The organism is Streptomyces sp. NPDC051051, assembly GCF_040682975.1.
GTDB lineage: Bacteria > Actinomycetota > Actinomycetes > Streptomycetales > Streptomycetaceae > Streptomyces.
Genome location: NZ_JBFBCB010000053.1, coordinates 1 through 51,737, shown reverse-complemented (window position 1 = coordinate 51,737; position 51,737 = coordinate 1). Strand labels below are relative to the sequence as shown.

Annotated in this window: 27 protein-coding genes; 17 read left to right on the top strand and 10 right to left on the bottom strand. The window is 72.0% G+C overall.

Translation table 11 applies throughout. The features are described 5' to 3' along the window. Positions 1–56 precede the first annotated feature (56 nt). Both AB0N31_RS30360 and AB0N31_RS30355 read right to left on the bottom strand, forming a co-directional pair. Entirely contained in the window at positions 57–6,395 is a 6,339-nt protein-coding gene (locus tag AB0N31_RS30360; protein WP_366061657.1) for an amino acid adenylation domain-containing protein, read from the bottom strand. Next, the gene (locus tag AB0N31_RS30355) at positions 6,392–9,622 is read right to left on the bottom strand and encodes an amino acid adenylation domain-containing protein (protein ID WP_366061656.1); all 3,231 of its coding nucleotides are present in this window, start codon (positions 9,620–9,622) and stop codon (positions 6,392–6,394) included. The genes AB0N31_RS30360 and AB0N31_RS30355 overlap by 4 nt, the downstream gene beginning before the upstream one ends. Before the next feature lie 372 nt (positions 9,623–9,994). Here AB0N31_RS30355 and AB0N31_RS30350 point away from each other — a divergent pair, with 372 nt between their 5' ends. Beyond that, the gene (locus AB0N31_RS30350) at positions 9,995–11,629 is read left to right on the top strand and encodes an AMP-binding protein (protein WP_366061654.1); all 1,635 of its coding nucleotides are present in this window, start codon (positions 9,995–9,997) and stop codon (positions 11,627–11,629) included. A 271-nt stretch (positions 11,630–11,900) separates the two neighbouring features. Here the strand turns inward: AB0N31_RS30350 and AB0N31_RS30345 are convergent, their stop codons facing one another. Further along, entirely contained in the window at positions 11,901–12,920 is a 1,020-nt protein-coding gene (locus tag AB0N31_RS30345) for a diiron oxygenase (RefSeq protein ID WP_366061653.1), read from the bottom strand. A gap of 287 nt (positions 12,921–13,207) precedes the next feature. Here AB0N31_RS30345 and AB0N31_RS30340 point away from each other — a divergent pair, with 287 nt between their 5' ends. The 4 genes from AB0N31_RS30340 (at position 13,208) to AB0N31_RS30325 (ending at position 22,091) form a co-directional block, all read left to right on the top strand. Next, positions 13,208–13,939, top strand: a complete 732-nt coding sequence (locus AB0N31_RS30340; protein WP_366061652.1) for an alpha/beta fold hydrolase — start codon at positions 13,208–13,210, stop codon at positions 13,937–13,939. Positions 13,940–14,012: 73 nt separating this feature from the next. Further along, positions 14,013–20,696 (top strand): amino acid adenylation domain-containing protein, encoded by a 6,684-nt coding sequence (locus tag AB0N31_RS30335; RefSeq protein ID WP_366061651.1) that lies wholly within the window; start codon positions 14,013–14,015, stop codon positions 20,694–20,696. Then, positions 20,693–20,893: an MbtH family protein gene (locus tag AB0N31_RS30330; RefSeq protein WP_366061650.1), complete on the top strand. Its 201-nt coding sequence runs from the start codon at positions 20,693–20,695 to the stop codon at positions 20,891–20,893. The genes AB0N31_RS30335 and AB0N31_RS30330 overlap by 4 nt, the downstream gene beginning before the upstream one ends. A 58-nt stretch (positions 20,894–20,951) precedes the next feature. Beyond that, positions 20,952–22,091, top strand: coding sequence for a glycine amidinotransferase (locus tag AB0N31_RS30325; RefSeq protein ID WP_366061649.1), 1,140 nt, complete (start codon positions 20,952–20,954; stop codon positions 22,089–22,091). A gap of 218 nt (positions 22,092–22,309) precedes the next feature. Here the strand turns inward: AB0N31_RS30325 and AB0N31_RS30320 are convergent, their stop codons facing one another. Beyond that, positions 22,310–23,839 carry a UDP-N-acetylglucosamine 1-carboxyvinyltransferase gene (locus tag AB0N31_RS30320; RefSeq protein WP_366061648.1) on the bottom strand — a complete coding sequence of 510 codons (1,530 nt, stop codon included), beginning with the start codon at positions 23,837–23,839 and terminating at the stop codon, positions 22,310–22,312. A 64-nt stretch (positions 23,840–23,903) separates the two neighbouring features. After that, positions 23,904–24,104, bottom strand: coding sequence for a DUF4236 domain-containing protein (locus AB0N31_RS30315; RefSeq protein ID WP_351092129.1), 201 nt, complete (start codon positions 24,102–24,104; stop codon positions 23,904–23,906). Positions 24,105–24,595: 491 nt separating this feature from the next. Between AB0N31_RS30315 and AB0N31_RS30310 the strand changes: the two genes are divergently transcribed. Both AB0N31_RS30310 and AB0N31_RS30305 read left to right on the top strand, forming a co-directional pair. Continuing rightward, entirely contained in the window at positions 24,596–27,397 is a 2,802-nt protein-coding gene (locus AB0N31_RS30310; RefSeq protein ID WP_366061647.1) for an aconitate hydratase, read from the top strand. 139 nt (positions 27,398–27,536) lie between these two features. Continuing rightward, positions 27,537–28,214 carry a hypothetical protein gene (locus AB0N31_RS30305; protein WP_366061646.1) on the top strand — a complete coding sequence of 226 codons (678 nt, stop codon included), beginning with the start codon at positions 27,537–27,539 and terminating at the stop codon, positions 28,212–28,214. A gap of 252 nt (positions 28,215–28,466) precedes the next feature. On the opposite strand, the gene AB0N31_RS30300 is transcribed toward AB0N31_RS30305, so the two are convergent. Continuing rightward, complete coding sequence (locus AB0N31_RS30300) at positions 28,467–32,207, bottom strand: GH92 family glycosyl hydrolase (RefSeq protein ID WP_366061658.1); 3,741 nt, start codon at positions 32,205–32,207, stop codon at positions 28,467–28,469. A gap of 514 nt (positions 32,208–32,721) precedes the next feature. Here AB0N31_RS30300 and ngcE point away from each other — a divergent pair. The 9 genes from ngcE to AB0N31_RS30255 all read left to right on the top strand — a co-directional run bounded on the left by ngcE (position 32,722) and on the right by AB0N31_RS30255 (position 44,944). Beyond that, positions 32,722–34,215: an N-acetylglucosamine/diacetylchitobiose ABC transporter substrate-binding protein gene (gene ngcE, locus AB0N31_RS30295; protein ID WP_366061645.1), complete on the top strand. Its 1,494-nt coding sequence runs from the start codon at positions 32,722–32,724 to the stop codon at positions 34,213–34,215. Between the two features lie 28 nt (positions 34,216–34,243). After that, a complete protein-coding gene (locus AB0N31_RS30290; protein WP_366061644.1) occupies positions 34,244–35,170 on the top strand; it encodes a sugar ABC transporter permease in 927 nt (308 codons plus the stop codon). Positions 35,171–35,172: 2 nt separating this feature from the next. After that, on the top strand, positions 35,173–36,090 hold the full coding sequence (locus AB0N31_RS30285) for a carbohydrate ABC transporter permease (RefSeq protein WP_366061643.1): 918 nt from the start codon (positions 35,173–35,175) through the stop codon (positions 36,088–36,090). Positions 36,091–36,306: 216 nt separating this feature from the next. Continuing rightward, complete coding sequence (locus tag AB0N31_RS30280; protein ID WP_366061642.1) at positions 36,307–37,506, top strand: ROK family transcriptional regulator; 1,200 nt, start codon at positions 36,307–36,309, stop codon at positions 37,504–37,506. A 134-nt stretch (positions 37,507–37,640) separates the two neighbouring features. After that, positions 37,641–38,717: a substrate-binding domain-containing protein gene (locus AB0N31_RS30275; RefSeq protein WP_366061641.1), complete on the top strand. Its 1,077-nt coding sequence runs from the start codon at positions 37,641–37,643 to the stop codon at positions 38,715–38,717. Positions 38,718–38,993: 276 nt separating this feature from the next. Next, positions 38,994–39,785, top strand: a complete 792-nt coding sequence (locus AB0N31_RS30270) for an ATP-binding cassette domain-containing protein (protein WP_363090407.1) — start codon at positions 38,994–38,996, stop codon at positions 39,783–39,785. Further along, complete coding sequence (locus AB0N31_RS30265; RefSeq protein WP_366061640.1) at positions 39,782–41,128, top strand: sugar ABC transporter permease; 1,347 nt, start codon at positions 39,782–39,784, stop codon at positions 41,126–41,128. The genes AB0N31_RS30270 and AB0N31_RS30265 overlap by 4 nt, the downstream gene beginning before the upstream one ends. A gap of 192 nt (positions 41,129–41,320) precedes the next feature. Then, positions 41,321–43,240, top strand: coding sequence for a 1-deoxy-D-xylulose-5-phosphate synthase (gene dxs, locus AB0N31_RS30260; RefSeq protein WP_366061639.1), 1,920 nt, complete (start codon positions 41,321–41,323; stop codon positions 43,238–43,240). 180 nt (positions 43,241–43,420) lie between these two features. Then, positions 43,421–44,944, top strand: a complete 1,524-nt coding sequence (locus tag AB0N31_RS30255) for an amino acid permease (RefSeq protein WP_366061638.1) — start codon at positions 43,421–43,423, stop codon at positions 44,942–44,944. Between the two features lie 108 nt (positions 44,945–45,052). On the opposite strand, the gene AB0N31_RS30250 is transcribed toward AB0N31_RS30255, so the two are convergent. Next, positions 45,053–45,427 carry an NTP pyrophosphohydrolase gene (locus tag AB0N31_RS30250; RefSeq protein ID WP_366061637.1) on the bottom strand — a complete coding sequence of 125 codons (375 nt, stop codon included), beginning with the start codon at positions 45,425–45,427 and terminating at the stop codon, positions 45,053–45,055. 93 nt (positions 45,428–45,520) lie between these two features. Between AB0N31_RS30250 and AB0N31_RS30245 the strand changes: the two genes are divergently transcribed. Next, on the top strand, positions 45,521–46,537 hold the full coding sequence (locus tag AB0N31_RS30245; RefSeq protein WP_366061636.1) for a hypothetical protein: 1,017 nt from the start codon (positions 45,521–45,523) through the stop codon (positions 46,535–46,537). A 76-nt stretch (positions 46,538–46,613) separates the two neighbouring features. Here the strand turns inward: AB0N31_RS30245 and AB0N31_RS30240 are convergent, their stop codons facing one another. From AB0N31_RS30240 to AB0N31_RS30230, 3 genes are all read right to left on the bottom strand, one after another. Next, a complete protein-coding gene (locus AB0N31_RS30240; RefSeq protein ID WP_366061635.1) occupies positions 46,614–48,743 on the bottom strand; it encodes a 3-hydroxyacyl-CoA dehydrogenase NAD-binding domain-containing protein in 2,130 nt (709 codons plus the stop codon). Further along, positions 48,740–49,957 (bottom strand): acetyl-CoA C-acyltransferase, encoded by a 1,218-nt coding sequence (locus tag AB0N31_RS30235; RefSeq protein WP_366061634.1) that lies wholly within the window; start codon positions 49,955–49,957, stop codon positions 48,740–48,742. The genes AB0N31_RS30240 and AB0N31_RS30235 overlap by 4 nt, the downstream gene beginning before the upstream one ends. Positions 49,958–50,273: 316 nt before the next feature. Next, positions 50,274–51,629, bottom strand: a complete 1,356-nt coding sequence (locus AB0N31_RS30230) for a ribonuclease D (RefSeq protein WP_366061633.1) — start codon at positions 51,627–51,629, stop codon at positions 50,274–50,276. Positions 51,630–51,737 lie beyond the last annotated feature (108 nt).

The window sequence follows — 51,737 nt, the reverse complement described above, 5'->3', positions numbered from 1 at the left end:
CCGGGCCAGCTCGGCCTCGGTGTCGACCGTGCCCGACAGGTCGCGCACCACGAGCATCAGCAGCTCGTCGTTGGCGTAGCCGTAGCGGCCACGGTCCTGTGGGCGAACACGTCCCGCGGGGTGACGTCCAGATCCGCCTCGCGGGCCAGGGTGACCAGCTTGATCGAGACGATGGAGTCGCCGCCGAGGTCGAAAAAGCTGTCGTCGACCCCGACCCGCTCCACCCCGAGGGCCTCGGCGAAGAGGGAGCAGAGCAACTCCTCGCGGGGGGTGCTCGGCGCCCGCCCTTCTGCCCCGGCGGAGAACTCCGGCGCGGGCAGCGCATTCGGGTCGAACTTGCCGCTCGCGGTCGTCGGCAGCCGGTCCAGGACGACTACCGCCGCGGGCACCATGTGTTCGGGCAGCGCCTCCGCGGCCCGCCGGCGCAGCAGGACCGGGTCGGGCAGCGCACCGGCGGCCGGGGCGGCGTACGCCACCAGCTGTCGGTGACCGGGCCGGTCCTCGCGGACGACGACCACGGCCTGCGCCACCGCCGGGTCCTCGGCGAGCACGGCCTCGATCTCACCGGGCTCGATGCGGAACCCGCGCACCTTCACCTGGTGGTCGACCCGGCCGAGGAACTCCAGGGTGCCGTCGGCCCCCCGGCGGGCCAGGTCGCCGGTGCGGTACATGCGCGCCCCGGGCGGGCCGAACGGGTCGGCGACGAAACGCTCCGCGGTCGGAGCGGGGCGGCCCAGGTAACCGCGCGCCAGGCCCTCGCCGGCCACGTACAGCTCGCCGGGCACGCCCGCCGGCACCGGTTGCAGCGCGCCGTCCAGCAGGTACACGCGGGCCCCGGTGACGGGCTCGCCGAGCGGCGGGCGGACCCGGCCGCTCAGCGGGCGGCTCATCGTCGCCATGACGGTCGCCTCGGTCGGGCCGTAGGCGTTGACCATCCGGCGCCCCGTCGACCAGCGTTCCACCAGGTCGGGCGGGCAGGCCTCGGCTCCGACCACGAGGGTCGTACCCGGCGGCAGCGCGTCCTCGGGCAGCACGGCGAGGGAGGACGGCGGCAGCAGCAACGCTGTCACGCCGTGCCGGGCCACCGTGGCAGCCAGCGCCGGGCCCGGCAGCAGCTCGTCCGCCGGCGCGGTGACCGCGCTCGCCCCGGTCAGCAGGGCCGTCGCCAGCTCCCACACCGAGGCGTCGAAGCTCGGTGAGGCGAACAGCAGCACCCGCTCGTCCGCGCGAAGCTCCAGACCGGCGCGCTGCTGGGCGACCAGGGCCGCGATCCCGAGGTGCGGCACCTGGACGCCCTTGGGGCGGCCGGTCGACCCGGAGGTGTAGATCACGTACGCGGTGTGCGCGGGCCTGAGCGGCGCCACCCGGTCCGCATCCGTCAGGTCGGCGCCGGGGAGGCCGTCGCCCACCGGTGCCGAGCCGAGGCAGCGCGTCCGCGCCGCGCCCGCCTCGGCGAGCAGCTCCGACGCCCCCGGGGCGGTCAGCACCAGTGCCGGCCGGGCGTCGCCGACGATATGCCGCAGCCGTTCCAGCGGATAGCCGGGGTCCAGCGGCAGGTAGGCGGCGCCCGCCTTCAGCACGGCCAGGGCCGCGGTCACCGACTCCGCCGACTTCGGCAGCGCCACGCCCACGACGTCCTCCGGGCCGATGCCCTCGGCCACCAGCTCCCGCGCCAGCCGATTGGCCCGCTCGTTCAGTTCGCCGTACGACAGGGCGTGCTCCCCGTCGATCACGGCGACGGCGTCGGGCCGCTCCTGCACCCGCTCCTCGAACAGCGCCGGGAAGGTGTCAGGCCCCGAGTGGGCGGGTCCCTCCGCGGCGGCGCGCAGCGCGGTCCGCTCCTCGGCCGTGAGCAGGTCCAGCCGGCCCAACGGGGCCGACGGGTCGGTCAGGAAGCCGTCCAGGACCGCCCGGACCCGGGTGAGCAGGGCAGCGCTTTCCTCCGCGGTGAACAGGTCGTCCCGGTAGCTGAGTTCGAGGCTCAGCCGCTCGCCCGGCACCACCACCAGGTTCAGCGGGTAGTGGGAGGCGCCCGGCACGGGCTCCTCGTCCACCGTCATGCGCAGCCCCGGCACCTGCTCCTGGACGGCCTCACCGTCGAACGGTGCGCTCGCGAAGTCGACGACCGTGTCGAAGAGCTCGCCCGTGCCGAGGAACCGCTGCACCTCGGTCAGCCCGAGGTGCTGGTACGGCCGCAGCCCGGCCTGCTGCTCCTGAAGGCCCGCCAGCAGCGCGCCGAACGGCCGGTCCGAGGCGACGCGGACGCGCACCGGGACGGTGTTCATCAGCAGGCCCACGATCTCCTCCGACCCGGGCAGTTCCGCCGGGCGGGCGGCGGTGGTGGCGCCGAACACGATGTCGTCGCGGCCCAGCAGCCGCCCCAGGACGACCGCCCAGGCGCCCTGCACCAGGGTGTTGAGGGTCAGCCCCGCGCCACGGGCGCCGGCGACGAGCGCCGCGGTTCGTCCGGCGTCGACGGTATGCGTCACCAGGTGCGGCACACCGGCCGTGGCGGCCTCCGCGTCCGGGGCGACCAGCGTGGGCTCGTCGAACCCGGCCAGCGCCTCGGCCCAGGCCCGGACCGCCGCATCGCCGTCCTGCCCGCCGAGCCAGCGCACGAAGTCGGTGAACTGCGCCGGCGCCGGGGCCGGATGGGTACCGCCGCGGGCGTAGGCGGCGAACAGGTCACGGAAGAACAGGGGCAGGGACCAGCCGTCGAGCAGCGCGTGGTGGTGCGACACCACCAGCAGGTGGTCGTCGTCCGAGAACCTGACCAGCGTGACCCGCAGCAGCGGAGACTCGGCCAGGTCGAAGCGGCGCATCCGCTCGTCGGCCAGCAGCTCGGCGACCCGGGCCCGCTGCTCCTCCTCGGCCAGGCCGGTCAGGTCGATTTCGCGCCAGGGCGTCCGGACATCCTCGTGCACCAGTTGCACCAGGCGGCCCGAGCCGAGCAGCCGGAAGGAGACCCGCAGCGCGGTGTGCCGGGCCAGGACCGCGTCGAAGGCCGTGCGCAGCACCGCCGGGGAGAGGGTGCCGGTGAGCCGTACGGGCGCCTGAGCGGTGTAGACGTCGATACTGTCCGCGGCCAGCATGGCGTGGAAGTGCATGCCCTGCTGGAGCGGCGTCGGCGGCAGTACCTCGGCGTACGGCCGCTCCAGCGCCTCCAGTTCGGCCAGTTCGGCCTCGGTGAGGGTGATCGGCGGCCCGGCCGGGACGGTCGGCCCGTCCGGTTCGGGACCGGCCTCCCCGGCCGCCTCCGCCAGGCGGGCCACGGTCTTGTGGACGAACACGTCCCGGGCGTTGACCGCGAGCCCGGCCCGGTGCGCGCGGGCGGCGAGCTGCATGGCGGTGATGGAGTCGCCGCCGAGGTCGAAGAAGCTGTCGTCGACGCCGACCCGCTCCCGGCCCAGCACCTCGGCGAACACGTCGTGCAGGAGCCGCTCCCGCTCCGTGGACGGCGCCCGGTAGGCGTCCGCCGCCTCGAACCGCGGCTCGGGCAGCGCCCGCCGGTCCACCTTGCCGTTGGGCGTGAGCGGGAAGGCGTCGACGGCCATCACCAGTGCCGGGACCATGTATGCGGGCAGCCGCTCCGCGACGGCCGCGCGCAGCACGTCGGGACGCACCTCGGCGCCGGGCGCGGGCCGTACGTAGCACACGATCCGCCGCACCCCGGCCGCGTCCTCGGACACCGCCGCCACCGCCCGGTCCACCGACGCGTCGGCCGCGAGGGCGGCCTCGATCTCGCCGAGTTCGACGCGGTGTCCGCGGATCTTCACCTGGAAGTCGGACCGGCCGCGGTACTCCACCACTCCGTCCGGGCGGCGCAGCCCCAGGTCACCGGTGCGGTACATGCGCGCGCCCGGCTCCCCGAAGACGTCGGCGACGAAGCGCTCCGCCGTCGTCGCCGGGCGGCCCAGGTAGCCGCGGGCCACCCCGCCGCCGGCGATGTACAGCTCGCCGACCACCCCGTCCGGGACCGGCCGAAGGAAGGAGTCCAGGACGTAGACGCGCATGTTGTCGGCCGGGGTACCGATGGCCGGGCCGGCCTCGGCGCCACCGTGCCACAGCATGGCGTCCACGGTGCACTCGGCGGGGCCGTACAGGTTGTAGACCGACAGGCCCGGCACCGCGTGCAGCGCCTCCCACAGGTCGGCGCCGACCTCTTCGCCGCCGAGGGCCAGGACGCGCACCCGGTGCCCCTGCCCGGACGCCTCGAACATGCCGGCCGCGAGCAGTTGCCGGGCCACCGACGGCGTGGTGTCGATGACGTCGACGGCCGCACGGGCCGCGAGACCGGACAGGGCGACGGCGTCCTTGCGCACGTCGTCGTCGACCAGCAGCAGCTCGTGCCCGCCGACCATCCACAGCAGCTGACTCCAGGAGGCGTCGAAGCCCAGGGAGTTGGTCAGGGCCGCGCGCAACGTCCGGCCCCCGGCACGCTCCCGCTCCGGCTCGAAGAAGTTCGCCCGGTGGCTGTGGAACATGTTGACCAGGTTGCGGTGCTCGACGGCGACTCCCTTGGGCCGGCCGGTCGAGCCCGAGGTGTGGATCACGTACGCCAGATGCTCCGGCCGCAGCGGCCGCGGGCGGTCGGCGTCCGTGAGGTCCGAGGCGTCCTCGGGCAGCACGGCCACGTCGGTGTTCAGCGTTCGCCCGGGCACCGGCGGCGCCGCCGCGTCGGTCAGGACCAGCACCGGCCGGGCCTGCGCGCAGATCGCCGCGATCCGCTCGGCCGGGTGGCCGGTGTCGATCGGCAGATAGCCGGCGCCCGACTTCAGCACCGCCAGGATCGCCACCACGGCTTTCACGGTGCGTGGCAGCGCCACGCCGACCAGCCCGCCGGGGCCCGCGCCCTCGGCGACCAGCAGCCGTGCCAGCCGGTTGGCGTCGGCGTTCAGCGCGGCGAAGGTCAGACTGGAGGTGTCGTCACCGACGGCCACCGCGTCCGGAGTGGCCCTGACCCGCTCCTCGAACACCTCGGGCAGCGTCCGTGCCGGGTGGGCCACGGTCCGCCCGCAGCACGCACGCAGGAGTTCCTCGCGCCCGGCCGGCGAGCACAGCGGCAGCCGCCCCGCCGGGAGATCGGGTTCATCGGCGATGTCGCGCAGCAGTCCGCACAGCCGGTCCAGCAGCCCGGAAGCGGCGTCGGCGGTGTACATGTCCTCGCGGTGGTTGAGCTCCAGCCGCAGTCCCTCGCCGGGGTGCACGGCGAGGCTCAGCGGGTAGTGGGTGCCCTCGAAGGCGTCGTCGACGATGTCACGCAGCAGCGTCACGGAGAGGCCGGGCACCTCGGCGCCGCGGACCGCGCTGTCGACGGGCACGTTCTCGAAGGCGACGGTGGTGTCGAACAGTTCCGTCACGCCCGCGGCGCGGTGGATGTCGGCCAGGCCCAGGTACTCGTGCCGGGACAGCGCCGACTGCTCGTCCTGGAGACGGGCGAGCAGCCCGGCCACCGGCTCGGCCGGGTCGATCCGCACCCGCGCGGGCACCGTGTTCATCGTCAGGCCCACCATCCGCTCACTGCCCGGCAGCTCGGGCGGGCGGCCGGCGACCGTACTGCCGTGGACCACGTCCTGGCTGCCCGTCAGCACCGACAGCAGCAGCGCCCAGGCGCCCTGCACGACGGTGTTCAGGGTGAGTCCGCGCGAGCGCGCGGTCTCCACCAGCCGTGCCGTGTCCGCCGGGGACAGCTCCGCTATGGCCCGTCGCTGGGCCCGGGCCGGACCGTCGTGTCCGGACGGGCCCGCGACCAGCGTCGGCCCGTCCAGCCCGGCCAGCGCCGACCGCCACGCCCGCTCGGCCTCCTCGCGGTCCTGTGCCGCGAGCCAGCCGAGGTAGTCCCCGAACGGCACGGCGGGCTCCAGCGCCTCGGCCGAGCCGCCGTCCCGGTAGATCCGGAACAGGTCGGCCAGCAGCAGTGGCAGTGACCAGCCGTCCAGCAGGATGTGATGGTTGGTCAGCAGCAGGACGTGCCGGTCGGCGGCGAGCCGGACGAGGGTGAAGCGCAGCAGCGGCGGCCGGGCCATGTCGAAGCGCCGCGCCCGGTCGTCCGCCAGCAGCCCCGTCAGCCGCAGCCGCTGCTCGTCCGCGCCGAAGCCGGAGAAGTCGACCTCCTCCCACGCCGGTTCCGCGGACCGCGCGACGGCTTGCACGGCCTCGCCCGAGCGGCGCCGCAGGAATCCGGCCCGCAGGCTCGTGTGCCGGGCGGCCACGGCGGCGGTGGAGCGGCGCAGCGCCGCGGTGTCGAGCGTGCCGGTCAGCTCCAGGGGTGTCTGCACGGTGTAGAAGTCGACGGAGGGCGCGGTGGCGTCTCCCTCGTCGAACAGGGCATGGAAGAGCATGCCCTGCTGCAACGGGGTCAGCGGCAGCACCGCTTCCAGAGAAGTCTGCTTCACAGTGTCCCCCACTGGGCTTCGAGCTCGTCGAGTTCGTCCGCGTCGAGCCGCACCAGGCTCTCGGCACGCGGTGCCGCGGCCCCGGGACCGGTGTTCCGGGCCACCTCGGCGAGCCGCGCGATGGTCTTGTGACCGAAGATGTCCCTGGCGGTGAGGGTCAGACCCGCCCGGTGGGCCCGGGCCGCCAGACGGGTGGCGGTGACGGAGTCGCCGCCGAGGTCGAAGAAGCTGTCGTCGACGCCGACCCGCTCCTGGCCCAGCACCTCGGCGAACACGTCGTGCAGGAGCCGCTCCCGCTCCGTGGACGGCGCCCGGTAGGCGCTCGTCGCCTCGAACCGCGGCTCGGGCAGTGCCTTGACGTCGACCTTGCCGCCGGGCGTGCGCGGGAAGGCGTCCAGCACCGTCACCGCCGCCGGGACCATGTACGCGGGCAGCCGCTCCCCGGCGTGGGCGCGCAACTCCACCGCGTCCGGTCGCGTCGCCGCACCGGCCGCCGGCACCACGTACGCCACCAGCTGCCGTACCCCCGTCTCGGACTCGCGGACGACGACCACGGCCCCGCCGACGCCCGGGGCGCCGGTGAGGACGCCCTCCACCTCGCCGGGCTCGATACGGAATCCGCGCACCTTCACCTGGCTGTCGGCGCGGCCCAGGTAGACCAGTTCACCGTCGGCCGCCCAGCGGGCCAGGTCGCCGGTGCGGTACATGCGGGTGCCGGGCGGCCCGAACGGGTCGGCGACGAAACGCTCCGCCGTCGTGCCGGGACGGGCCAGGTAGCCGCGGGCGAGGCCGTCACCGCTCAGGTACACCTCGCCGGGGACCCCGGGCGGCACCGGGCGCAGTGCGGCGTCCAGCACCCGCACCCGGGTGCCGGGCACCGGGCGGCCCATCGGCGGCACGGTCCGGCCGGAGAGCCGGCCCGTCTGCGTGGCGATGACCGTCGACTCGGTGGGGCCGTAGGCGTTGACCATGTGCCGGCCCGGCGACCAGCGGGCCACCAGATCCGGGGAGCACGCCTCGGCGCCCACCACCAGGTCGGTGCCCTCGGGCAGCGCGTCCTGCGGGAGCGCGGACAGCACCGACGGTGCCAGCAGCAGGCAGGTCACGCCCAGTTCGGCCACCAGGTCCGCCAGCGATGGCCCGGGCACGAGCTGCTCGCCCGGCGCGACCACGGCGGCCGCTCCGGTGAGCAGGGCCGTCGTCAGCTCCCACACCGAGGCGTCGAAGCTCGGCGAGGCGAACTGGAGCACCCTGGTGCCCGGACGCAGGCGCAGCCGGTCCCGCTGGCCCTCGACCAGCGGGGCCAGGCCGGTGTGCGTGACCACGACGCCCTTGGGCCGGCCGGTCGAGCCGGAGGTGTAGATGACGTACGCCGGGTGCCCGGGGGTCAGCGGCGCACGGCGGTCCGCGTCGGTCAGGTCGGCGGCGGCCGGGTCCGTGTGCGGCGGGCCGTCGACGGCGCCGTCGTCCACGTACAGCCGGGGCACCCCGGGCGCGAGCGTCGGGTCGTCCGCCTCGCGCGTGGTCAGCACCAGCAGCGGCCGGGTGTCGTCGAGCATCGCGGTCATGCGGGCCCGCGGATAGCCGAGATCGACCGGCAGGTAGGCCGCGCCCGACTTCAGCACCGCCACCACCGCGGTCAGGGCGTCGGCGCCGCGCGGCACGGCCACCGCCACCAGATCCTCGGGTCCCGCCCCGCGCGCCACCAGCGCCCGGGCCAGCCGGTTGGCGCGGGCGCTGAGCCCGGCGTAGTCCAGCGAGCCGGTGGGGGAGAGGACCGCGAGGGCGCCCGGGGCGCGGCGCACCTGCTCCTCGAACAGCTCCGGGAAGGTGCGTGACGGCACGCTCCCGGCCCCTTCCCCGGCGGCGAGCACCGTGGTCCGCTCGGCCTCGGTCAGTACCTCGGTCCGGGCCAGCGGGAGGTTCTCCGGGGCCGCCAGGAACCGGGACAGGAACGCGGTGAACCGGAGCCGGTGCACCTCCAGTTCGGCAGGTGAGTAGCGGTCGGGGTTCGCTTCGAGGGACACCCGGGCGCCGGTGCCGTCCGGATGCGGATGACAGGTGATGTCCAGGTCGGTGACCGGTCCGCCGGACAGCGTGGTCAGCGTCGCCTCGCGGCCCGTGAAGGCCGTCTCCGAGCCGGCGGGCATGATGTTGACGAGTACCCCGTACAACTGCTCTCCGCTGCCCAGCAGTTTCAGGTCGCGACGCAGTTCGTCGTAGGGGTAGCGCTGGTGCGTCAGCAGCTCGCCGAGCCGGCGGGCGACCTGACGGACCAGGGCGGTGCGGCCCTCGTCCGGACGGACGGTCAGACGCAGCGGCAGCGTGTTCGACAGCATGCCGGGCGCGTTGCGCGACCGGAGGCCCAGCCGCGCGGTGACTGGTACGCCGATCGTCAGGTCCTCGGCCCCCGTCACCCCGTGGAGGTAGGCGGCGACCGCCGACAGCAGCGCCACCGTCCACGGCGCGCGGGCCGCCCGGCCGGCCGCGTGCAGCTCCGCCAGCTCGGCCGGCGACAGCTCCGCCGAGGCGGACAGGGTGCGCGGCGCGGCGCCCGTGGGCACGCCGGGGGCGGGGCTCGCGGTCTCCGGGCGGTCGGCGAACGTGTCGTTCCAGTACCGCCGGTCGGCCGTGTACTCCTGTGAGCCGCGGTAGTCCGCCTCCTCCGAGAGCAGCGCCCGCAGCGTGTCCAGCGGCTCGCCGGCCGGATCCGTGCCCGAGGCCAGTGCCTCGTAGTGCGCGGCGATGCGACGCGAGTGCAGCACCGACCCGAACGCGTCGGACAGGACGTGGTGGCTGCGCTGATACCACAGGTGGTGGTCGGGGCCCACTCGCATCAGCACGTGGGCGGACAGGGCGTCCTTCGTCAGGTCCAGCGCGGTGGACCGGTCGTCGTCCACCAGCGCCCGTGCCACGGCGAACGGGTCCGGCTCACCGGTGAGGTCGAGTTCGCGCCAGGTGGAGCAGCCCGGCGCCACCGGGCGCTGGAACACGCCGTCCGGGCGCTCGACGAACTCCACGTCGAAGGTGCCGCTCTCCGCCTCCGACCGGCGGACCGCGCGTCGCAGCAGGTCCCCCTCCAACGGCCCGCGGATCTCCATGACGGCCACGGTGTTGTAGGCCGGATTGCCGGGATCGAGCCCTTGGGCGTGGAAGACCCCCGACTGGGCCGCGGTGAGCGGGAGCAGGCCGGGGCCGGCGGGCAGGTCGCCGTCGCGTGGTGTCATCTGGTTCGTAACCGCTCTCGTGGACTTCCGGGAACCGTCGGGCGCCGCCTGAGGTGTTCCGGGCCTTCCGGAGGATGCCGGTGGGCGGTGCGGCGCCCCCGCGCGAGCCCCCTTCCCGTCGCTGCGCAGGTGGGCCCCGGCACCCTGCTTGATGCTGCACGGGCCGTACGCCGGTCGCCAGGCAACCGACCGGCAATCGCTGTTGCTGGTGTAACTGCCGCCCCGCCCGGATGAGTTACCGGGCCCCTGCCTGGCCCTGCCGCCCGGGGGCGGTGAGGCTGGCGGTCGCCGGTCGCGGCGCCCGCCCTCGGGCGAGTCGGCCGCGTCGCGGGCATCCCGTGTCAGCACGACATCCCGGAGAGGACGAACACGTTGGGAATCGGGGACCGAGGTCTGCTCGACTGGCTGGACGACGCGTCCGCCGAACGCGGCCTGTACTACGCGAACCGCGGCGACGGCTGGGACTTCTGGCCCTACCGTGATCTGCGGGACCTGGTGCTGCGCACCGCCGCGGCCCTGCGGGTCCGGGGCGTCGGGGACGGTGACGTGGTGGCGCTGGTGCAGCGCTCCGGTCCCGGCTTCGTCGCGACCTTCTTCGGCGCGCTGGCCGCGGGCGCCACGCCCTGCACCATCGCCCCGCCGTTCGCCTTCCAGCGGGCCGACGACTACGAGCGGCACGCTGCGCACCTGCTCACCACCGTCGGGCCCCGGACCACCGTCTGCGACGAGGAGTCGCAGGAACGCCTCCGCAAGATCGCCGCCGTGACCGGCCTGCCGGAACCGGTGGTCTTCGGCGAACTCGTGGCCGACGCGGAACCGTTGGACGGCCCGCTGCCCCTGCCGGAGACCGCGCTGGTGCAGTTCACCTCGGGCTCCAGCGGCTTCTCCCGGGGCGTGCGGATCTCCGCCGAGGCCCTGCGCACCAACCTCGCAGGGATGGGCCGCTGGCTGGGCTGTGCCCCGGAGCGTCCGGCGATCAGCTGGCTGCCGGTCCACCACGACATGGGCCTGGTCGGCTTCCTGCTCAACGTCGTCGTCACCGGCTTCGACGGACACATGCTCCAGCCGGACGACTTCATCCGCTCCCCGCAGCGCTATCTGCGGCGGATCAGCGAGCAGCGGATCGTCATGACGGCCATGCCCAACTTCGGTCTCTCCTACATCCTGCGCCGCGTCCGCCCGGCCGACCTCGAGGGCCTGCGGTTCGACTCGCTGCGCTGCGTCATCATCGGCGCCGAACGCATCGACCCGCGCGTGCTGGACGACTTCCACGCCCTGCTCGGCCCGTACGGCCTCGATCGCGGCGCCCTGCTGCCCGCGTACGGCAGCGCGGAGGCGACCCTCGCCGTGACCGGGCTGGCACCCGGTGAGGGCTGGTCGACGCGCGAGCCGGACGAGGGCGACGCCGGCGCACTCGCCGGCACGGTGGTGGTCGGCTGCGGCCGGCCGCTCGAGGACCGTACGGTGACCATCGTCTCCGACGACGGGGACGAGGTGCCGGACGGACAGGTCGGCGAGATCGTCGTCAGCGGCGTGTCCATCGCCGACGGTTACGTCGGTGACGCCGGCACCGCCTCGGGCACCGGCATCGGCGACCGGCTGCGGACCGGTGACGCGGGATTCCTGCGCGACGGGCAGCTGTTCGTGATCGGCCGGCTCGGTGACGGGCTGAAGGTCAGCGGCAAGATGGTGTTCGCCGAGAGCCTGGAGACGCTGCTGCACCAGCGCGGCATTCCCGAGCGCCGGGTCGCAGTGCTGCTCGGGGTCCGCGACGGCACGCCGACCGGCGTGGCCGTCTTCGCGGGTGTCCAGGAAGGCTGGCGGGGCGCCGCCCACGAGGTGCTGTCCGAGTGGCTGGGTGACGCCGAACTCCTCGCCGTCGAGGTCCCGCGCGGCGGTATCGCCGTCACCTCCAGCGGCAAGCCCAGACGCCGGGTGATCTGGAAGGCGCTGTGCGACGGGGCGTACGAGGACACCGTCCGGCCGCTGACGGCCGAGGACGACTGACGCGGGGAAACGGCGGTCGGGGGCGGCGGCAGACGGTTCGTCCGCCGCCGCGTTCGCGCTCGCCGTGCCGGCCGGTTCGGTGGCGTCCGGGTGTTGGCCGGGCCCGGACGGTTCGTCCGTGGGACACGGCCGGTGCTCCGCGTGACGGCTGGCCCGCCGGTACGGCCCTCGCCGAGGTACGGGCTTACGGTGGGCCACGGAACACGCCTGGCGACACGACCGCCCGCCCCGGACCGTGCCGGGGGCGTGTCCCGGCGTGGCGGCCGGCGGCTCAGCGGACCGCGGCCATCGTCTCCGCCCGCACCAGGTTCTCCGCGATCAGCAGTTCCTTCACCTTGTCCGACAGCATGCCCAGCTGCCGCAGCACGTGGATGACCTGCTGGAACAGCAGCTGCCGGTACGTGGCCATCATCGGGTTGGCCCGCGCGAACCGCACGCCCGTCTCCACGTCCAGGTCCATGCGCTCCCACAGCTCCCGCAGCATGAACCGGCGAGACATCAACCGGATCGCCTCCAGCAGGAAGTCCTCCCGGTCACGCAGTTCCGCCGAGGTCGCCTGCGCGTACATGCCGTTGAGCGCGGTGACGCCGAAGGCGATGTGCCGGGCCTCGTCGGCCGCGACCATCCGCGTGATCTGCCGGATCAACGGGTCGCCGAAGCCGCTGCTGGCCAGCCGCAGCCCGGTGATGGCCAGGCCCTCCATGACCACCTGCATGCCGAGGTAGACGATGTCCCAGCGGGACTCCGACAGCACGTCGTGCAGCAGGGTCCCGAGGCCCGGGTTGACCGGGTACACCACGCCCAGCTTCTCGTTCATGTAGCGCGCGAACGCCTCCACGTGCCGCGCCTCGTCGGCGACCTGGGAGGCGGCGTAGGTCTTGGCGTCCATGTCGGGCACGGTCTCGACGAGCCGGGCCGTGGTCACCAGCGCGCCCTGCTCCCCGTGGAGGAACTGGCTGCACATCCAAGCCTGGTACTCCCACCGGAACTGCGTGAGGAGCTCCGGTGGCACCGGGCTGCCCTCGCCGATCACGAACGACGCGAGCTTCGCGCCGTTCTCCTCGGTGAGCTGGGAACCGAAGCGGACGTCGTGGTCCCAGTCGATGTCGGTGGTGGCGTTCCACTGGGAGGCCTTGTTCTTCTCGTACAGGCTCCACACACGGCTGTCACGCTTGCCGTAGTCCCAGTTCAGACAGGCCCGGGTGAGGTTCTCCACCTCCATCAGGTCCGCCTTGACGGATTCCAGGGTGAAGAACGTCGGGTCGGCTGCCTCGTCAGGAAGGGCGGTCATCGTGAAGGAGATCCCCTCGGGGCACAAGAGTAGGAGTGTCCCGACGATCCTCGTCACCGGATGTCCCGCGGGCCAGGCAGACGCCGGGCAACTGGGCGGCAGAGGTGTTGCCGGTCGGTGTGCCTGGCACCGTTGCCATCGGCCGCCCCACCATCGTCCCCGCGGGCCACAACCCGGACAACGCCGGCCGACGAAGGAGCGGGATGCGAACCGATGCCGCTGCACGACCCTCCCACCCCGCGCACACTCCGACGCGCGGTGCGGGCAGTCCGTGGATCGTCGGCCGGGTGACGGCACCCGACGTCCGCCTGAGGCTGATCTGTCTGCCGCAGGCCGGGGGAAGCGCCGCGTCGTTCGCGCCCTGGCGGCTCGCCCCGCCGCCGGGCGTGGAGCTGGCCACGGTGGAACTGCCCGGCCGGGGCGTCCGCAGCGCCGAGCCGCTCCCCGACACCCTGGAGGAGCTGGCCGACGCCGTGCTCGACGGCATAGCCGGTGAACTCCGCGCTCCGTACGCCTTCTTCGGCCACAGCTTCGGCGCACTGATCGGCTACGAACTCGCCGTCCGCGTCCGCCGCAGCGGCCTCACCCCGCCCGCCGCGCTGCTGGTCTCCGCCTCCCGCGCCCCGCACACCCGGGTGCTCCGGCGGGTCACCGACCGCGACGACGAGGGACTGCTCAGCTGGCTGGAGGGGTTCGGCGGCTTCCCGCCCGAACTGCACCGCTACCCGGCGTACCTGCGGTACGCCGTGCGTACGATCCGCCGCGACCTGGTACTGACCGAGGCGTACACGGCCCCCGGCCCCGCGCCGGTCGGCTGCCCCCTGCACGTGTTCGGCGGCACCGACGACCCCCTGGTGAGCCCGCAACGGCTGGAGGGCTGGCGGGAGTGCGCCGACGACGAGTTCACGCTCCGGCTGCTGCCCGGCGGCCACGACTACCTGTTCACCCACGCCAGACCCACGCTCGACGCCCTCGGGCGGACGCTCGGCCAGCTCGTCCGGTCGGCTCCCCTTTCCTGACCCACCGACCACACCCCACCCGGGCGAGCGCGTCGCCGTGCGCGCCGCCGACCGCTTCCGGGAAGACCTCACAGTGAAGACCAACGCCGCCCCGCAGGACCGTCGGCCGTCGCAGCCGACGCCGCCCTCGCAGCCGACGCCGCAGAGCACTGTCCCGTCCCCGATCGAGGCCGCGCTGCCGCTCACCCCGCTGCAGGAAGGCATGCTCTTCCACGCCCTGTACGACCCGGAGGGCGCGGACGTCTACACCGTCCAGGCGCCCTTCGAACTGACCGGCCCTCTCGACGCCGACGCGCTCAGGGCCGCGTGCGCGGACACGCTCGCCCGGCACATCGCGCTGCGGGCCGGTTTCCGCGAGCGCGCCGGCGGACAGCCCGTGCAGCTGATCCGCCGCACCGCGACCATGTCCTGGACCTCGCTCGACCTCGCGGGCGAAGAGGACTCCGTCCGCGTCGAGAAGCTGGTCGCCTTCCTGGAGGACGAGCGGCGCCGGCGCTTCGACATGGCGGACCCGCCACTGATCCGCTTCGCGCTCGTCCGGCTCGCCGCGGACCGGCACGCGTTCGTCCTGACGTACCACCACATCCTGCTCGACGGCTGGTCGGTGCCGCTGGTGCTGGAGGACCTGTTCACCCGGTACCACCACCACGCCGCGGGCGCCGGCACCATCACCGGCGCCCCCTTCACCCCCCTCACCGACTACCTGCGCTGGTTGTCCCGGCAGGACCGTGCCGCCGCCGAGCGGGCCTGGAGCGAGGCGCTGGCCGGACTGGCCGAACCGACGCTCGTCGCACCCGTCGCCGGCGAGGCCGGCGACGGAACGCTGCCCGGACTGGTCCGCGTCACCCTGCCCGAGGACACCAGCCGCGCGCTGGAGCAGGCCGCGCGCCGACACGGCCTCACCCTCAACTCCGTCGTCCAGGGCGCCTGGGCGCTGCTGCTGGCGCTGCTCACCGGGCGCGACGACGTGGTGTTCGGGCAGACCGTGCACGGCCGCCCGGCCGGCCTGCCCGGCGCCGACCGGATCGTGGGCCTTCTGATGAACACCGTGCCCGTGCGGGTGCGGATCGACCCCTCGGAACCGCTGGCCACGCTCTTCGCGCGGATCCAGGACGAGCAGCTCGCCCTCGCCCCGCACCAGCACCTCGGACTGACCGAGGTGCGGCGTCTGGCGGGCCTCGGCCCGCTGTTCGACACCGCGGCCAGCTTCGGCGACGCCCCCCTGGGCTGGGACACCCTGCGCGACGCCGTCCCCGGCCTGCGCGTCGCCCCCTTGCTGGAGGCCGAGGGGGAGAACCCGGCCGCCGGAGCCGACACCGACGCCCCCGGCGGGCAGGAGATCACCGGCACCACGCACTACCCGCTCAGCGTCGTCGCCCTCGCCGGCCCCCGGCTGACCCTCCACCTCAGCTACCGCCGGGACCTGTTCGACGACGACCGCATGGAGCTGGTCGGCTCCCGGCTGCGGCTGCTGCTCGACGGCTTCGCACAGGACCCCTCGACCCCCGTCGCCCGTCTGCCCCTGCTGACCGACCAGGAACACCGGAAGGTGCTCGACGGGTGGGGCCGCGGATCCGGGGCGGTCCCCGAGCCGGCCCCGCTGACCCGGCGGTTCGCGGAGCAGGCGCGCACCACCCCCGACGCCCCGGCCGTCACCGACGCCGAACGCACCCTCACCTACCGTGAGCTGGACGACGCGGCCGGCCGGCTGGCCCGGCTCCTGACCGAACGGGGCGTCACCCGCGGCGACCTGGTGGCCGTCGTCCTGCCGCGCGGCACCGAACTGGTCGTGGCACTGCTCGCCGCACTGAAGGCCGGCGCCGGATACGTGCCGGTCGACCCCGGCCACCCGGCGGAACGCATCGCCTTCCTGCTAGACGACTCCGCACCCGCCGCCGTGGTCTGCGCCGACGCCGGCCACCCCGCCCTCGCCGGCCGTCCCTCGACGGTCCCGCTCGGTGACCCGGCCGTCCGGACGGCCCTGGCCGCGTTCGACGGGCCCGCCCCCGATGCTGAAATGCGGCCCGAGGACACGGCCTACGTCATCTACACCTCCGGCTCGACCGGCCGCCCCAAGGGCGTGGTCGTCGAGCACCGCACGGTCGACGGCTACCTCGCCTTCGCCCGCGCCGCCTACCCCGGACTGGCCGACCGGGCGCTGGTGCACTCACCGCCGTCGTTCGACCTCACGGTCACCGGCATTCTCGGCCCCCTGACCGCGGGCGGCCTGGTCCACGTCGCCGACCTGATCGACGTCGACGCCCCGGCCGGCGCCGGGACCCGGCCGCCCGCATTCGTCAAGGCCACCCCCAGCCACCTGCCGGTGCTCGTGGCATCCTCCGACGCCCACTCGCCCACCGGGCAACTCGTCCTCGGCGGCGAGCAGCTGACCGGCGAGGCACTGGCCGAGTGGCGCGCGGGCCACCCCGACGTGACGGTCGTCAACGAGTACGGTCCCACCGAGGCGACCGTCGGCTGCATGGAGTACCGCCTGGCGCCCGGCGACCCGCTGCCCCGGGGCGCGGTGCCCATCGGCGGTCCCGTGCCCGCCGCACGGCTCTACGTCCTCGATCCCTGGCTGCGCCCGGTCCCGCCGGGGGTGCCCGGCGAGCTGTACATCGGCGGCGAGGTCCTGGCCCGGGGCTACGCCCGCCGCCCCGGCCTCACCGCCGCCCGCTTCGTCGCCGACCCGTTCGGGGAGCCGGGCGCCCGGATGTACCGTACCGGCGACCTCGCGTGGTGGCGGCCCGACGGCATCATGGTCTACGCCGGACGCACCGACGACCAGGTCAAGATCCGCGGCCACCGGGTCGAACTCGGCGAGGTCGAGGCCGTGATCGGCACCGACCCCGCGGTCGCCCAAGCGGCCGCGGCCGTGCGCGAGGACCGGCGCGGCACCCCCCGCCTGGTCGCGTACGTGGTGCCCGGCTCCGGGGGCGACCTGGCCGGCTTGGCCGACCGCGTCGCCGAACGGCTGCCCGCCTACATGGTGCCCTCGTCCTTCGTCCCGATGACCGAGCTCCCGCTCACCCCCCACGAGAAGGTCGATCGCGCCGCACTGCCCGCACCCGAGCACGCCCCGAAGCCCGAGCAGCCCGCGAAGGCGGAGCCGGCGTCCGTTGCGGGTTCCGTGCCGGGCGGTGACGGGCCCGCGTCGTTGTTGGCGGGTTTGTTCGGTCAGGTGCTGGGGCTGGAGGCGGTGGGGGTCGAGGACGACTTCTTCGGTCTCGGCGGTGATTCGATCACGGTGATCCAGTTGGTGGCGAGGGCGCGTGAGGCGGGCGTGCGGCTGACGCCGAAGCAGGTGTTCACGCACCGCACGGCCGCCGCCCTGGCCGCCTTCCTGGGAGATGTCGCGCCCGCGAAGGCGGAACCGGCGTCCGCTCCGGGCGACGACCGGGCCGCGTCGTCGTTGGCGGGTTTGTTCGGTCAGGTGCTGGGGCTGGAGGCGGTGGGGGTCGAGGACGACTTCTTCGGTCTCGGCGGTGATTCGATCACGGTGATCCAGTTGGTGGCGAGGGCGCGTGAGGCGGGCGTGCGGCTGACGCCGAAGCAGGTGTTCACGCACCGCACGGCCGCCGCCCTGGCCGCCTTCCTGGCGGACGCCGCGCCCGCGAAGACCGAACCGGAGCGCACGGCCGCCGGCCCGCGACCCGCCCCGGCCACCACCGCCCCGGCCACCACCGCCCCGGCCACCACCGCCCCGGCCTCCGCCGGCGCGTGGCCCGACGCCGCCACCGTCGTTCCCGCCACGCCCATGATGCGACGCCTGCGCGAACACGGCGGCGGCTACGACGCCTTCCACCAGTCCACTCTGCTGAGCGTCCCGCCCGCCCTCGGCATCGACCGGCTGCGCGTCGCCGTGGCCGCCGTCCTGGCCCGCCACCAGGCACTGCGCGGACGGCTGAGCGAGGACGGCTCCCTCGCTGTGTACCCCGCCCCGGACACCGCGCCCCCGGGCACCGTACGGCGGGTCGATGTCTCCACCCAGGCAGACTCCGACGAGGAACTGCGCAGCCGGATCGCCGCCTGCGCCGCCGAGGACGCCGACGCCCTCGCCCCGCGCGACGGCGCCGTGCTGCGGGCCACCTGGTTCGACGCGGGCCAGGCGAGGCCGGGACGACTGCTCGTCACCGTCCACCACCTCGCCGTCGACGCGGTGTCCTGGCACATCGTGCTCATGGACCTCTACACCGCCTGGAACGCCGCCGTGTCCGGCGCCCCCGTGCGGCTCGACTCCGTGCCGCTGCCGCTCGCCGAGTGGAGCGGCGCGCTGCACCGGGCGGCGCACGGAGCGGACATCCTCGCCGAGTTGCCGCACTGGCAGCGGACCCTGGACTCCGACGGCCTCGTCCTGACCGACGCGCGCCTGTCGCCCTCCCGGGACATCCAGGCCACCGCCGGCGAGCTGCGCCGTACCCTGCCCGAGGACCTGACCGGACAACTGCTCGCCACGGTGCCCACCGCGCTCGGCGCCCGCACGAACGAGGTGCTGCTCACCGCCCTCGCCCTCGCCGTGGCCGCCCGGCACCGCTCGGGCCCCGGCGGCAGCTCCGTCGTGATCGATGTCGAGGGCCACGGCCGCGAGCCGCTCGAGCAGGATGCCGACCTGTCGGAAACCGTCGGCTGGCTCACCTCCCTGTACCCCGTCCGCCTCGACCCGGGCATCCCCGGCTGGAGCCCCGACGGCGCCGACCCCGCGTCCGACGACCGCCTCGCCGAGGCCGTGCGCCGGGTCACGGCCCAGCTCGGCCGGGTACCGCGGCACGGCCTCGGCTACGGCCTGCTGCGCCACCTCAACCCCGGTACGGCGGCCGGCCTGACCAGCCTCCCGACGCCCCAACTGTGCTTCAACTACCTGGGCCGACAGAACGGTTCGGCGTCCGGGGACGAGGACTGGAGCGTCGCGCCCGAGTCCGGTGTCCTGCCGCTCGGCGCCGACCCGCGGATGCCGCTGACCCACGTCGTCGAGGTCGACGCCGCGGTCGAGGAGGGACCGGACGGGCCCCGGCTCGTCGCCCACTGGCGATGGGCCCGGCGCCTGCTGACCGACTCCGAGGCGGCGGAACTGGCGGACTTGTGGGTCGCGGCCCTGCGCGCCCTCGGCGTCCACGCCACCGCGCGGCCTGCCCGGGCCGCACTGGACGACGCCGCCGAGCGGTTCAGGCTGGCCGCCCGCATCGGCAGCCCCGTCGAGGAACTCCTGCCCATGACACCCACCCAGGAGGGCCTGCTCTTCCACGCCCGCTACGCCGCCGAGGACCTCGACGCCTACACCGTGCGGATCGCGATGGAGACCGAGGGCCCGCTGGACGTCGAACGGTTCCGGCAGGCGTGCGACGCACTGCTGCGCCGCCACCCGATGCTCCGTGCCGCCTTCCTCCAGCGGCGCTCGGGCGAGCCGGTGCAGGCCGTGGCGGAACACGTCCGGATGCCGTGGCGGGTCCACGACCTGACCGGGCTGGGCGGTCCGGAGCAGGACGCCCGCCGCGCCGAGCTGCTGGACGCCGACCGGCACCACCGCTTCGACCCCGCCGTACCGCCGCTGATGCGCTGCACCGTGCTCACGCTCGCCGAGGACCGGCACGAACTGGTCCTGAGCATGCACCACCTGCTCGCCGACGGCTGGTCCACGTCCCTGCTGCTGCGCGACCTCCTGGCACTCTTCGACGGCAACGGCGACGCCGGGGACCTGCCCGCTCCCGGACGCTACCGCGACCACCTGGACTGGCTCGCCGCACAGGACCGGGACGAGGCGCGCACCGCCTGGGCCGAGGCCCTGGCCGGCCTGCCCGGGCCCACCCTGGTGAGCCCCGGCCGCGACACCGCCCGCGTGCGGAGCCTGCCGAGGACCCTCACCGTCGAGCTGTCCGAGGCGGACACCGCCGCACTGCTGGACGCGGCCCGCGGCCACGGCGTCACTACCAACACCCTGCTCCGCGCGGTGTGGGCGCTATGCCTGCACGACCTGACCGGGCGGCGGGACCTGGTCTTCGGCGCCGTGGTCTCCGGCCGGGAGGCCGATCTGCCGGACGTCGCCGAGACGGTCGGCATGTTCGTCAACACCGTGCCGGTCCGGGTCCGCCTGGACGCCGACGAGCCGGTGACGGACCTGCTGCGCCGCCTGCAGGGCGAGCAGGCCGTGCTGCTGCCCCACCTGCACCTCGCCCTGGCCGAGGTGCAGCGGGTCGTGGGACGGGGCCCGCTGTTCGACAGCTGCGTGGTCTTCGAGAATTTCCCGCTGGCCCAGGCCCTCCCGAGCCCCGACGACGGTCTGCGCCTGACCGGGCTGGCGGGCCACGACCCGTACCACTACCCGCTGAAGCTCATGGTCGCGCCCGGCAGCCGGCTCCGGCTGGAGATCGGCCACCGCGCCGACCTCCTCGACGAGGGGACCGGCGAGCGGGCCGCCGCCCGGATGCACGAGCTGCTGATCACCCTGCCGTCGGCGCTCTCCGCACCGACCGGGCGCTTTCTCCGCCCCCGTGCCCCCTCCGTCGCCGACCTACAGCTCCTGTGCGAGCTGGCCGCCGGCGTCCTCGGGCGCACGGCCGTCGGCGCCGACGACGACGTGTTCGACCTCGGTTGCGACTCACTGACCGCGCTGCGCCTGGTCGGCCGCGTCGAGGCCGAACTGGACGTGGCCCTCGACGTCTCGGCCGTCTTCCGCCACCGCACACCCAGGGCCCTCGCCGTCATGCTCGCCGCACGGCGGGCCGGCGCCGAGACCGCACCACCGACCGGGAGAACGACATGACCAACCCCTTCGACAACGAGGACGGCGTGTTCCACGTGCTCGTCAACGGCGAACGCCAGCACTGCATCTGGCCCGCCTTCGCCCTGGTGCCGCCCGGCTGGGACGTCGTCCTGGCCGACAGCGACCGGCAGACCTGCCTGGACCACATCGAGCAGAACTGGACCGACATGCGTCCGGCGAGCCTCGCCGACGCGTGACCCGTCCGCCGACGTACATACCGCCACGCCCCTCCCGCACAGACAGGTGACCGCACCCATGCAGAACGACTCCATGGTCGTCAACTCCTGGAACGAATGGGACCCGCTCGAGGAGATGGTCGTCGGCTCGGCCGACAACGCCTGCTTCGAGCCCACTGAGCCAGCCAGCCGACCCGCTGTCCGCAACGCCCCCGGCACGCCCTTCCCGACCGGCCCGAAGTCCAAGGAGGCGATCGACCTGGCCAACGAGGAACTCGAAGGGCTCGTCCGCCTGCTGGAGTCCCAGGGCGTCACGGTCCGCCGCCCCGCCCCGCACGACTTCTCCCGCTCGGTCACCACTCCCGACTTCGAGGCCGAGAACCAGTACTGCTCGGTCTGCCCGCGGGACGTGATGATCACTCTCGGCAACGAGATCGTCGAGGCCACGATGTCGCGCCGGGCCCGCTACTTCGAGTACCAGCCGTACCGCAAACTGGTCTACGAGTACTGGAATGCCGACCCGCGCGTGCTGTGGACCACCGCTCCCAAGCCCTCGATGGCGGACGGCATGTACCGCGATACCTTCTGGGACTGGCCGCTCGAGGAACGGCACGAGCGCATGCACGCCTTCGAGTTCTGCGTCACCCAGGACGAGGTCGTCTTCGACGCCGCCGACATGAGCCGGCTCGGCCGGGACATCCTCGTGCAGGAGTCGATGACCACCAACCGGGCGGGCATCCGCTGGCTCAGGCAGCACCTGGAGCCGCGCGGCTTCCGCGTCCACACCGTGCACTTCCCGCTGGACTTCTTCCCCTCCCACATCGACTGCACTTTCGTGCCGCTGCGTCCCGGCCTGATCCTGACCAACCCCGAGCGCCCGCTGCGCGACGGCGAGGAGAAGATGTTCCTCGCCAACGACTGGGAACTCGTCGAGGCCCCGCAGCCGGTGCTGACCAACGACGAGATGCCGCAGTACTGCCAGTCCTCCAAGTGGCTGTCGATGAACGTGCTCAGCATCTCCCCGACAAAGGTCGTCTGCGAGGAGAACGAGAAGCCCCTCCAGGACCTGCTGTCAGGCCTCGGCTTCGAGGTCTTCACGGTGCCCTTCCGGCACGTCTTCGAGTACGGCGGCTCCCTGCACTGCGCCACCTGGGACGTCCGTCGCACGGGCACCCGTGAGGACTACTTCCCGAACCTCGACTACACCCCTCTGGTCTGACACGCGGCCACGGGCCCCGTCCGCGGCGGTGGGTGGGACCCGTGGTGCGGGGAGCGGGGCTACGCTTTCGCGCGGGTGCGGCCCAGGCGGAAAAGCGACCGGAAGCCTTCGGTCCCGGCCAGAAACCCCAGAAAAGTCCCAGAGACGCCGCCACACCCCTCCCGACCCTGAATTTGTGCACGTCAGGTGGGGTTTGGCGGCATTGATTCCGAGGGCTTTCAGATGTCCCGGAAGATCTCGATCTGCGCCCCGATCGAGTTCAGCCGCTCGGCCAGGTCCTCGTAACCCCGGTTGATGACGTAGACGTTGCGCAGCACGGAGGTGCCCTCCGCCGCCATCATCGCCAGCAGGACGACCACCGCGGGCCGCAGGGCCGGCGGGCACATCATCTCGGCGGCGCGCCAGCGGGTGGGGCCCTCGACCAGGACCCGGTGCGGGTCGAGGAGCTGCAGCCGGCCGCCGAGGCGGTTGAGGTCGGTCAGGTAGATCGCGCGGTTGTCGTAGACCCAGTCGTGGATGAGGGTCTTGCCCTGGGCGACGGCCGCGATGGCCGCGAAGAACGGCACGTTGTCGATGTTCAGGCCGGGGAACGGCATCGGGTGGATCTTGTCGATCGGCGCCTCCAGCTTGGAGGGCCGCACGGTCAGGTCGACCAGGCGGGTACGGCCGTTGTCCGCGAAGTACTCGGGCGTGCGGTCGTGGTCGAGGCCCATCTCCTCCAGGACCGCCAGCTCGATCTCCAGGAACTCGATCGGCACCCGGCGCACCGTCAGCTCCGACTCGGTCACCACCGCCGCGGCCAGCAGGCTCATCGCCTCGACCGGGTCCTCGGAGGGGGAGTAGTCCACGTCGACGTCGATGTCCGGCACGCCGTGCACGGTGAGCGTGGTGGTGCCGATGCCCTCGACCCCGACGCCGAGCGCCTCCAGGAAGAAGCAGAGGTCCTGGACCATGTAGTTGGAGGAGGCGTTGCGGATGACGGTCACCCCGTCGTGCCGGGCGGCGGCCAGCAGCGCGTTCTCGGTGACGGTGTCCCCGCGCTCGGTCAGCACGATCGGACGGTCCGGGCGGACGGCGCGGTCGACGACGGCGTGGTACTGCCCCTCCGTCGCGGCGATGTCCAGCCCGAACCGGCGCAGCGCGATCATGTGCGGCTCGATGGTCCGGGTCCCGAGGTCGCAGCCGCCGGCGTACGGCAGCATGAAGCGGTCCGTGCGGTGCAGCAGCGGGCCGAGGAACATGATGATCGAGCGGGTGCGCACGGCGGCCTCGGCGTCGATGGCCGCCATGTCCAGTTCGGCCGGCGGCACGATCTCCAGGTCGACGCCCTCGTTGATCCAGCGCGTCCGGACGCCGATCGAGTTCAGCACCTCCAGGAGGCGGTAGACCTCCTCGATGCGGGCGACCCGGCGCAGCACCGTGCGCCCCCGGTTCAGCAGCGAGGCGCACAGCAGTGCCACGCACGCGTTCTTGCTCGTCTTCACGTCGATGGCGCCGGACAGCCGTCGGCCGCCCACGACGCGCAGGTGCATCGGCCCCGCGTAGCCCAGTGAGACGATCTCACTGTCCAGGGCTTCACCGATTCGAGCGATCATCTCAAGGCTGATGTTTTGGTTCCCGCGCTCGATGCGGTTGACGGCGCTCTGGCTGGTTCCGAGAGCCTCGGCCAGTTGCGCCTGTGTCCAGCCACGGTGCTGCCGGGCGTCACGGATGAGCCTGCCGATGCGTACGAGGTAGTCGTCTGCCATGAGGCTGAGATTATCTCAGATATGAGATCGCGCCTCTTGGGGGGTCTGTTCGGGTGACGCCCCGTCAACGTCGCTTGGCGGTACGCGTACGACGCCACCCGAAAGGTCCGGGCAAATCCATCGATGTCGTACGACGTCCGGTGCTGCTGTGGGTGTGGCGCGGGCCGTGCGAGCCGCCGCCGGTGGTGATGGACCACGAATGCCGGTTGATGTTCAGGCGCACCCCCGGAAGGATGCGGAAGCTCTTGCGGAAGGTGAGGGGCATCGGGGGCCTCCTTCTCGTCGGTACGTCGGGAGCGCTCCGCGGGTGTGCCGGGAACGCTCCGCCTCCGTCTACCCCCGCTCGGCCGGGGCATGGTCCTCGCGCCGCCCGGCTGACGCACCGGCAGTTGACGCACCGCCGGGCGTCCGGCGGTGCGGGGCGCGGCGTGCGGCCCGGCGGTCGCCCTCGTCGGGGGACGCGGGTCCGGACGGTCGCCGCATCGGTGGACGGCCGCCGCTCCCGCCGGGGCGTCGCCGCTCGTCGCCCCGCCGCCCCGGCGCAGATGTCGGGAAGGTTCCGTGGCGTGACGGGCCCGGGCATGACCAACCAGCCCTCATGTACTAGAGTTATCTCGACATCGAGATATCTGCCGAGGCGCACTGCAGCCGCCACCCGAGTAAGGGTGACCTAACTTAGCCTGTCCTAAGCGGATCGGCCAAGTCGGTGTGGCGGCAGGATGCGGTGGTACGCGCACATCAATGAAGGAGACTGTCGTGTCGGCGAACAGCTTCGACGCCCGCAGCACGCTGCAGGTGGGCGACGAGTCGTACGAGATCTTCCGGCTGGACAAGGTCGAGGGCTCCGCGCGCCTTCCCTACAGCCTGAAGGTGCTGCTGGAGAACCTGCTCCGCACGGAGGACGGCGCGAACATCACCGCCGACCACATCCGCGCCCTCGGCGACTGGGACTCGCAGGCCCAGCCCTCCCAGGAGATCCAGTTCACGCCGGCCCGCGTGATCATGCAGGACTTCACCGGCGTGCCCTGTGTCGTCGACCTCGCCACCATGCGTGAGGCCGTCAAGGAGCTCGGCGGCGACCCGGCGAAGGTCAACCCGCTCTCCCCGGCCGAGCTGGTCATCGACCACTCCGTCATCGCCGACAAGTTCGGCACCAGCGAGGCCTTCGCGCAGAACGTCGAGCTGGAGTACGGCCGCAACAAGGAGCGCTACCAGTTCCTGCGCTGGGGCCAGACCGCCTTCGACGACTTCAAGGTCGTCCCGCCGGGCACCGGCATCGTCCACCAGGTGAACATCGAGCACCTGGCGCGCACGGTCATGGTCCGAGGCGGCCAGGCCTACCCCGACACCCTGGTCGGCACCGACTCGCACACCACCATGGTCAACGGCCTCGGCGTCCTCGGCTGGGGCGTCGGCGGCATCGAGGCCGAGGCCGCGATGCTCGGCCAGCCGGTCTCCATGCTCATCCCGCGCGTCGTCGGCTTCAAGCTGACCGGCGAGCTGCCGGCCGGCACCACCGCCACCGACCTGGTCCTCACGATCACCGAGATGCTGCGCAAGCACGGCGTCGTCGGCAAGTTCGTCGAGTTCTACGGCGAGGGCGTCGCCGCCACCTCCCTGGCGAACCGCGCCACCATCGGCAACATGTCGCCGGAGTTCGGCTCCACCGCCGCGATCTTCCCGATCGACGACGAGACCCTGAAGTACCTCAAGCTCACCGGCCGCTCCGAGCAGCAGGTCGCGCTCGTCGAGGCGTACGCCAAGGAGCAGGGCCTCTGGCTGGACCCGAAGGCCGAGCCGGACTTCTCCGAGAAGCTCGAGCTGGACCTGTCCACCGTCGTCCCCTCGATCGCCGGCCCGAAGCGCCCGCAGGACCGCATCGTCCTCGCCGAGGCCGCCCGGCAGTTCGCCAAGGACGTCCTCAACTACGTCGAGGCGCCCACCGTCCAGGCCGGCACCGCCGCCTCCCCGGTGGACGAGGCGAGCGCCGAGTCCTTCCCGGCCTCCGACGCCCCGGCCTACGGCAGCCAGGAGAACGGCGCCGGCGCGCCGCAGCACGCCGAAGGCACCGGTGCCGCCGTCCCGTCCAACCCGGTCACCGTGACCGCCCCCGACGGTTCGACGTACGAGATCGACCACGGTGCGGTGACGGTCGCGGCCATCACCTCCTGCACCAACACCTCCAACCCGTACGTCATGGTCGCCGCCGCGCTCGTCGCGAAGAAGGCCGTGGAGAAAGGCCTGACCCGCAAGCCCTGGGTCAAGACCACCCTCGCGCCGGGCTCGAAGGTCGTCACCGACTACTTCGACAAGGCGGGCCTGACCCCGTACCTCGACAAGGTCGGCTTCAACCTCGTCGGCTACGGCTGCACCACCTGCATCGGCAACTCCGGCCCGCTGCCGGAGGAGGTCTCCAAGGCCGTCAACGACCACGACCTCGCGGTCACCTCGGTCCTCTCCGGCAACCGGAACTTCGAGGGCCGGATCAACCCCGACGTCAAGATGAACTACCTGGCCTCCCCGCCGCTGGTCGTCGCGTACGCCCTCGCGGGCTCCATGAAGGTGGACGTCACGCGCGACGCGCTGGGCGCCGACCAGGACGGCAACCCGGTCTACCTGAAGGACATCTGGCCCTCCGAGGCCGAGGTCAACGACGTCGTGGCCAACGCCATCGGCGAGGACATGTTCAACAAGTCCTACCAGGACGTCTTCGCGGGCGACGCCCAGTGGCAGGCGCTGCCGATCCCGACCGGCAACACCTTCGAGTGGGACACCGAGTCGACCTACGTCCGCAAGCCCCCGTACTTCGAGGGCATGACGATGGAGACCACCCCGGTCTCCGACATCACGGGCGCCCGCGTCCTGGCCAAGCTGGGCGACTCGGTCACCACCGACCACATCTCCCCGGCCGGCGCCATCAAGGCCGACACCCCGGCCGGCAAGTACCTCACCGAGCACGGTGTGGAGCGTCGTGACTTCAACTCCTACGGCTCCCGCCGAGGCAACCACGAGGTCATGATCCGCGGCACGTTCGCCAACATCCGCCTGCGCAACCAGATCGCGCCGGGCACCGAGGGCGGCTACACCCGCGACTTCACCCGGTCCGATGAAGGTGCACCGGTGTCGTTCATCTACGACGCCTCCCGCAACTACATCGAGCAGGGCATCCCGCTGGTCGTCCTGGCCGGCAAGGAGTACGGCTCCGGCTCGTCCCGCGACTGGGCCGCCAAGGGCACCGCGCTCCTCGGCGTCAAGGCCGTCATCGCCGAGTCGTACGAGCGCATCCACCGCTCGAACCTCATCGGCATGGGCGTCCTGCCGCTGCAGTTCCCCGAGGGCGCCTCCGCGGCCTCCCTCGGCCTGACCGGCGAGGAGACCTTCTCCTTCACCGGCGTCGAGGAGCTGAACAACGGCACCACCCCGCGCACGGTCAAGGTCACCACCGACACCGGCGTCGAGTTCGACGCGGTCGTCCGCATCGACACCCCCGGTGAGGCCGACTACTACCGCAACGGCGGCATCATGCAGTACGTGCTGCGCAGCCTGATCCGCAAGTAGTCCGCAAGCAAACGCTCGACCGGCCCGCGGTCCGGCAGGCGTACGAGGGCCGTTCCCCCGGTGACGGGGGTGCGGCCCTCCGTCGTGCCGTGAGCCGCCGCCGACGGTGCCCCCCGGGGGCCGTTGATACGGTCCGGCCATGTCTGAAACACACGGAGCGAGCGGCTCCTCCGCACCCGGCGGATCCGTCACCGCGGCCGACGTCGAGCACGCCGTCCGGCTGGCCGTGGCCACCCTGCGGGGAGCGGAGGCGCCGGACTGGGACGCCAAGGCCGGCAGCCTGGAGTGGGACTGCTGGGAGACCGTCGAGCACCTCGCCGACGACCTGTTCTCCTACGCCGCCCAACTGGGCCCGCGGACCCCGCCTTCGGACACCCACGTGCCGTTCGTGTGGAGCCGGAAGAAGCCGGGCGGTCCGGCCAACGTCGTCTTCGCCGACCGTGCCGCCGGCCCGGCGGGCCTGTTGCAGGTCCTGGAGGCATGCGGCGCACTGCTCGCGGCCGTCGTGCGCACCACACCGCCGACGGTACGGTCGCACCACGTCTTCGGCGCGGCCGACCCGGAGGGCTTCGCCGCGATGGGCGTCGTCGAGACGCTGGTGCACCTGCACGACGTCGCCGAGGGACTCGGCCTCGCCTGGACGCCCGACGCCGCCCTGTGCGACCGGGTGCTGACCCGGCTCTTCCCGGACGCCCCCACGGACACCCCCCGCTGGCCCACCCTCCTGTGGGCCACCGGCCGCGCGGACCTCCCGGACCACCCCCGCCTCACCCGATGGCGCTGGTACGGCGCACCCGCCCACGAACGGCAACGGTGACGCGTCCGTACCCTCGCCCCCGCGTCCTGGCCGGGCCCTCGGTTTCGTGAAGTGACGCCGATTCCGTTTACAAGTCGGCTCTGCGGCGCTACCTTGCGCCACAGGTGAGGTGGGAGCGCTCCCACTCGGTGGACCGGAACCCGCCGGGGGCGCTCCCGCCTCAACCCTCCTCCGCGCACCCGCACCCGCTGCGTCGTCTCCGGCCCGGTGGGCGGCGAGCCGTACGGCCACCGCCCACCGGGCCGCCCGTGATCAGGACAGCAACTCGACCTCCGTGACGACCGCCGGACCGTCGAAGGCCAGCCGGTAGTGCCGGTACGAGGCCGGCCGGGGGACCGAGAACGCCCGGGTCTGCCGGTCCCAGCGGAACGACTCGCCGGTACGCCGGTCCAGGTCCGTCCAGGTCGTGCCGTCGGGCGAGCCCTGGAGCGTCCAGGCCGCCGGCGCGTCGGCCTGCTTCGAGGACGTGAGCGTGTACTGGACGGCCTTCTCGGCGGCGCCGACCGGCAGGTCGACCGCGCCCGAGATCCCGGTCCCCGTCGCCGACGTGTTGTCGAACAGGGGTCCCTCGCCCGCGAGTACGTCCGTGCGCGGGGTGGGCACCTTGTCGTCCTCGGTGATCGACACGGGGGCCGCGCCCTTCCCGCTGCCCCACGCCGAGGGCCGCGGGCCCATGTCGAAGTCGAGGACCGCGCCCTTCGCCAGCAGCGAGTGGGGGAGCGAAGTCGACTTCCACGGGTGGCCGTTGACTCTGAGGCCCTGTACGTAGACGTTCCGGGCGCTGTTGCGCGGTGCCCGGATCACCAGGTCCTCGCCGTTCTCCAGGTGGACGGTGGCCTTCTTGAACAGCGGGGAGCCGACCGCGTACTCGCCGCCGCCCATCACCAGCGGGTAGAAGCCGAGTGCGGAGAAGAGGTACCAGGCCGACTGCTCGCCGTTGTCCTCGTCACCGTGGTAGCCCTGCCCGATCGCGCTGCCGGTGTACAGGCGCCCCAGCGCCTCGCGGACCCTGGCCTGCGCCTTCCAGGGCTGCCCGGCCGCGTCGTACATGTAGATCGCGTGGTGGGCCACCTGGTTGGAGTGCCCGTACATGCCCATCCGCACGTCCCGCGCCTCCGTCATCTCGTGGATGACGCCGCCGTAGGAGCCCACGAAGTCGGGGGAGGCGGTCTCCGGGGTCGCGAAGTAGGTGTCGAGCTTGTGCGCCAGGCCGTCGCGGCCGCCGTAGAGGTTGGCCAGGCCCCTGCTGTCCTGCGGGGCGGTGAAGGCGTAACCCCAGCCGTTGGTCTCGGTGTAGTCGTGGCCCCACACGCGGGGGTCGTAGGCCGACGACCTCACCCGCCAGTCGCCCTTGGCGTCCCGGCCCTGGAAGAAGCCGGCCTCCGCGTCGAACAGGTGCACATAGCCCTGCGCGCGGTTGAGGAAGTACTCCGACTCCTCCTTGTACCGGCGCTCGCCCGTCTTCCTGAACAGCTCCTGTCCCATCCGGGCGATCCCGAAGTCGTTGAGGTAGCCCTCCAGGGCCCAGGACAGGCCCTCGTGGGTGTCGGTGGCGGTGTAGCCGAGGAACGGGGAGGTCGCCATGCCCTTGCGGCCCACGCCGGACGACGGCGGCACCACGGTCGCGTTCTTCACCGCCGCGTCGTACGCCGACTCCGCGTCCAGGTCGACGCCCTTGACGTACGCGTCCGCGAAGGCGACGTCCGACGAGGTGCCGGTCATCAGATCGGCGTACCCCGGGGAGGACCAGCGCGAGGTCCAGCCGCCGTCCTCGTACTGCTGCACGAACCCGTCCGCCAGCTCGGCCGCCCTGGTCGGGGTCAGGAGCGAGTACGCCGGCCAGGTCGTCCGGTAGGTGTCCCAGAAACCGTTGTTGACGTACACCTTGCCGTCCACGATCTTCGCGCCGGTGCGCGTCGGAGTGTCCGGGCCCGGCATCGGCGAGAAGGGCGAGGCGTACTTGTAGGTCGAACCCACCTTCTCGAAACCGGAGTTGGGATACAGGTACAACCGGTACAGGCTGGAGTACAGCGTCGTCAGCTGGTCCGGGGTGGCACCCTCGACCTCCACCGTGCCGAGCAGCTCGTCCCACTGCCGCTGGGCTCGCCGCTCGACCGTCTCGAAGGAGGTTCCCTCCGGGATCTCCTGGCGCAGGTTGTCCCGTGCCTGGTCGACGCCGATCAGGGAGGTCGCCAGGCGCAGGGTGACCGTGCGGTCGGCGCCCGCGTCGAACCGCAGGTACCCCTTCACCCCGCTCGACGCCCCGGCCGTCACCGGCGCGTCGAACTCGCCGTACACGAACAGCCGGGTGGCGCCCGTGGACAGCCCCGACTTCACGTCCGACCAGCCGGTGACGACGCCCTTGCCGGTGTCGAGCGTGAGGCCCGCCTGGTCGGTGACGTTGTCGAAGACGACGCTCGCGTCGTCGCCCGGGTAGGTGAAGCGCAGGGCCGCCGCGTGGTCGGTCGGCGCCATCTCCGCCTTCAGCCCGTTCTCGAACCGCACCCCGTAGGAGTACGGCCGGGCCGTCTCGTTCGCGTGCCGGAACGGCAGCGCCCGCGCCGTCCGTCCGGTGTCCGGGACGCCGGCCGCCGCGGACGGCATCACCTGGAACGTCTGCCGGTCGCCCATCCACGGACTGGGCTCGTGACTCGCGCTGAACGCCTGGATCGTGGGCAGGTTGTCGGCGTTGTTCGCGCGGGAGTAGTCGTAGAGCCAGCCCAGGGTGGACGCGTTGGTCACCGGGGTCCAGAAGTTGAAGCCGTGCGGCACGGCGGTCGCGGGGAAGGTGTTGCCCCGCGAGAAGCTCCCGCTGGAGTTGGTGCCGCGCGTGGTCACCGCGTAGTCCGACAGGTGCGCCTTCGGGGCCTCGGGCGGGGCCGTGCGCAGCGCGACGTCGTCCACCCAGCCCCGGAACCGCGCCGGCCCGCCGGGGGAGTCGTAGGCGAGGAGGATCCGGTCGACGGTCTTCCCGGCCGCCACCGGACCGATCCCCGCGACGACGTCGTTCCACTGGTTGACGTACAGCGACCTGGCCGCGCCCTGCCCGCGGGGCGACAGCGCGAAGCCGTACTGGTCCCTCGCCCCCAGATCGCTCAGGTACGTCCCGTCCGTGAACGCCAGGTCCACCGACACGTTCGTCGCCGCGTAGTCCAGGTCCCCCTCGGCCATAGCCGGGAAGATCCGGTACGCCAGGCGGGTGCGCGCGGAGACCCGCACGTTCACGTCGAAGACCTTGTTGTACGAGTAGCCGCGCCCCTCGGCGGTGTGCCGCCCGGCGTAGCGCAGGGCCCGCAGCCCCGTGAAGCCGGCCCGCGCCCTGGCGGTGGGGGAGCCGCTCGGCCCGCGGTCGACGACGGTCTGCATGTCCGGCGGCACGGGGTCGCCGTCGCCGCCCGTCCCGAACCGCACGTCGGCGAGCTGGAGGATCCCGGCGCCGTGGTTCCTCGTCACCTCCAGCCGGAAGTGCCGGTAGGAGGCCGGTGCGCCGAGCGCGTACGTCCTCGTCTGCAACCGTTTGTCGAAGGACTCGCCGGAGCGGGTGTCGACGGTCGTCCAGTCGCCGCCGTCCGCCGAACCCTTCAGGGTCCAGTCCGCCGGGTCGCGCTCGGCGGCGTCGTTGGCGGACGTCAGCGCGTACGCGGTGACCGCCGCGGGTTCGGGCAGGTCGAACTCCACCCAGCCGGTGGCCTCGAAGGCCAGCCACTTGGTGCCGGCCTCGCCGTCGACGAGGTTCTCCTTCACCTCGCCGCCCGCCGTGTTCTCGGCGCTCGCCCGGACGTCCGTGACCCGGTCGGTCACGTCGCCGGGGAGCCCGCCGCCGTAGCCGCCGTCGACCCCCGACGCCCGTTTCCCACCGCCCGGCGCGGACTCGACGGTGCTCCGCCAGTCGGGGGCCCGCTCACCGTTCTCGAAGGAGGAGGCGAACTCCCGGTCGGGCACCGGCACCCGGTCCGGCAGGGCGACCGCCGCCCCCGGCGCGCCCGCCGCCATGACCAGGGCGGCCGTGCCCACGACCGCCCGTCTCCATCGGATCCACCTCGACCGAGTTCCGAAGCGCTGCATCCGCGAGCACCCTCCCTGCGCCGGACAACGTTGTCTTCTTCGATGCGCAGGAATCAGTAGGTGGCCAAGTGGCAAGTGATGTCAAGGATGTTGACCGCGCCGTCCGAGTCGTTCGCGGCGGAGCCTGGCGGGCCCTGCGAGGCATCCCGCCAGGCTCCGCCGCGAATCGTCCGGACCGTCCTCCGCGGGGGCGCCGCACCTTCTCCACGGGCTCATGTCCGGTGATTTTCCTGCCGGAAGGTCGCGGTGGGCTCATATTTCCGCCAGGTCTCAACTCGGAAAAGACCCATGACCAACTTTGCATTCGATCTTGTCCGATGGCGGGAAGTGGACTATACCTGTCGGCGATTCACCCGATCCGCACGACCCTGCTTGACCTGACCGCGGTGCCGGGAAGGATCCGGTTCACCGCCTGAGTCCTGGAGAAGGCGAGGACTTGAGCATGGGATCCACTTCTGTGTCCGATTCGGCTGATTCGACTGGTTCGACTGACTCCATCGGGAATCGCGGCGCGAAAGGCGTCGGCCGCCGCGATCTGATCAGGAGATCGGCAGCACTCGGACTGATCTCCGTCCCCACGGTGGGTTTCCTCTCCGCCTGCGCCAGCAGCGGGGGCGGCGGTGACGAGGGCAAGGCCAAGGCCGGCGAGAAGACCGACAAGAACCCGCTCGGCGTGAATGACACCACCCGGATGGAATTCGTCCTGTTCGACGGCGGTTTCGGCAAGGAGTACGCCGAGGACGCCGTGAAGATCTACGAACAGCGATTCCCGAAGGCCGAGGTGAAGTTCTCGGCCACCCAGAAGATCCAGTCCACCCTCCAGCCCCGTTTCAACCAGGGCACCCCGCCGGACCTCATCGACAACTCCGGCGCCGAGCAGATGGACATGGGCGTCCTGGTCGGCAAGGGCCAGCTGGCCGACCTCACCGCGCTGCTGGACGCGCCGTCCTACGACGACCCGGCGAAGAAGGTCCGCGACACCCTGCGCCCCGGCATCGTGGAGATGGGCCAGTTCGACGGCGACCCGGTCTGGATCATGTACTACGCGTACACCGTGTACGGCGTCTGGTACTCGCAGAAGGCCCTGGACTCGCTGGACGCCGCCTACCCCGAGACCTGGGACGAGATGCTCGCGGTCTGCGAGAAGGCCAAGAAGAAGGGCATGGCGGGCTGGACGTACGCGGGCAAGTACCCGTACTACCTCCCCTTCTCGCTGTATCCGATGATCGGCAAGGTCGGTGGCCGCGAAGTCCTCGACGCCATCGACAACCTGGAGCCGAACGCCTGGAAACACCCGGCGGTCAAGGCCTGTTTCGACGCCTACTACGAGCTGTACAAGAAGGGTTACGTCCTCAAGGGCACGCCCGGCCTGGACCACATCCAGTCGCAGACCGCGTGGGCCAAGGGCAAGGCCCTGTTCCTGCCCAACGGCTCCTGGGTGGAGAACGAGTCGGCCAACGTCATCCCCGCCGACTTCGGCCTCGCCGTCTCCGCGCCGACCGGACTCGACGGCTCCGACAAGCTGCCGTTCGGCACCATCTGGGCCTCCGGCGGCGAGCCGTTCGTCGTCCCGGCCAAGGCGAAGAACCCGGCCGGAGGCATGGAGCAGCTGCGCATCATGCTGAGCGAGGCGTCCTCGAAGAACTTCACCTCCAAGGTCAAGTCGCTGACCGCCTACAACGGCGGCACCGACGGCATCACCCTCACCCCCGGCCTCAAGTCGGGTGTCGCCGCGCTGGACAAGGCAGGCCGGAACGTGGTGAACCCGCGACTCCAGGACTGGTACGTGCAATTGCAGAAGGAGAAGATCGGGGTCTCCGGACTCGGCGAGATGATGGCCGGCCGGCTCACCCCGGCGGAGGCGATCAAGAAGATCCAGGGTTACGCCGACGAGGCGGCCAAGGATTCCTCGATCAAGCACTACAAGCACCAGTAACCGGCGACATCACGACACCGGAGTGGCGATGCAGCACGGCAAGTACCGGTTCATCGCGGGGTTCCTGGCGCTGCCCCTGGGACTGTACGCGCTCTTCGTGGTGTGGCCGTTCGTCCAGTCCATCTACTACTCGTTCACGGACTGGACCGGTCTGAGCCCCGAATTCGAGATGGTCGGCCTGGACAATTACCGCAGGATGCTGGACGACGACATCTTCTGGAAGTCCCTGCGGCACAGCCTGATGTTCGCGGTCGTGCTGCCGCTGGTGACGATCGGCCTGGCGCTGTTCCTCGCCTTCATGATCAATGTCGGCGGACGGAGAAGAAAAGGCGGCCCGGCCGTCTCCGGTGTGCGCGGCTCGTCCTTCTACAAGATCGTCTATTTCTTCCCGCAGGTACTGTCGATCGCCATCGTGGCGTTGTTGTTCGCCTTCGCCTACAACCCCGACAGCGGTGCCATCAACTCGTTGCTGCGGGGGATCGGACTGGACGGCGTGCAGCCGCTGTGGCTGGGCGATCCGGGCCTCGCGCTGTGGTGCGTGATGGCGGTGCTCGTCTGGTCGACGGTCGGCTTCTTCGTGGTGCTGTTCTCCGCGGGCATGGCGTCGATCCCGGCGGACCTGTACGAGGCCGCCCTGCTCGACGGCGCCGGCCGCGCCACCACGTTCTTCCGCATCACTCTGCCGCTGCTGTGGGACACCGTGCAGTCCGGCTGGGTCTACATGGGCATCCTCGCGCTCGGCGCGGAGTCGTTCGCGGTCGTCCAGATCATGACGACCGGGCCGGGCGGGCCCGACTACTCGACCACCGTCATGGTCCTCTACGTGTACCAGAAGGCGTTCCGCGACGGTCAGGCCGCCTATGCCACCACCATCGGAGTCGCCCTGCTCGTCGTGACGCTGGCCTTCGCCGCGCTGGTGATGCGGCTGGGCCGGCGCGAGCGGCTGGAGTACTGATCATGAGCATCGAGAAGACCGCGGAGCCCCCCGCGCCCGTCCCCGTCACGAAGGCGGACGTTCCGCCGGCCGGCGCACCGCCCCGGACGCGGAAGGAGGGGCAGGTCCTCAACGCCTTCTCGCACGGCATCCTCGTCGTGTGGGCGGTCATGGTCGTGCTGCCGCTGCTGTGGGCGGTGATGACTTCCTTCAAGGACGACGGCTCCATCTTCGGCTCGCCCTGGTCGCTGCCCGACACGCTGCACTTCGACAACTGGTCACGGGCCTGGACCGAGGCCGACATGGGCGACTACTTCCTCAACACCGTCCTGGTGGTGGGGGGTTCGCTCGTCGGCACCCTGGTGCTCGGCTCGATGGCGGCGTACGTCCTGGCCCGGTTCGACTTCCCCGGCAACCGGTTCGTCTACTACCTGTTCGTCGGAGGCATGAGTTTCCCGATCATGCTCGCGCTGGTCCCGCTGTTCTACGTGGTGAACAACATGGGCCTGCTGAACACGATCCACGGCCTGATCCTGGTCTACATCGCCTACTCGCTGCCGTTCACGGTGTTCTTCCTGACGGCGTTCTTCCGCACGCTGCCCTCGTCGGTGGCGGAGGCGGCGTTCGTCGACGGCGCCTCGCACAGCCGTACGTTCTTCCAGATCATGCTGCCGATGGCCAGGCCCGGCCTGATCAGCGTGGGGATCTTCAACTTCCTGGGCCAGTGGAACCAGTACATGCTCCCCACGGTTCTCAACACCGATCCGGACAAGCGCGTCCTCACCCAGGGACTGGTCCAGCTGGCCGTCAGCCAGGGTTACAAGGGTGACTGGTCGGGTCTTTTCGCGGGCCTGGTGATGGCGATGCTGCCGGTGCTCGCCGCGTACGTCGTCTTCCAGCGGCAGGTGGTGCAGGGACTGACCGCGGGGGCGCTGAAGTAGTCCCTCCCCTTGATCACTTGGACGCCGCGGTAGCACTGCGCAGCCACCCGTACGCGTGCCGTTCCCGAGTCGGGGAACGGCACCGTTCAGTGTGTGCATGAATGCGATTAGTGTTCAACCTCTTGACGGGAGGCAACCCGAACAGCTCAGCTTAGAGTTCACTAGTTGGACATAGACGGGGCCTCATCGAAGCGGTCCCGCGCGCGGGAGGTCGTCGTGGAGACTCCGGGGTCGCAGTCGTCGCTGCACCGAGCCAACCTGGAACGGGTGGTGCGCGCCGTGCGCCTGGCCGGGTCCCTCACGCAGGCGGAGATCGCCCGGACGACGGGCCTGTCCGCGGCGACCGTGTCCAACATCGTGCGCGAGCTGAAGGACCGCGGGACCGTCGAGGTCACGCCCACCTCGGCCGGCGGCCGCAGGGCCCGCAGCGTCAGCCTCAGCGGGGACGCCGGCATCGTCATCGGGGTGGATTTCGGGCATACCCACCTACGGGTCGCCGTAGGGAACCTCGCCCATCAGGTGCTCGCCGAGGAGTCCGAACCGCTGGATGTGGACGCCTCCTCGACGCAGGGCTTCGACCGGGCGGAACAGCTGGTCAACCGCCTGATCGAGGCCACCGGGGTGGACCGTTCGAAGGTGGCCGGAGTGGGCCTCGGGGTCCCCGGTCCGATCGACGTGGAGTCCGGCTCGCTCGGCTCGTCCGCGATCCTGCCCGGCTGGATCGGCACCAAGCCCGCCGAGGAGCTGCGGGGGCGGCTCGGCGTGACCGTGCACGTGGACAACGACGCCAATCTCGGCGCCCTCGGCGAGATGGTCTGGGGCAGCGGCAGAGGCGTTCGTGATCTTGCTTACATCAAGGTCGCGAGCGGTGTCGGCGCCGGTCTGGTGATCGAGGGGAAGATCTACCGGGGTCCTGGTGGGACTGCGGGAGAAATCGGACATATTACACTCGATGAATCCGGCCCCGTCTGCCGTTGCGGAAACCGGGGCTGCCTGGAGACCTTCACGGCCGCGCGCTACGTGCTGCCGCTCCTCCAGTCCAGCCACGGCACGGACCTGACCATGGAGGGAGTCGTGCGGCTCGCCAGGGACGGAGACCCGGGCTGCCGTCGGGTGATCGCCGACGTCGGCCGACACATCGGCAGTGGAGTCGCCAATCTCTGCAACCTGCTGAACCCGAGCCGGGTGGTCCTGGGCGGTGATCTCGCCGAGGCCGGTGAGCTGGTGCTCGGGCCCATCAGGGAGTCCGTCGGCCGCTACGCGATCCCCAGTGCGGCACGGCAGCTCACCGTTCTCCCGGGGGCACTCGGAGGCCGCGCGGAGGTGCTCGGAGCACTCGCCCTCGCACTCAGCGAGATGGGTGATTCGACCCTTTTGGACGGCACGTTGACGGCCAACACACCTGCCTTCACTTAGAGAACGAATGACGCCGTTGCCATCTCGTTAAGTATTTACTTCTTGACGTCGCACGCGTGGCCGAGTTGACTTCCAGCCACCTCGGCCGCAGCGTTGCGGCCCTGTCAGGGAGGCACACCCCAATGAACGCAACGATGCGTAGAGTCGTGATCGGCGCCACCGCCGTCTCCATGGCCCTGTCGATTGCCGCGTGCGGCAAGGCGGGCGACGACTCCGACAGCAGCAGCTCCGACAGCAAGTCCATCGGCCTGCTGCTCCCCGACAGCGTCACGGCGCGCTACGAGAAGTTCGACAAGCCGCTCTTCGAGGCCAAGGTCAAGGAGCTCTGCTCCGACTGCGACGTGCAGTACGCGAACGCCGCCGCCGACCCGGCCAAGCAGGCCCAGCAGATGAGCAGCATGGTCACCAAGGGTGTCAAGGTGATCGTCGTCTCCGCGCAGGACTCGGCCGCCATCAAGTCCTCCATCAAGTCCGCCGTGGACAAGGGCGTGAAGGTCGTCGCCTACGACCGCCTCGCGCAGGGTCCGGTCTCGGCGTACGTCTCCTTCGACAACGTCAAGGTCGGCGAGCTCCAGGGCCAGGCCCTCCTCGCGGCGCTCGGCTCGAAGGCCACCCCCTCGGCGAACGTCGTCATGATCAACGGTGACGACGCCGACCCGAACGCCGGCCAGTTCAAGGAAGGCGCCCACAAGGCCCTCGACGGCAAGGTCAAGATCGCCTACGAGCAGTCCGGCCTGTGGAAGGACACCGTCGCCGCGCAGAAGATGTCCGCCGCGATCACCCAGCTCGGCGCGAAGAAGATCGCGGGCGTCTACGCCGCCAACGACGGCATGGCCGGTGGCATCGCCAACACCCTCAAGGGCGCGAAGATCAGCGGCATCCCGCTGACCGGCCAGGACGCGGAACTCGCGGGCATCCAGCGCATCGTCGCCGGCACCCAGTCCTCCACCGTCTACAAGGCCTTCAAGCCCGAGGCCGACGCCGCCGCCCAGCTCGCGGTCAACCTGCTCGAGGGCAAGGACATCAAGTCCCTCGCCACCACCGAGCTGACCAGCGGCTCCGGCGACAAGGTCCCCTCCCAGCTGCTGACCCCGGTGTCGGTCACCAAGGCCAACATCAAGGACACGGTGATCGCGGACAAGCTGTACACGGTCCAGGAGATCTGCACCGCCGAGTTCGCCGCCGCCTGCAAGGCCGCCGGCCTCCAGTAGCGGTACCGCGCCCCGCGCGCATCCGGCTCGGGTCCCCCGCAGGGGCCCGGGCCACCGGCCGCACAGCGGCCCCGTGAGACCCCTCCGACGCCTGCCCCACCTTCACACCCCGCTGCCGGGGCGGGCGTCGGACGGAACCGTTGCCAAGTGCGGCGGACTCGCGCATGTTCATCTTGTAAACCTCGTGCGTCAGCGCCCCGTACCCGTCGGCGTTGCGCACACCCTTCCGCGCCTGTCCCACAGCGCGGCATCCCCGCCGGTCAGGCGGCGAAGGAGATGGTTCACGTGTCCGCTACGCCCGTGCTGGCGTTGCGCGGAGTCTCCAAGCGATTCGGTGCGGTGCAGGCACTCACCGACGTCGAGCTGGAGGTCCACGCCGGAGAAGTGGTCGCCCTGGTGGGCGACAACGGCGCAGGAAAGTCCACCCTGGTCAAGACGATCGCGGGTGTCCACCCCATCGACGACGGCGTCATCGAGTGGGAGGGCAAGCCGGTCAGCATCACCAAGCCGCACGACGCCCAGGGCCTCGGTGTCGCGACGGTCTACCAGGACCTCGCGCTCTGCGACAACCTCGATGTGGTCGGCAACCTCTACCTCGGCCGCGAGCTGCTGCGCCGCGGTGTCATCGACGAGGTGTCGATGGAGAAGAACGCCCGCGAGCTGCTGTCCACGCTCTCCATCCGCATCCCGAGCGTGCGCATCCCGATCGCGAGCCTCTCCGGCGGTCAGCGCCAGGTCGTCGCCATCGCCCGCGCGCTGATCGGCGACCCCAAGGTCGTCATCCTCGACGAGCCCACCGCGGCCCTCGGCGTCGAGCAGACCGCGCAGGTCCTCGACCTGGTCGAGCGGCTGCGCGAGCGCAACCTCGGCGTCATCCTCATCAGCCACAACATGGCCGACGTCAAGGCGGTGGCGGACACCGTCGCCGTCCTGCGTCTGGGCAAGAACAACGGCTCCTTCCCCGTGAAGGACACCAGCCACGAAGAGATCATCGCCGCGATCACGGGTGCCACGGACAACGCCGTGACCCGTCGTGCGGGGCGTCGCACCGCGGAGGCGGCCAAGTGAGCGACACGTCCAAGACCGTGAAGAGCGACACCACCAAGGTCGAGAAGACCGGGGGCGTGGTGGAGGACCAGACCACCGTCGCCCCCGCCGACGACCCCACGGCAGCCCCGGTCTCCGTCGTCGACCCGCGCCTGCTGGTCCGCGAAGAGGGCCTCAAGGGCTACGTCACCGAGTTCAAGCGCAAGGTCAAGGGCGGCGAGCTGGGCTCGCTGCCGGTGGTCATCGGCCTGATCGTCATCTGGACGATCTTCCAGCTGCAGAACGACCGCTTCCTGAGCGCCGACAACCTCTCGAACATCAGCTACTACCTGTCGGCCACCGGCATGCTCGCCATCGGCCTGGTGTTCGTCCTGCTGCTCGGCGAGATCGACCTGTCCGTCGGCTCCGTCAGTGGCCTGGCGTCCACCCTGTTCGCCGTGTTCGTGGTGAACCACACCATGAACCCGTGGCTGTCGCTGATCCTCACCGTCGTCACCGGCATCCTGATCGGTGCCCTGCACGGTTGGTTCTTCGCCAAGATCGGCGTACCCGCCTTCGTGGTGACCCTGGCCGGCTTCCTCGGCTGGAACGGTCTGATGCTGTGGCTGCTGGGTGACAGCGGCACCATCAACATCCCGTCCGACTCCGGTCCGGTCCACCTGCTCGGGCAGAGCTCCTTCTTCATGGACCAGGCCATCATCGGCGCCTACCTCCTGGCCGGCCTCGGTGTCGCGTCCATGCTGTTCGGCTCCTTCGGCGAGCAGCGCCGCCGCAGGGCCGCGGGCGTGCCGTTCCGGCCCACCAGCGAGATCCTGCTGCGCGTCGGCGCGCTGGCCGTCGCGTCCTTCGCGGCCGCGGCCGTGCTGAACAACGCCGCCGGCGTCTCCAACGCGCTCGTCATCTTCCTGGCCGCGCTGGTCATCGTCGACTTCATCCTCCGCCGTACGACCTTCGGCCGTCAGGTCTTCGCGGTCGGTGGCGGTATCGAGGCGGCCCGCCGCGCCGGTATCAACGTGCCGATGATCCGCATCACCGTGTTCGCCATCGCCGGTGGCTTCGCCGCGGTCGGCGGTATGTTCTTCGCCGGCCAGACCGCCAGCGCCACGCTCAGCGCCGGTGGCGGCAACACCCTGATGCTGGCGATCGCCGCGGCGGTCATCGGCGGCACCAGCCTCTTCGGCGGCCGCGGCAGCGTCTGGTCCGCCCTCCTGGGCATGCTGGTCATCCAGTCCATCCAGACCGGTCTCGACCTGCTGAACATGAACACCTCGATCCAGTACATGATCACCGGTGGCGTCCTGCTCGGCGCGGTCGTCATCGACTCGGTCTCCCGCAAGAGCCAGAAGGCCGCCGGTCGCGGCTGACCACGGCAGCGACCGACTGTGCCCGGTACCCGTGTGGGTGCCGGGCGCAGGCGTGTCGGAGGAAGCCCGCATCCGGAGCACGGCCGGTCCGGGAACCCCTGAATCAAGGGGCGGGCGCCGTCCGCCGGGGCGGAAGATTAGACTCGCAGAGCCCGGCAACAGCTCGATCAGCTCTACTGCAAGGAGGCACGGGTGCCGCTGCTGACCCGCATCAGGGGACCGCGCGATCTGGACCGGCTCAGCCTGGAGGAGCTGGACCAGCTGGCAGGGGAGATCCGGACCTTCCTCGTCGACGCCGTGTCCAAGACCGGCGGCCACCTCGGCCCCAACCTCGGTGTGGTCGAGCTCACCATCGCACTGCACCGGGTCTTCGAGTCCCCCAAGGACAAGGTGCTCTGGGACACCGGCCACCAGTCCTACGTGCACAAACTGCTCACCGGCCGGCAGGACTTCTCCCGGCTGAAGATGAAGGGCGGCCTGTCCGGCTACCCCTCGCAGGCCGAGTCCGAGCACGACGTCATCGAGAACAGCCACGCCTCCACGGTGCTCGGCTGGGCCGACGGCATCGCCAAGGCCAACGAGATCCTGAAACGGGACAGCCACGTCGTGGCGGTCATCGGTGACGGCGCCCTGACCGGCGGCATGGCCTGGGAGGCGCTGAACAACATCGCCGAGGCCAAGGACCGTCCGCTCGTCATCGTCGTCAACGACAACGAGCGTTCCTACGCCCCCACCATCGGCGGCCTCGCCAACCACCTGGCGACCCTGCGCACGACCGACGGCTACGAGCGCTTCCTCGCCCGCACCAAGGACATCCTCGACCGCACCCCGGTCGTCGGGAAGCCCCTCTTCGACACCCTGCACGGCGCCAAGAAGGGCCTGAAGGACTTCATCGCGCCCCAGGGCATGTTCGAGGACCTCGGCCTGAAGTACGTCGGCCCGATCGACGGCCACGACATCGAGGCCCTGGAGTCGGCGCTGGTCCGCGCCAAGCGCTTCGGCGGCCCCGTCATCGTGCACTGCCTCACCGAGAAGGGCCGCGGCTACCAGCCCGCCCTCCAGGACGAGGCCGACCGCTTCCACGCCGTCGGCAAGATCCACCCCGACACGGGTCTGCCGATCGCCAGCAGCGGTGCCGACTGGACCTCCGTCTTCGGCGAGGAGATGGTGAAGCTCGGCACCGAGCGCGAGGACGTCGTCGCCATCACCGCGGCCATGCTCCAGCCCGTCGGCCTGGACAAGTTCGCCAAGGCCTTCCCCGAGCGCGTCTACGACGTCGGCATCGCCGAGCAGCACGGCGCCGTCTCCGCGGCGGGCCTCGCCCACGCGGGCGTGCACCCCGTCTTCGCGGTCTACGCCACCTTCCTCAACCGCGCCTTCGACCAGGTCCTCATGGACGTCGCCCTGCACAGGTGCGGGGTCACGTTCGTGCTCGACCGGGCCGGCGTGACCGGCACCGACGGCGCCTCCCACAACGGCATGTGGGACATGTCGATCCTCCAGGTGGTACCGGGCCTCAGGCTGGCCGCGCCGCGCGACGCCGACCAGGTGCGCGCCCAGCTGCGGGAGGCCGTCCAGGTCGACGACGCGCCGACCGTGGTGCGCTTCTCCAAGGGCGCCGTCGGACCCGCCGTACCGGCCGTGGGACGCGTCGGCGGCATGGACGTCCTGCGCGAGCCGGGCACGGACCGGCCCGACGTGCTGCTCGTCTCCGTGGGCGCCCTCGCCCCGATGTGCCTGGAGATCGCCGGCCTGCTCGACCGGCAGGGCATCTCCACCACCGTCGTCGACCCGCGCTGGGTCAAGCCCGTCGACGAGGCCATGGCCCCGCTCGCCGAGCGCCACCGCGTCGTCGTCACCGTCGAGGACAACTCGCGCGTCGGCGGCGTGGGCTCCACGATCGCCCAGGCCCTGCGCGACGCCGGGGTGGACGTGCCCCTGCGCGACTTCGGCATCCCGCCCCGCTTCCTCGACCACGCCTCCCGCGCCGAGGTCATGGCCGAGATCGGGCTGACCGCCCCCGACATCGCCCGCCAGGTCACCGGCCTGGTCTCCCGGCTCGACGGGCGGTACGACAGGACGGCCGCCGAGGTCGAGCCCGCGCGCGACTGACGGAAACGCACGCGACCGGCGGGAAGCGCGCGGTGCGCGCCGACACGCCGTACCGGGCCGGTTTCACCGCTGAGAGAGTGGTGAAACCGGCCCATTTGCGTGATTGCGCCCACGCCGGGGCATACGGACTACGGCCCCTCTCGATCATGTCGGGGACGACACCGCGTGGGAGGTAAACCCATGAGCAACACCCTCTTCCGGACGAAGAAGGTCGAGCAGTCCATCCTCGACACCGAGGAACCCGAGCACGCGCTCAAGAAATCCCTGTCCGCGCTCGACCTGACCGTCTTCGGCGTCGGCGTCATCATCGGCACCGGCATCTTCGTCCTGACCGGCACGGTCGCCAAGAACAACGCCGGCCCCGCCGTCGCCCTGGCCTTCGTGGCGGCCGGCGTCGTCTGCGCGCTCGCCGCGCTCTGCTACGCCGAGTTCGCCTCCACCGTCCCGGTGGCCGGCTCCGCCTACACCTTCTCCTACGCCTCCCTCGGAGAACTGCCCGCCTGGATCATCGGCTGGGACCTGGTCCTGGAGTTCGCGCTGGGTACGGCGGTGGTCGCGGTCGGCTGGTCCGGCTACGTCGCCTCGCTGCTGGACAACGCGGGCTGGCACCTGCCGGAGGCGCTCAGCGGCCGGGACGGGGCCGAGGGCTTCGGCTTCGACATCCTCGCCGCCGCGCTCGTCCTGGTCCTCACCGCCATCCTCGTCGTGGGCACCAAGCTCTCCGCGCGCGTCACCTCGGTGGTCGTCGCCGTCAAGGTGACCGTGGTCCTCGTGGTGATCATCGCGGGCGCCTTCCTCATCAAGGGCGACAACTACGACCCGTTCGTCCCGAAGGCGCAGGAGGTGCCCGCGGGCGACAGCCTCCAGGCCCCGCTCATCCAGCTGATGTTCGGCTGGGCGCCGTCCAACTTCGGCGTGATGGGCATCTTCACCGCCGCCTCCGTGGTCTTCTTCGCGTTCATCGGCTTCGACGTGGTCGCCACGGCCGCCGAGGAGACCAGGAACCCGCAGCGCGACATGCCCCGCGGCATCCTCGGCTCCCTGATCATCTGCACCGCCCTCTACGTCGTGGTGTCGATCGTCGTGACCGGCATGCAGAAGTACACCGAGCTGTCCATCACCGCGCCCCTCGCCGACGCGTTCAAGGCCACCGGTCACCCCTGGTACGCGGGCTTCATCAGCTTCGGCGCCGCCGTCGGCCTCACGACGGTCTGCATGATCCTGCTGCTCGGCCAGACCCGCGTCTTCTTCGCGATGAGCCGCGACGGACTGCTGCCGCGGTTCTTCTCCCAGGTCCACCCCCGGTTCAAGACCCCGCACCGGCCGACCATCCTGCTCGGCGTGCTCATCGCGATCCTGGCCGGCTTCACGCCCCTGAGCGAACTCGCCGAACTCGTCAACATCGGCACGCTCTTCGCCTTCGTGGTCGTCGCCATCGGCGTGATCATCCTCCGCCGGACCCGTCCCGACCTGCCCCGTGCCTTCCGCACCCCCTGGGTGCCGGCGCTGCCGATCCTGTCGGTGCTGGCCTCGCTGTGGCTGATGCTCAACCTGCCCGCCGAGACCTGGCTGCGCTTCGCGATCTGGATGGTGATCGGGTTCGTCGTCTACTTCCTGTACGGCCGCTCGCACAGCCGGCTGGGCCGCGGCGAGGGCACCGCCGTCGGCCGGGCGGCCGGGCCCGGCCCCGGCGACGGCCGCTGAACACCCCGCCCCACGGCCCCGCGCGCCCCGCTCCGGCGGTGCCCGCGGGGCCGCCTGCCGTCCGGCCGTGTGCCGCTCGGCCGGGGTGCGCGCAGGTGCCGTACCCGCCTACGCCCGGACGGTGCGGGGCCCCGCCACCTCGGCGCCCAGCGCGGTGACCCGCCGGCGCAGCTCGCGGTCGGCCGTGACGACCAGGCGGCGGCGGTCTCCCGACCGGGCCACCAGGCCGACGATGTGGTCGTCGCCGCTGCCGGACGCCGACTCCACCCGTACGCCGGGCACCGGCGCCACACCGCGTGCGGCGCCCTCGACGACCAGGACGACCTCCACGGGCCCGGAGTGCCCCGGCAGCCCGTCGGCGGCCAGCCGGTCCCGCAGCCGCTCCGCGGCGCCCCGCCGGTCGCGCCACCACCCGTCGGGCACCGACCCCACGACGTTCGCGGCGTCGACGATCACGAGCAGCGGGCCGTCGTCGTCGTCCATGGCGACCAGGGTGCCACGGCCGACGCCTGCCGACGACGGCTCCGACGCGGCCCGCCCGAGAGGACCGTCGACGGGCCGTCATAAAGTGACCGGGTGAACGGCGAATGGCTCGTACGCGGCCGTGACGGGCGGCTCTGTGTCTATCTGACGTCGGACGACGCGGTCCTGTGCCGCGCGGAGCGCACCCCGGGCGGCCCCTGGGACCCGCCGCGCAGGGTCGGTGGCGACCAGAGGCTGCGTGCGGTCCCGGCGGTCGGCCGCGGGGCCGACGGGTACGCCCATCTCGTCTCCTGGCGGCCCACCGTGCCGGGCCAGTCGGGAATCGTGCACTCCGCCCACTTCCGGCCCCTGCTCGCCGCCCTCGACTGGGTTCCGGTCGGCCACCCGGAGACCAGGGGCGACCTCACCGGCACCCCCGCCGTCGCCGTGGACGCCCAGGGACGGGCACACGTCTTCGTGGCCCGGCCCGGCACCGGGCTCGGCATGGTCGCCCAGAAGGAGAAGGGCGGCTGGGACCCGTGGCGCGACCTGAAGGGGCCGGACGTCCTGGGAGCACCGGTCGCGCTCGCGGGGGAGTCCGGGCGCGTCGAGGCGTACGCGGCCGTCCCGGGCGGGCTCCAGCACTGGCGGCAGGAGCAGCCGGGCACCCCGCCCGTCCTCGGGGAGTCGGCGGAGACGCCGGTCCGCCCCGGCACCCTGCGGGCCCTGGCCACCTCGCCGGAGCACACCACGCTCTACTACACCGACGCGTCGGGGGACCTGTGCGCCTGGCGTCCCGGTGGCGCGCCCGTCGTCCTGCTCGCCGCGGCGGGCCCCGGTCCGGTGGCCGCCGTGCGCTGCGAACTCGACGGCCACGACTGCACGCTGCTCGCCCAGCGCTCGTCCGGCGGCCGGGTGGCCTTCGCGGCGTACCCCACCGAGGAGGAGGGTGCCGGCGCCTGGTGGACCGAGTCCGGACCCCCGCTGCCCGCCGACGCCGAGGTGGCCCTCGCCCGCGACCACGAGGACCGGGTGGTCGCCGTGACCCTGTCCCCGTCGGCCGGCCGGCTCCTCGTGACCCGCCGCAAGGACGAACCCGGGCTGGCGCTGACGGCGTGGCAGGAGGTCTGACCGACCCACCGGCCCGAGCGACGCGAAGAGGGCCCCCGCCGACCGGCGGAGGCCCTCCTCACGTCATGCGCCCGCGTTACGCCGGGACCGACGCCACGCCCGGAGCCAGGAACTTCTTGCCGTTCACCCGCTCCGACACGCCCTCACGGTCCAGGTACGGCGTGATGCCGCCCAGGTGGAAGGGCCAGCCGGCACCGGTGATCAGGCAGAGGTCGACGTCCTGCGCCTCGGCGACGACGCCCTCGTCGAGCATGAGCCCGATCTCCTGCGCCACCGCGTCCAGGACGCGCGCCCGCACCTGCTCCTCGGTCAGGACGGTGTCGCCCTGCTTCAGCAGCGCGGAGACCTCCGGGTCCAGCTCCGGCTTGCCGCTGTCGTAGACGTAGAAGCCGCGCTTGCCCGCCTCGACGACCGCCTTGAGGTTCGGGGAGACCGTGAAGCGGTCCGGGAACGCCCGGTTGAGCGTCTCCGAGACGTGCAGGCCGATGGCCGGGCCGACCAGCTCGAGGAGGACCAGCGGGGACATCGGCAGACCGAGCGGTTCCACCGCCTTCTCCGCGACCTCGACGGGGGTGCCCTCGTCGATGACGTTCTGCACCTCGCCCATGAAGCGGGTCAGGATGCGGTTCACGACGAACGCCGGGGCGTCCTTCACCAGGACGGCCGTCTTCTTCAGCTTCTTGGCGACGGCGAAGGCGGTGGCCAGCGACGCGTCGTCGGTCGCCTCGCCGCGCACGATCTCCAGGAGCGGCAGGATCGCGACCGGGTTGAAGAAGTGGAAGCCCACGACCCGCTCGGGGTTCTTCAGCTTCGACGCCATCTCGGTGACGGAGAGGGACGAGGTGTTGGTGGCGAGGATCGCGTGCGCCGGGGCGACCGCCTCGACCTCCGCGAACACCTGCTGCTTGACACCGATCTCCTCGAACACGGCCTCGATGACGAAGTCCGCGTCCGCGAAGCCCTCGGCCTTGTCCAGCACACCGCTCACCAGCGCCTTGAGGCGGTTGGCCTTGTCCTGGTTGATGCGGCCCTTGCCGAGCAGCTTGTCGATCTCGGCGTGGACGTAGCCCACACCCTTGTCGACGCGCTCCTGGTCGATGTCGGTCAGCACGACCGGCACCTCCAGGCGGCGCAGGAACAGCAGGGCGAGCTGCGAGGCCATCAGGCCCGCGCCCACGACGCCGACCTTGGTGACCGGGCGGGCCAGGTTCTTGTCCGGGGCACCGGCCGGGCGCTTGCCGCGCTTCTGCACCAGGTTGAACGCGTAGATGCCGGCGCGCAGTTCACCGCCCATGATCAGGTCGGCGAGGGCCTGGTCCTCGGCGTCGTAGCCCTGCTGGAGGTCGCCGTTCTTGGCGGCGGCGATGATGTCGAGGGCGCGGTAGGCGGCCGGGGCCGCACCGTGCACCTTGCTGTCCGCGATGAAGCGGCCCCTGGCGACGGCCTGGTCCCAGGCCTCGCCCCGGTCGATCACCGGGCGCTCGACGACGATCTCGCCCTTGAGGACGGACGCCGTCCAGATCAGCGACTGCTCCAGGAAGTCCGCACCCTCGAACAGGGCGTCGGCGATGCCCAGTTCGTAGACCTGGGCGCCCTTGAGCTGCTTGTTCTGGTTGAGCGAGTTCTCGATGATCACCGAGACGGCCTTGTCGGCGCCGATCAGGTTCGGCAGCAGGGTGCAGCCGCCCCAGCCGGGGACCAGACCGAGGAAGACCTCGGGCAGCGAGAAGGCGGGCAGGGCCGCGGACACCGTGCGGTAGGTGCAGTGCAGGCCGACCTCGACGCCGCCGCCCATGGCCGCGCCGTTGTAGTACGCGAAGGTCGGCACGGCCAGGCCGGAAAGGCGCTTGAAGACCTCGTGGCCGCCCTTGCCGATGGCGAGCGCGTGCTCGTGCTCCTTCAGCAGCTCGACGCCCTTGAGGTCGGCGCCGACCGCGAAGATGAACGGCTTGCCGGTGACACCGGCGGCGACGATCTCGCCGGCCGCCGCCTCCTTCTCGACCTGGTCGATCGCGGTGTTCAGGTTCGCGAGGGACTGCGGGCCGAAGGTGGTCGGCTTGGTGTGGTCCAGGCCGTTGTCGAGGGTGATCAGGGCGAAGCGCCCGGCACCCTGCGGCAGGTCGAAGTGGCGTACGTGCGCCTGCGTGACGACCTCGTCCGGGAACAGCTCGGCCGCACCCTTCAGCAGCTCAGCGGTGGTGCTCACTTGTCCCCCTCGAAGTGCGGGTTCTCCCAGACGACCGTCGCGCCCATGCCGAAGCCGACGCACATGGTGGTCAGGCCGTAGCGGACGTGCGGCTGCTCCTCGAACTGGCGGGCCAGCTGCGTCATCAGCCGGACGCCGGAGGAGGCCAGCGGGTGGCCGAAGGCGATGGCGCCGCCGTACTGGTTGACGCGCTCGTCGTCGTCGGCGATGCCGTAGTGGTCCAGGAAGGCCAGGACCTGGACGGCGAAGGCCTCGTTGATCTCGAAGAGACCGATGTCGGAGATGGACAGACCCGCCTGCGCGAGGGCCTTCTCCGTGGCCGGGATCGGGCCGTAGCCCATGACCTCCGGCTCGACGCCCACGAAGGCGTAGGAGACCAGGCGCATCTTGACCGGCAGGCCGTTCTCGCGCGCGAAGTCCTCGGAGGCGATGAGGGAGGCGGTGGCGCCGTCGTTCAGACCGGCCGCGTTGCCGGCGGTGACCCGGCCGTGCACGCGGAACGGGGTCTTCAGCCCGGAGAGGTTCTCCAGGGTCGTGCCCGGACGCATCGGCTCGTCGGCGGTGACCAGGCCCCAGCCCGTCTCACCGGCTTCGGGGCTGGTGCGCCGCACGGACACCGGCACCAGGTCGGCCTGGATCTTGCCGTTGGCGTAGGCCTTGGCGGCCTTCTCCTGCGAGCGCACCGCGTACTCGTCGGCGCGCAGCTTGGTGATCTGCGGGTAGCGGTCGTGCAGGTTCTCCGCCGTCATGCCCATGAACAGGGCGGACTCGTCGACCAGCTTCTCGCTGACGAACCGCGGGTTCGGGTCGACGCCCTCGCCCATCGGGTGGCGGCCCATGTGCTCGACACCGCCGGCGATGGCGACGTCGTAGGCGCCGAAGGCGACGGAGCTGGCGACCGCGGTGACGGCCGTCAGGGCACCCGCGCACATGCGGTCGATGGAGTAACCGGGCACCGAGGTCGGCAGACCGGCCAGGATGCCGGCGGTACGGCCGATGGTCAGGCCCTGGTCGCCGATCTGCGTCGTCGCGGCGATGGCGACCTCGTCGACCTTCTTCGGGTCGAGACCGGGGTTGCGGCGCAGCAGCTCCCGGATCGCCTTCACGACGAGGTCGTCGGCACGGGTCTCGTGGTAGATGCCCTTCGGGCCCGCCTTGCCGAACGGGGTACGGACGCCGTCGACGAAGACGACGTCCCTGACGGTACGAGGCACGATGGCTCTCCTCCAGGTGCGGGATGGCACTGCTGCGTTGCGCAAGCGCTGAGCGCGCGCTCAGAACCCATGCTACTTGTGGGTAACGTAGCTGCACAGCCCTACCCGGCGGAGCGGCGAATGTCACACGGCCGGCGGAGGTGCCGCCCCCGCGGCTCCGGCAGTCGTCCTCCACGTGCCCGCACGAGATCTTGGCCTGATCCCGACCTCGCGGTACCGCTCCAGCGGCGCGACCCGGCCGGGCCACGCGCGCGGACACCGCGCGCGTCACGGCTCGCGGCCGGCGGCCGCCGTACGACAGCGATGTCCACGGCGGCTACGCGGGCTCCCGCCTCCCGGGCTCCGGCGCACCGCTGCCCTGCGTGTCCGTGCCCGTACTCGTGTCCTGACCCTTCGTCGACAGCGCCGCCACCAGCACCGGCGTCGCCTGCTCCACCTGCCAGGGGCGGGCGCCGAGGGCCGTGAGCGCCGCGGCGACGGAGTCCGTGTCGACCGGCCGGGGCGGCTCCCAGCAGACCCGCCGGACGGTGTCCGGGGCGATCACGTTCTCCTGCGGCATGTTCAGTTCCTCGGCCAGCGCCGAGACGGCCGACCGCGCCGCCGAGAGGCGGGCCGCGGCCTCGGGGTCCTTGTCCGCCCAGGCCCGCGGCGGCGGCGGCCCCGCGACCGACTGCCCCGGCTGCGGCAGCTGCGACTCGGTCAGCGCCCTGGCCCGGTCGACGGCCGCCTGCCACTGCTCGAGCTGGCGCCGGCTCGTCCGGTGCCCGAAGCCGTTCAGCGCGGCCAGCGCGTGCACGGTGGCCGGCACGGCGAGCGCGGCCTCCACGATGGCCGCGTCCGACAGCACCTTGCCGGGCGACACGTCCCGCCGCTGGGCGATCCGGTCCCGCGTCTGCCACAGTTCCCGCACCACGCCGAGCTGGCGGCGCCGGCGCACCTTGTGCATGCCGGACGTACGGCGCCAGGGGTCCTTGCGGGGCTCGGGCGGCGGCGCGGAGGCGATCGCGTCGAACTCCTGCCGGGCCCACTCCAGCTTGCCCTGCCGGTCCAGTTCCTTCTCCAGCGCGTCGCGCAGGTCGACGAGGAGCTCGACGTCCAGGGCGGCGTAGCGCAGCCACGGCTCGGGCAGCGGACGGGTGGACCAGTCGACGGCGGAGTGTCCCTTCTCCAGGACGAAGCCGAGGACGCCCTCGACCATCGCGCCGAGTCCGACGCGCGGGAACCCGGCCAGTCGCCCGGCCAGCTCGGTGTCGAACAGCCGGGTGGGCACCATGCCTATCTCCCGCAGGCACGGCAGGTCCTGGGTGGCCGCGTGCAGCACCCACTCCACGTCGGACAGCGCCTCCCCGAGCGCGGAGAGGTCGGGGCAGGCGACGGGGTCGATCAGCGCGGTGCCGGCGCCCTCGCGGCGCAGCTGCACCAGATAGGCGCGCTGGCCGTAGCGGTAGCCGGAGGCGCGCTCGGCGTCCACGGCGACGGGGCCGGAGCCGGCGGCGAAGGCGGCGATCACCTCGGCGAGCGCGGCGTCGTCGGCGATCACGGGGGGAATGCCCTCGCGCGGTTCGAGCAGTGGTGTCGGCGCCCCGGTGGCAAGCGATCCGTCGTCTTCCGGAGGGGCGCCCCCGGTGGTTCGCAGTGAGCTGGCTGCTGCGGTTTCTTGGGCGTCGGTCACCTGTCAAGGGTATCCGTGTGTGGACGGCGACCGCCGACGGAACCGGTGCTCACGCGCACCCCGCGGACCGACGTCGCGGACGGCGCCGCCGCCTGGGACCCCGAGGGC

What these genes read in the sequence shown, in the direction of transcription:
- AB0N31_RS30320 (WP_366061648.1), bottom strand. Translation starts at nt 23,839, where the DNA reads ATGGCAGACGACTACCTCGTACGCATCGGCAGGCTCATCCGTGACGCC.
- AB0N31_RS30325 (WP_366061649.1), top strand. Translation starts at nt 20,952, where the DNA reads ATGCAGAACGACTCCATGGTCGTCAACTCCTGGAACGAATGGGACCCG.
- AB0N31_RS30285 (WP_366061643.1), top strand. Translation starts at nt 35,173, where the DNA reads ATGAGCATCGAGAAGACCGCGGAGCCCCCCGCGCCCGTCCCCGTCACG.
- AB0N31_RS30290 (WP_366061644.1), top strand. Translation starts at nt 34,244, where the DNA reads ATGCAGCACGGCAAGTACCGGTTCATCGCGGGGTTCCTGGCGCTGCCC.
- AB0N31_RS30250 (WP_366061637.1), bottom strand. Translation starts at nt 45,427, where the DNA reads ATGGACGACGACGACGGCCCGCTGCTCGTGATCGTCGACGCCGCGAAC.
- AB0N31_RS30355 (WP_366061656.1), bottom strand. Translation starts at nt 9,622, where the DNA reads ATGACACCACGCGACGGCGACCTGCCCGCCGGCCCCGGCCTGCTCCCG.
- AB0N31_RS30300 (WP_366061658.1), bottom strand. Translation starts at nt 32,207, where the DNA reads ATGGCGGCGGGCGCGCCGGGGGCGGCGGTCGCCCTGCCGGACCGGGTG.
- ngcE (WP_366061645.1), top strand. Translation starts at nt 32,722, where the DNA reads ATGGGATCCACTTCTGTGTCCGATTCGGCTGATTCGACTGGTTCGACT.
- AB0N31_RS30305 (WP_366061646.1), top strand. Translation starts at nt 27,537, where the DNA reads ATGTCTGAAACACACGGAGCGAGCGGCTCCTCCGCACCCGGCGGATCC.
- AB0N31_RS30270 (WP_363090407.1), top strand. Translation starts at nt 38,994, where the DNA reads ATGGTTCACGTGTCCGCTACGCCCGTGCTGGCGTTGCGCGGAGTCTCC.
- AB0N31_RS30275 (WP_366061641.1), top strand. Translation starts at nt 37,641, where the DNA reads ATGCGTAGAGTCGTGATCGGCGCCACCGCCGTCTCCATGGCCCTGTCG.
- AB0N31_RS30345 (WP_366061653.1), bottom strand. Translation starts at nt 12,920, where the DNA reads ATGACCGCCCTTCCTGACGAGGCAGCCGACCCGACGTTCTTCACCCTG.
- AB0N31_RS30315 (WP_351092129.1), bottom strand. Translation starts at nt 24,104, where the DNA reads ATGCCCCTCACCTTCCGCAAGAGCTTCCGCATCCTTCCGGGGGTGCGC.
- AB0N31_RS30255 (WP_366061638.1), top strand. Translation starts at nt 43,421, where the DNA reads ATGAGCAACACCCTCTTCCGGACGAAGAAGGTCGAGCAGTCCATCCTC.
- AB0N31_RS30330 (WP_366061650.1), top strand. Translation starts at nt 20,693, where the DNA reads ATGACCAACCCCTTCGACAACGAGGACGGCGTGTTCCACGTGCTCGTC.